This window comes from Wenzhouxiangella sp. XN201 (genome assembly GCF_011008905.1).
Lineage (GTDB): Bacteria > Pseudomonadota > Gammaproteobacteria > Xanthomonadales > Wenzhouxiangellaceae > Wenzhouxiangella.
The window spans coordinates 689,096-746,766 of record NZ_JAAIVI010000017.1 but is presented as its reverse complement, the minus strand read 5'-3'; the positions used below and the strand labels follow the sequence as shown (position 1 = coordinate 746,766).

Below are 57,671 nucleotides of genomic sequence, written 5' to 3'. Positions count from 1 at the left end.
TCCAACATCGACACCGACTGCGTCGTGCTGGGGCTGGCCTCGAGCGGACCGCACAGCAACGGCTATTCACTGATACGCAAGGTCATCGAAGTCAGCCAGGCCGCGCTCGAGCAGCCGATGGGAGAGACCAGCCTGGGCGAGGCACTGCTGGCGCCGACGCGGATCTACGTCCCCGAGGTCCGGCAGCTGCTGGGCGAGCATGACATCCGCGGCATGGCCCACATCACCGGCGGCGGCCTGACCGAGAATATCGTCCGGGTCTTGCCCGACGGACTCGGGCTCGAAATCGACGCCGCCGCCTGGTCCTTGCCGGCGGTGTTCGAGTGGCTGCGCGATGCCGGCGGCATCAGCAATGCGGAACTGCGGCGCACTTTCAACCTGGGCATCGGCTTTGTGCTGGTCGTGCCGGAAGGCGAGGTAGCGCGCATTGCCGATGCGCTCGACGAGCCGGTCGTCACCATCGGCCGGGTCACGGAGCATGCCGACGGCGATCGGGTGCACTATCTCTGACATGGCAGCGGAACCGGCCCGCCTGGTCGTCCTGATTTCCGGGCGGGGCAGCAACCTGCAAGCGATACAAGCTGCCATCGAGGCCGGGCGCCTGCCGGCACGCATCGCGGCCGTCGTCAGTGATCGTCCGCAAGCGGCCGGGCTCAATCATGCAGCGCGACATGGCCTGGACACGGTCATGATCGAGCCTGCCCGATTTCCGGACCGGTCCGCCTTCGAGCGGGCGCTGATGACCGCCATCGACGGCTTCGATCCGCGCTTTATCGTGTTGGCCGGTTTCATGCGTGTGCTCGGCCGAGAACTGGTGCAGCACTATCTCGGGCGAATGCTCAACATCCACCCTTCCCTGCTGCCTCGCCATCGCGGCCTGCACACCCACCGGCGCGTTCTCGACGCGGGCGAACATGAACACGGCGCCAGCGTCCACTTCGTCACGCCAGACCTGGATGCCGGCCCGGTCATCAGCCAGGCGCGCGTGGCGGTTCGGCCCGGCGACACCGCCGACGCATTGGCCGAGCGACTGCTGCCGCTGGAACACCTGCTCTACCCTGCTACGCTGGCACTTTTGCTCAAACACCGGGTCGAACTCCACCATGACAGCACCCACCTCGACGACACACCGCTGCGTCAGCCGCTGCTACTCGATCGCGATCTTGGTCGCGACGGTGGCCTTCTTGATGCCGGCCATGGCCGCTGAAGAACCGCCCCTGCCACCGCACGAAGCTCACTACGAAGTCCTGCGCCACGGCAAGAAAATCGGCGAACTGGCGGTCAGCCTCCGGCAACTCGAAAACGGCGTATGGCACTACCGTTCCGATACCCGGGCCACGGCCTGGTGGGTCAAGGCACTGAACGTCTCTGCCGAGGAAGCCGCCCACTTCGTCTGGCGCGGCGATCGCATCGCAATGCTGACCTACCACCATGCCCAGCACGCCCCGGCCAACAACCGCTTCTTCCAGCACCGCACGGACTGGAAGGCTGGGACCACAGAGGTGCGCACCGAGGAAATTACAAAGACCGTGGAACTGGTCGACAACCTGGTCGACCCCCTGAGCCTGCGTTTGCAACTGGCGGTCAACCTGGCCGACCCCGAACAGCGCCGCGCAACACATGACTTCACCCTGCTCGACCGCGACGAGATCAAGCAGAAGCAGTACACCTTCGACGGTGAAGAGCGCGTTGAAGTCCCCGCCGGCTGCTTCGAGGCCGTACGGATCCGCCGTATCGAAAACCCCGGATCAGACAAGAACAACCTGTCCTGGCACGCCGGCGACTTCCACTGGATGCCGGTGCGCATCCTGCGCCAGGAAGACGGCAAGGACAAGCTCGACATCCGGCTGTTGGACACCGACCTGCCATTGAACGGCTGTTAAAACTGGTTGGCTGGTTGGCTGGTTGGCTGGTTGGCTGGTTGGCTGGTTGGCTGGTTGGCTGGTTGGCCAATGATATCCGTGGCCTGGAGACCCGGCGCGGCGAAGCCGCCCCGCAAAACGACCGGCGGCCGAACCAGCGAACAAGCTAACCAGCGAACAAGCTAACCAGCCAACAAGCGAACCAATCCATAGATTCGTATAATCAGGATCACGCTTAGCTCGGAGGCCACCATGCATCGAATCATCTGCATCCTCGCCATCCCCCTTTTTCTCGCCGCCTGCGCCACCAATCCGGTCACCGGCGAGAGCGAGTTCAGTCTCTACGGCGAGAACTGGGAGCGCCAGGTGGGCGAACAGCAGTATGCCCCGCTGCGCCAGGCCCAGGGCGGTGACTACGTCCTCGACCCTGCTCTCGTCGACTATGTCCAGCGTGTCGGACAAAGCGTTGCCGACCCAGCCGATCGCGAACTGCCCTACGAATTCCAGGTACTGAACAGTTCCGTACCCAATGCCTGGGCCCTGCCCGGCGGCAAGATTGCCGTCAATCGCGGGCTGTTGACCGAGCTCGACTCCGAGGCGGAACTGGCCGCTGTGCTCGGGCATGAGGTCGTTCACGCCGCAGCACGGCACAGTGCACAGGCGGCATCACGCGCCGCCCTGGCCCAGGGCGCCGTCATTCTCGGGGCCGTTGCCGTCGGTGCCGGCACCGACAATGACGACTACACCACGGTGGCGCTGCTCGGCGGGATGATCGGCGCCCAGCTCATCCAGCAGCGCTATTCGCGCGAAGCCGAACGCGAAGCCGATTACTACGGCATGCGTTACATGCAGCTCGCCGGCTATGATCCGGCGGCCGCGGTCGATCTCCAGGAAACCTTCGTGCGACTGTCCGAGAATCGCCAGTCGGGCTGGCTCGACGGCCTGTTCGCTTCCCACCCGCCCTCGCAGGAACGCGTCGAGAACAACCGCCGGCGGGCCGAGGAACTGGGCCGGGGCGGACGCATCTCCCGCGACGCCTACCGTCAGCAAGTCGCCAAACTGAAACGCCTGGAACCGGCCTACAAGGCGCATGACGAGGGCCGCAAGGCGCTGCAGGACGGACGGGTCGACGAAGCCCTGCAGAAAGCGCAGGAAGCGCTGTCGATCGAAGACGATGAAGCCCTGTTTCACGCGCTGCGCGGTGATGCATTCGCCACCCGGGAAAACTTCGGTGCAGCCGAACGAGCCTTCTCCGAAGCGCTGGCCAGGGACTCGAGCTGGTTCTATCACCATCTGCGCCGCGGCATGGTGCGCGAACAGCGCGGCAACTGGTCCGGCGCGCGAACGGACCTGCAGGCCAGTCTCGAAATGTTGCCGACCGCCGACGGCCATCTGCACCTGGGTAATGTAGAACGCGCCGCCGGCAACCGCCAGCAGGCGATCGAGCACTACAAGATAGCGGCCCAGTCCGACACCCCCGCCGGAGAGCGCGCCCGCAAGCGCCTGGCCGAGATGGGCGTGACCGAAGCGCAAGGGTGAAGCACCCGACTGGTCGAACGCCAGCGTAGGTCGGGGTCGCATGCCCGACCTACGCGGCGTTTTCCTGAACCCTGAACCCCGAAACCTGAACCCTTCTTTCAAAACGCCACCATCACCCCCACGCCCGAGAAGGTCATCGCGATCCCGGCCACCCGGCGCCAGTTCATGTCCTCCTTCAGGAACAACCAGGCGAACAGCACGATGAAGGCGGCCGCGGTCTCGTTGAGCACCGAGGCCACGGAAGCCTGAGTCAGCTTGTAGCCGGCCAGCCACAGCATCATCGACAGGTAACTGCCCAGCAGACTGCCGACGACGATCATGCCCCAGGGCTGGGGCGAACGGTAGTGACGCGCAACGCGCTCCCAGCCACGGGTGACGTGCATGAACAACAGCATGCCGGTTGCGCCGGCGGCCAGGCGCACACCCATGGTCCACATGAACGACTGCGTTTCCAGCACCGGCTTGACCATGACGATACCGCAGGCCATCAGCAACACGGCCCCGGCGCCGAAGGCAACGCCCAGACGGATCGCGCGCAGGGACACGTCACGGCGGTTCTGGCGCCAGGTCACCAGCAGGATGCCGGCAAGCACCAGCAGGAAACCGAAGTATTGCCACCAGATCAGCATCTCGCCCAGAAACAGGATCGAGAGCAGGATGACGAAGGGGGAGTAAAGGCTCGCCACCACGCCAGTGCGCGAAGCGCCCATCAGGTTGAGCGCACGCAGGTACCAGGTATCGGCCACGGCAATGCCGACCACACCCGAAAGCATGACGATCAACCATTCCAGCGGCGAGTATCCGGGCCAGGCGAGGCCATCGACCAGCAAGATGGTCGGCACCATCAGCCCGGTCGCAAGCAGGTTCTTGAAGAGATTGAGCTCGAAGGCCGGCAGGGTCTCGCCCGAACGGCGGAACAGCACCACCGCCAGCGCCCAGCACGCGGCACAGGCGACCGAAAAGAACTCACCCACGTCGGGCGACCACGCGCCAGGGAAGCAGCAGCGCCAGCGCGATCGCTACCTTGACGCCGTAATCGCCGATGGCCAGAGTCACCCACGGCATGCTCGTGCCCCAGAAGGCCAGGGCAAAAAACAGGGCCGTGTCGACCAGCGAACCCAGCACGCTGGAGAACAAGGGCGGCTGCCACCAGGCACGCCCACGCAGGCGATCAAAAATGGCGACATCCATCAGCTGCGAGACCAGGAAGGCCGCACCCGAGGCCAGGGCGATCCTCGGGCTGGCCAGCCAGACCGAGGCCACCACCGCCAGGGCGAAACCAACGTAAACCACGCGGCGAGCCGCGCCGCTTCCGAAGCGACGATTGGTCAGATCGGTCACGAAATAGGACAACGGATAAGTCAGCGCACCCCAGGTCAACCAGTCGTTGACCGGAAACTGCACCAGGTAATTGGCACTGGCGACCACCAGCACCATGGCAAGGACGAGAAAGGGCATGCGCGTGTCGTGTCGAGTCGGAATGGGCGCCATTGTAGTGGTCCGGGCGACCATCGGAAATCTCCTGAATGATCGGGTATGCTCGTCCAGGGACTGTTGTACCGGGAGATCGAAACCGCCATGACCGCCTGGCTGCTACCGCTTGCCGCCGCCCTCGTCGTCGGCGCGATCGTGTTCTGGTGGCTCTGGCCCGGGCCGCTGGCCCGGCTGTTTCTCCTGCTGGAGCGCCGTCACGGACGGCTGCGTCGGCACCGGGTACAAGCGGCCGGTATCGACTGGCACGTGCTGGAGGGCGGGCACGGAGAACCCCTGATCCTCTTGCATGGCTTCAATGGCGATGGCTATCACTTTACCCGCATCGCCCGATTTCTCGATGGGCATTTCCGGATCATTGCCCCCGACCTGCCCGGCTTCGGCCAAACCCGTTTCGAAGGGGAACTCGACTTCCGCATCGAGCAGCAGGCTGAGCGGTTACTCGCCCTGCTCGACGAGATGGGCATCCACAACTTCTACCTCGGCGGCAGTTCCATGGGCGGCTACCTGGCCTGTGCGCTGGCGCGCCGGGTGCCCGAACGCGTTCGTGCGCAGTGGCTGCTGGCACCGGGCGGCCTGCAAACCACGCCGCTCTCGCCATTGTTTCAGGTGGTCTTCGAGGGCGGACACAACGCCCTCGTGGTCCGCAATCGCAAGGAATTCGGTCAACTGATGGACTACTGCTTCATCCGCCCCCCCTGGATCCCCCTACCCCTGGCGCGAGTACTCGCAGACCGCGCCGGCCGCCACGCGGTTCGCGCCCAGCGCATCTTCGACAGCATCCGCTTCGAGTCCACACCGCTCGAAGAGCTGGCCGACGGGCTCGACGTCCCGACCCTGATTGTCTGGGGACAAGTGGACCAGGTGCTGCATCCCGATGGCCTGGACATTCTGGCCGAACGGCTGGCCGACAATCAGACGCTGCTGTTGCCTGAAACAGGGCACCTGCCCATGCTGGAACGCCCGCGCGAAGTCGCCGAAGCCTGGCTGGCATTTGCCAGCAGGGCGGCTCGGCAATCCCGCCGCACGCTACCGGCCGAATGATGTATCTTCGATAGACGGGCCGAAAGGGGACGGACCGGCTTAATCGATTCAGAAGGAAAAGAAATGGCTCGACATGCAATCGCCCCCGAACGACTGCGCTGGCAGCCCGAAATAGAAAAGCTGCCCGCCGATTCAACTCGCGATCTGCCGGTCCTCGAAGGCACGCTGGGCCAGGAATCGGCCGCTGACGCGCTGCGCTACGGCATCACGCATCCAGGCCACAATCAGCACGTGTTCGTACGCGGACCGCGTGGGAGCGGCCGCGAACGCCTGGTCGAGAGCCAGTTCGGATCACTCAAGCCGAAAGCCCGTCAGTTTCGCGACTTCTGTTTCGTTCACAACTTCTCCAACCCCGACCGCCCGCATCTGATCACACTGCCGCGCGGCGAAGGCCGCTCGTTCCAGCGACAGATGCATCGCATGGCCTTGTTCATACGCGAGCGCCTGCCCGAGATTCTCGCCAATGACCCGATCCGGTCGCGTCGGGAAGCCCGACGCGAGACGGCCGAGCGCGACATCCGCGCCCTGCTGCGCCCGCTCGAAAGCAAGCTCGACGCCGAAGGCCTGGCCCTGGTGCGAAGCCAGGCGGGGCCCAATGCGCGGCTACAGGTGTCGATCAAACTCATGGGAAAACCGGTCTCCCAGGAAGAATTCCGCAATATGGTCGCGCGCAAGCAGGCCACCGAAGCCGACCGCAAGAAGATCGAGGCCCGGATCGCCACATTCGAAGATGAGCTGCAGAAAATTGCCCGCCAGATCCGCAAGAAATGGCAGCAGGCCCAGCAGCATATCGAACAGATTGATGTTGCCGAAACCGCGCGCATCCTGGGCGACATGACCAGCGAAATATCCGAACGATTCAAGGCGCCGGGCATCGATGCTTACCTGCGCGAAATCATCGACGACGTGCTGGAAAAGCGCATCGGGCACGAAACCAGCCAGCTCGCCGACCCGACCGTCCTCTATGGCGTCAACGTTCTCAATATGGGGGGCGACGACGAAGACCTGCCCCTGATCACGACCAATACGGTCACGCCGGCGAATCTCTTCGGAACCGTCGATCCGACCTGGCGCAGCGGCGACCGTGCCGTCGCTTCGTATCGGGGAATCCGCTCGGGCGCACTCATCCAGGCCGACGGCGGCTTCCTCGTTCTTGATGCCGAAGATCTGGTCAACGAGCCGGAAGCCTTTCGCCAGCTGCTGCGTATCCTCAGGGCTGGCGAGGTCGCGATCACTTCTCCGATCACCGACGCGAGCCATTCCTCACAGTCGCTCCGCCCCGAATCCGTGCCGGTCGATGTCGGCGTCATCCTGATCGGCGACCAGGCTGCCTATCGCCGCCTCGAAGCGATCACACCCGAGTTCACGCGCCGATTCCGACTGCTGGCTGACCTCGAGCTGACCATCCCCCGCGATGCCGAGAGCATGGAGCAGACCTGTCGATTCATGGCCAGCATGGTCCAGGAGCAATCGCTTCCTCCGCTGACCCGACCGGGACTCGCGGCCATGCTGGAGGTCAGCCACCGCCTGGCCGACCGAACGCAGCGGCTCACCACCCGGGTTGGCCAGTTGACGGATGTAGTCCGCGAAGCTGGCTTCATCGCCGGTCGTGACAACAGCCGGGAAATCAGCCGCGATCACGTGGATTCAGCGTTCGAGCACATCCGCCGCCGTGCCGGTGTTCAGTGGCTGAACCGGTTGCACGACGATATCGACTCCGAGCGCATCCGGCTGCGGGGCCGTTCGGCCGGGCAAGTCAATCTGGTGGTGAGCCAGCGCCAGTCCGACCTGTACTTCGGTGTGCCGACACGCCTGAGCATGGCCCTGGTGAAATCCCAATCCGCAAAGCTATCACTGGAATACGGCGCTCGTTCCGACCAGCCACGCCAGTTCCTGCTGCCGCTGCTGGGAGAGATGCTGCAGCTTTCCGGCGTACCATCGATCCAGGCCACCCTTTCGATCGCTGCCGACATCGATGCCGAGGACCTCGATGCCACACTCCTGGGCCAGGCCTGCGGGCTGGTCGCGACGCTTGCCGGGCTGTCGATGCGCCAGGATATCGCCGTCATCGGCGCACTTGACGCGCGCGGCCAGGTGATTGGCGTCGATCACGTCAATGAGCGCGTCGAGGGCTTCTTCGAGGCCTGCAAGCATGTCGGCCTCACCGGCAAGCAGGGCGTGATCATCCCGGCTGCCAACCAGAACCGGCTGGCGCTCGACAAATCGGTCGTCAAGGCCTGCACCAACGACCAGTTCCATGTCTATGGCGTGGCCGGCATCGGCGAAGCGCTGGAACTGCTGACCGGCAAGCCGGCAGGCACCTGGAAGGAAAACGCCTTTAGTGCCGACTCCGTCCTGGAACGAGCGCGAGAAGCGCTTCAGCCCTGACTCAGTTCCCTCCGATGACCGGCGATTCCGAGCTTGTCGAGTGAGCGCTCGAGCCGGGCCAGCATGCGATCAGGTCTGACCGGTCCCGGGCGAATGCGGGCTCGGTCGAAGTCGATCACGAACCACTGGCCGTGTGCGTCGATCAACAGGTTGTGGGCATTGAGATCGGCATGCACCACCCCGGCCCGGAAAAAACGTGCAAGGGTCTCGCCCAGGCGCTGCCAATCGCCGGCATCGAGATCATTGCCGATCTCGCCCAGGCTGTGTGCGCCCTCGATCAGGCGGGTCAGCAGTGCCGCCCGCGCGGTCAGGCCGAGGCGCTCGCAGCCAACCATGAGCGGCCGCGGCACGGGCAGGCCCTGTTGATGCAGGCGTTCGAGGACGCGCCACTCGCGAAAGCCGCGGCTGCGCTGATAGCCGGTGAACAGGTAGCGATCGCGGCTGATGCGGGCGATCTGCCCGCCGCGCAGGTAGCGGCGCAGGACGGCCGGACCGGCGGCGGTGCTCACGGCCAGCGCCTGGCCACGGCCGCCGAACTCGGCCAACACGGCATCACGCTGGCGCCAGAAATCGGGCGCCAGCCATTCCGGACTGATGACATCGAGCACCGAGGGGTCGTATAGAATACGGGTGGCGCCCGCTTGCAGTTGCGCTTCCGGCATTTTTCTTCTCTGCCCTCGGTATTCCGGATTCCTGTTGTGCCCGAAACGAGCCGCTACGAACGTCCCCGCTCCATCTGCCTGTTGCGCCTGTCGGCGCTGGGTGACGTATGCAACACCGTCCCGCTGGCTCGAGCGCTGACACAGACCTGGCCCGAGACCCGGCTGACCTGGGTGATCGGGCGCTCCGAACACCGACTGGTTCACGACCTGCCCGGGGTGGAGTTCATTGTATTCGACAAGCACGGCCGTTTGCGGGGCTTCCCGGCGCTGAAGAACCAGGTGAAGGGACGCTGCTTCGATGTCCTGCTGCTGACCCAGACTTCACAGCGCGCCGCACTGGCGTCCATGCTCGTCCGGGCCGGGCGCCGCGTCGGTTACGACCGGCCGCGTTCGCGGCCCGGTCACGGTCTGGTCATCAACGAACGCATCGCCGCCGTGCCCTTTCAGCACCAGACCCGCGCCTATCTTGAATTCGCCCGTCACCTGGGGGCCGATGTCGGGAATGTCGATCGGCGGCTGCCGGTTCCCGATCAGGCGCGAGAGTTTGCCCGGCATCATCAACCGGAAGCCGGACAAGCCGTGATCATCAGCCCGGCCTCCAGCCACGTCCGACGCAACTGGCACGCGGCGGGCTATGCCGAGGTCGCCGACTGGGTCATCGAGAAGACTGGCCGACCGGTGATTCTGATGGGCGGACCGTCCGGGACGGAGCGGATGCTGGCCGAAGCAATCGAGACGCGGATGCGTCAGCGCCCGATCAACCTGGTCGGGCAGGACACGCTCAAACAGGCGCTGGCGATGTTCGAGCGTGCGGCCTGCGTCATCTCGCCCGACTCGGGTCCGGCCCACTTCGCCGATGCCATGGGCACGCCCGTGGTCGGGCTCTATGCCGCAACCTGGGCCCGCCGCAGCGGCCCGCTCGACAGCCTGGCCCATACCGTGGACCGCTTCGCAGAGGCCGCTCAGCAACTCGCCGGAAAGCCCCCGGAAAAGCTGCGCTGGGGCAAGCGCATCGAAAAACCCGGGGTGATGGACCTGATCACCCCGGACATGGTTATCGAACGGCTAGCAGCTGTTCTCTGATCACCAGCCGACGCACTCAGTCCCGGCACCTTCGCTCGACTCGCCCTCTGCCACCCGATCGACCGAGACGTTGGCCGTTGCCGTGGCCCCGTGCGGGTCGCTGATGGTGTAGCGGAAGCGGTTGCGCCCGTTGCAGGAATCGGTGATTCGGAAGGTAATCGTGCCGTCCTCGTTGATCGTGTAGTCGGCCGGCACGCCATACCACTGAACGACCTCGATGATTTCCAGCGGATCGCCATCCGGATCGAAGTCGTTGGCCAGTACATCGACCGTCACGGCCTCGCCCACCGTGGTGGTTGCTTCGTCGGGATTGGCGACCGGCGCACGGTTGGCGAACACCACCTCGATGCTCACCGTGCCCGAAGCCTCGCCACCGCGCCCGTCGCTGACGGTGAATGAAAAACTGTCGCTGCCGAAGAACTCGGCTTCCGGCTGGTATCGCAACACGCCACCCGACTCCGTCACGGTGCCGTTACTCGGCTGCGCGAAGCCGGCAATGCTCAACGCATCACCGTCGGGGTCGCTGGCTTCGGCCAGCACGTCGATATCGATGGGCTGATTGCGCTGGGTCGAAACGCTCAGGTCGCCGACAACGGGCGGCTGATTGGGAGACTCCACGGTGACGCTGACGTTGGCACTTGCCTGGCCGCCAAAGCCGTCGTCGATGGTGTAGCTGAAGCTGTCACTGCCGATGAAGCCTTCATCCGGCGTGTACAGCAGTTGGCCTCCGCTGACAGTTACCTGGCCATTGCCTGGTTCACCCACCGACACGATCGTGAGCGTATCGCCATCGGCATCGCTGTCGTTGGCGAGCACATCGAGCGCATTGTCGATCGAGTCAACTTCGACGCTGAACTGATCGTCAGTGGCCTGCGGTGCCTCGTTAGCGAACTCGATCTCGCCCTCGGTCACGCTGGTCGTGCTCTCCTGGTAGCGATAGTAATCCACTATGCGCTTGTGTCGGACCGGGTTGCGCAGCGCGCGCCGAATCCAGGGCGCCTCGACCGGCACTTCGACCTGACGGAGTTCGGTGGCCGGCTCGTCCGGCCCGACGGTCACCGTTTGAGTGCTGGTGCGCTCGGTCACGAAGCTGATCTCAACACGGCGATTGCGGCTGCGATTCTCTTCGCTGTCGTTGGGGAAGCGTGGCTCGGTCTCGCCTTCGCCCCGCCAGTCGATCTGCCCGGATTCGACGCCGCGGGCAGTCAGGTAGTCGACCACCGAGCGAGCGCGCCGCTCGCTCAGACCCTGGTTATATTCCTCGGTGCCGATATCGCAGGTGTGTCCCACGATCTGGATGTCGCCCACCAGGCCGGCATCGTCGATTACGGCCAGGATTTCATCGAGCGTATTCTCGGCAGCAGGCTTGAGCACCGATTTGTCGAAATCGAAAGTCGTGCGATCGGTCAGCGTCACTTCATTGACCGTGACGCGCTCCTCCGTACGTGGTTCGCCGGGCACTTCGACTTCGACATCGCGATACTGACGAGCGGGACGGAAGGAACTGCTCGCTCCGCCGAAGCTGAAGCTGTAAACCACGCTGCCACGCAAATCGTTGTCGTCGATGACGAAATCACCGTCCTTGTGCGCATAGCTGGTGCGGAAACTCAAACCGTGCGGCGAATTGTGAAAGCGCTTGTCCAGCGATAGCGAGGCCGTCAATTGCGACGAGCTGAAATCACCTTCCTCATAGTCCAGACCGCCTCGCAGGCGAATCAGGGGGTCTTCGAAAAAGCGTTCGGCGCGCAGGCCCAAGCCCCTTTCGTAGGGCTCTTCAAACCACTCGGTGACGGTCTCGATGGCATCGACACGCGTGAAATCGCGACCGTTGATCTCTCCGGAAACCAGCCGATCCTCGATCGAAATCGTACGATCGACCATTCGTTCATCGGACAGGGCCGCCATACCGTAGCCGGAGAAGGCCCAGTTGCGGCCTTCCCAGCCGGCGCCAAAGGTCAGCTTGCGGTCCTCGAACTGGTTCTGGTCGGCGGCGATGAACAGCTTGGCGACATTGCCGTCGGTATAGACCGGGCCGTCCGGGCCTTCCTCGGAGGATTCGTTGACCAGCCAGTGATAGTTGAGCTTGATCCCGCCGGCACCCTCAGTGCCGAGCCAGCCGTCGCCAATGAAGCTGGAACGCTGCGACTCGTACAGGGCCGCCTGGAACTCGCCAATGACGTCGAACTCGCTGTCGAGCCCGATGCCGATGCGATAGCGGTCACCAATGAAATGAAACGTGGTCGTACCCGCTCCGGAGCGGGATTCCTCGTCCGGCTCGACCTGGGCAGCCGAAACCGTGATCAGGCCGGTCGCCAATAGGACCGAAAGTATCAGTTTGCGCAGCATCGCTATGCCCCTGCCGAGAGTCAGACCGACAATTCTAACGCTGAATCGTGAAAACTGCACAGAATGTTCGTGCACTACACGGCCGTCTAGCGATAGCTGGAGTAGGACTTTTCTTCGCGGATATCCGAGCCCAGCGCTTCGTTGATGCGCTTCTTGATCGCGGCCCGTTCGTCGTTGCGAATGTAGACCGAGCGCGCCAGCTGGACGAAATCCTCGCCGAAATCGCTCCGGCTTTCGTGGCTGCGGATGGCATTCTCGATGTCCCAAAGCGCCTCGTTGACGCGCCGCAATGCCAGGCGAAATTCAGCAACGACCTCGTCGTCAACACCGGCCTGCTTCCAGACCTGCGAAAGCAACGCATGCTCGCGTTCGATATAGGCCCGCTTGGCCGCATCGTCGATGCGCTCGAGCTTGATCTCGAGGATGGCGAGCTTGTCGAGCAGCTCACCGGGAGAGACGGGAATCAGCAGTTCCATACGTCGTTCTTCTCGATTGCGACTGCCCGGAGTCCGGGCAGCCGCCGATTTTCGATCAGGACTGCGCTTCTTCTTCCTTGAGCGCCTTCATGCTCAGACGGATGCGGCCCTGCTTGTCAACCTCGAGCACCTTGACCTTGACCTTCTGGCCTTCATGGAGTTCGTCGGTGACGTTCTCGACACGCTCGTCGGAGATCTGCGAGATGTGCACCAGGCCGTCCTTGCCGGGCAGGATGGTCACGAACGCACCGAAGTTCATGATCTTGGTGACCGTGCCTTCGTAGACCGTCCCCACTTCGACATCAGCGGTGATCTGTTCGATCATGCGGCGCGCCTCGTCGGCGGCTGCCTGGTTGACGGAGGCAATGGTGACCGTGCCGTCGTCCTGGATGTCGATGGTGGTACCGGTCTCCTCGGTGATCTGGCGGATGGTCGAGCCGCCCTTGCCGATCACGTCGCGGATCTTGTCCGGATGCACCTTCATGGTGAACAGGCGCGGTGCGTACTCGCTCATTTCCTCGCGCGGCTTGCCGATGACCTGGTTCATCTGCTCGAGGATATGACCGCGGCCGGCATTGGCCTGCTTGAGGGCGACTTCCATGATCTCCCTGGTGATGCCGGTGATCTTGATGTCCATCTGCAGGGCAGTAATGCCGTCGGCGGATCCGGCCACCTTGAAATCCATGTCGCCGAGGTGATCTTCGTCGCCGAGAATGTCGGTGAGCACGGCAAAACGATCGCCGTCCTTGATCAGGCCCATAGCGATACCGGCGACCGGTGCCTTGATCGGCACCCCGGCATCCATCATCGCCAGTGACGAACCACAAACAGTCGCCATGGAGCTCGAACCGTTGGATTCGGTCACTTCCGAGACGATGCGCAGGACGTAGGGGAATTCCTCACCCTTCGGAACGACGGCGGCTAGAGCACGTTTGGCCAGCTTGCCGTGGCCAATCTCGCGACGCTTCGGGCCGAGCATGAAGCTGGTCTCGCCGACGCAGAACGGGGGGAAGTTGTAGTGGAGCATGAACTGCTCCTTGTACTCGCCCTCGATGGCATCGATGATCTGCGCGTCGCGGCCGGTCCCCAGCGTGACGACGCACATGGCCTGGGTCTCGCCGCGGGTGAAGATGGCCGAACCGTGGGTACGCGGGAAGACGCTGACTTGCATGTCGAGCGGACGCACGGTGGTCAGGTCACGACCGTCGATCCGGTTCTGGCCGGCCAGGATGCGCTCCCGCACCAGCTTCTTCTCGATACCGGCGAAGGCGTCGGAGACGTCGTCGCTGCTCAGCGCATTCTCGTCATCGTCACTGCAGAGCTGCTCGATAACGCGGTTCTTGACTTCGGAGATGGCGTCGCGGCGCTGCGGCTTGTCGGTCAGGTCATAGGCTTTCTCCAGACCGTCGCCGATGGCGCTCTTGACCTTGTCTTCGAGCCCTTCCGGCGCTTCAGGCGCCTGCCAGTCCCACTTGGGCTTGCCAGCCTCGGCCGTAAGCTCCTCGATCGCCTTGATGGCCACCTGCATCTGCTCGTGACCGAAGGTCACTGCACCGAGCATCTGCTCTTCGGAGAGCTGGTCGGCCTCGGATTCAACCATCAGCACGGCATCGGCGGTACCGGCAACCACCAGGTTCAGGCTCGACTCTTCGAGCTGGGTGGTGGTCGGGTTGACCACGTACTCGTTGTTGATGAAACCGACCCGGGCACCACCGATCGGGCCCTGGAACGGCGCGCCGGACAGCGACAGCGCCGCCGAAGCGCCGATCATGGCGGGGATGTCGGCATCCACTTCGGGATTGGACGACATCACGGTCGCGATGACCTGGGCTTCGTTGAGAAAGCCCTTGGGGAACAGCGGACGAATGGGTCGGTCGATCAGGCGCGAGGTCAGGGTGTCCTTCTCGGTCGGACGCCCTTCGCGCTTGAAGAAGCCGCCCGGAATGCGGCCGGCGGAATAATACTTTTCCTGGTAATTGACGGTCAGCGGGAAAAAGTGCTGACCCGGCTTGGCTTCCTTGCGCACCACGGCAGTCACAAGGACCACGGTATCGGCCATGGTCACCAGCACGGCACCATCGGCCTGGCGTGCGACGTGCCCGGTTTCGAGCGTCACGTCGTGCTCGCCGAATTTGAACGTCTTGCTGAACTTATCCACTTCACTCACTCCACTTTGCACTTGCAATAGAAAACACCCCGGATCAGCTCATGGGCCGCCGGGGTGTCGTTTTCAATCGGGCAGAAACCGCGCTTTAACGGCGCAGGCCAAGGCGCTCGATCAGGTTTCGATAGCGCTGGATGTCCTTCTTCTTGACGTAGTCCAGCAGCGAACGGCGCTGATTGACGAGCTTGAGCAGCCCCCGACGGGAGTGATGGTCCTTCTTGTGATTCTCGAAGTGCCCGGTCAGATCCTGGATGCGCGCAGTCAATAGCGCAACCTGAACTTCCGGGGAACCCGTATCACCCTCGGCGAGCTGGTGTTCCTTGACAACCTGGCTCTTTTCTTCAGCGGTCAGAGTCATTTTCAAACTACTCCTGAAACAGTTCGGTAGGGCGACCGGGCTTTTCCAGAAAACCCCCTGGGCGGACCCCAGGCCGGGCTTTGTGCAAAAGCCCCAGTCGCCAGATTTCATTAAGCCCGGCATTATAACCGCCCCCGAGAGGCCGGAGCAACCAGTTTTCAGGCTTCAGGATTCCCGCCCACAGCCGAACCAGCCGAACCAGCCAACCAGCCAACCAGCCAACCAGCCAACCAGCCAACCAGCCAACCAGCCAACCAGCCAACCAGCCAACCAACACGCTACAATTACTGCCTTTGACCAACCGGAGCGCCCATGCCCCGCCTGGACAGCCACGTCAACCGCAAGGATGCGGATTTCGTCGCGCGCGACGAGCACCATCGAAATCTCGCCGCTGAATTGCGGGAAAAGCTCGAGCAGACCGCACTGGGCGGGCCAGAGAAGTCGCGCGAAAAGCACGAGGGCCGCGGCAAGCTGCTGCCACGCGAGCGCGTGCGCACCCTGCTCGACCCCGGCAGTCCGTTCCTGGAGGTCGCGCCGCTGGCGGCCAACGGCATGTACGAAGATGCCGCGCCCGGCGCGGGCGTGATTGCCGGCGTGGGGCGCGTCAACGGCGTCGAGTGCATGGTCGTGGCCAACGACGCCACGGTGAAGGGCGGCACCTACTACCCGATCACGGTCAAGAAGCACCTGCGCGCCCAGGAGATCGCCCTGGAAAACCACCTGCCCTGCATCTACCTGGTCGACTCCGGCGGCGCCTTTCTGCCGCTGCAGGACGAGGTTTTCCCGGATCGCGACCACTTCGGTCGCATTTTTTACAATCAGGCCCGGCTGTCGGCCAGGAATATCCCGCAGATCGCCGTGGTGATGGGCTCTTGCACTGCCGGCGGCGCCTACGTGCCGGCGATGTGCGACGAGGCGATCATCGTCAAGGAGCAGGGCACGATCTTTCTCGGCGGCCCGCCGCTGGTCAAGGCCGCCACCGGTGAGGAGGTCGACGCCGAAACACTGGGGGGTGCAGACGTACACACGCGCCTGTCCGGCGTGGCCGACCATTTCGCCGAAAACGACACCCATGCGGTGGCCACCGCGCGCGAGCTGGTCGGCAACCTCAATCGCCCCGAACCGGCCTTCGGGCCCAGCGAGGACCCAAGCGAGCCAGCGTATCCCGCCGATGACATCTACGGCATCCTGCCCGACGACACCCGCTACCCCTTCGAGGTACGCGAGATCATCGCGCGCATCGTCGACGGCTCGGAGTTCACGGAATTCAAGGCCCGCTACGGCACGACACTGATTTGCGGCTTCGCCGCCATTCACGGCTACAAGGTCGGCATTGTCGCCAACAACGGCATCCTGTTCTCCGAGTCGGCGCTGAAGGGTGCGCACTTTATCGAGCTGTGCAATCAGCGCAACATCCCGCTGGTTTTTTTGCAAAACATCACCGGCTTCATGGTCGGCAAGAAGTACGAGCAGTCGGGCATCGCCCGCGACGGGGCCAAGATGGTCACCGCAGTGGCCTGCTCGCACGTGCCCAAGTTCACGGTCGTCATTGGCGGCTCCTTCGGCGCCGGCAATTACGCCATGTGCGGCCGCGCTTACCAGCCGCGATTTTTGTGGATGTGGCCGAACGCCCGCATCTCAGTAATGGGCGGCGACCAGGCCGCCAGCGTACTCGCCACCGTCAAGCGCGATGCGCTGGAAGCGCGCGACGAGGAGTGGCCGGAAGCCGAGGAAGAAAAGTTCAAGGCACCGATTCGTGACCAGTATGAACAGCAGGGTCACCCGTATTACGCCACGGCCAGACTCTGGGACGACGGCATCATCGACCCGGTCGACACTCGCCGCGTCCTTGGCCTGGCCATCGCCGCTTCGGCCAACGCGCCGATCGAACGAGAACGCTTCGGCGTCTTCCGGATGTAAGAAATCAACTATCCACAGATGAACACAGATAAACACAGATTAAAGAACGAGAGACGCGCCAGGAGCCTCGCTTCGGGTCGCTATCGACTATTCGTTTACGCGCCCGTTTCCAATTTCTTTCTTTATCCGTGTTCATCTGTGTTCATCTGTGGACAATTCATTTTTTGAATCAAGTACCCGCCATGACTGAACTATTGAAACTCGACATCGACGACCGCGGCGTGGCCACGGTGACGCTCAATCGGCCCGACGTGCACAATGCCTTCAACGCCGAGCTGGTGGCCGATCTTTCGGAGACCTTCGACAAGGTCGCCAGCGACGGCGCGCGGGCGATGATCCTCACCGGTGAAGGTCATTCCTTCTCTGCCGGGGCCGATCTGAACTGGATGCGCGCCATGGCCGAGGCTTCCGAGAACGAAAACCGCAACGACGCCCGGCGCCTGGCGGCCATGCTGCGCAAACTCGACCAGCTGCCCTGCCCGACCATTGCTCGGGTCAATGGTCACGCCTTCGGCGGCGGCGTCGGGCTGATCGCCTGCTGCGACCTGGCCGTGGCGCTGGAAACCGCCAAGTTCGGCCTGACCGAAGTGCGTCTGGGCCTGGCGCCGGCGACCATCGCGCCGTTTGTGATTCCGCGCATCGGCGTCAACAACGCCCGCCACTACATGCTGACCGGTGAACGCATCGATGCCGAACGCGCTGTACGCATCGGACTTGTCAGCGACACCGTACCCAACGGCCAGCTCGACGGCCACGTGGCCGACCTGGTCGATCTGCTGCTCGCCGGCGGCCCACACGCCCAGGCACACTGCAAGGAACTGATCCACAGGATTGCCAGCGGTCAGCACGACGAGGCCGAAACCGACCGCCGCACCTCCGAACTGATCGCGGCCCTGCGCGTCTCGCGCGAAGGTCAGGAAGGTCTCAATGCCTTCCTCGAAAAGCGCAAGCCTTCGTGGATTGCGGGCGATTCCTGAAAAACCTATTTGTCCACAGATGAACACAGATAAACACAGATTGAAATCAACAAGAGGCAAGCTGGAAGTGACAGGTGGGGTAGCTATCGCGTCGACGCTCCAGCGCCCTTACCAGGACTTTTCTTTTATCTGTGTTCATCTGTGTTCATCTGTGGACAATTTTATTATTGGGTGACCATGTTCAAGACCGTCCTGATTGCCAACAGAGGCGAGATCGCCTGCCGCATCATTGCCACCTGTCGCCGCCTGGGTGTGGAGACCGTGGCCGTCTATTCCGATGCCGACGCCAATGCACGGCACGTGCGCCTGGCCGACCGGGCCGTGCATATCGGGGCCGCGGCGGCACGCGAGTCCTACCTGGACATCGATCGCATCATCCAGGCAGCGAAGGACACAGGCGCTGAAGCCATTCATCCCGGCTACGGCTTCCTGGCCGAAAATGCCCGCTTTGCCCGCAAGCTTCGCGATGCCGATCTCATCCTGATCGGGCCGTCCCCGGAAACCATGGACCTGATGGGCTCCAAGGCTGCAGCCAAAGCGAAGATGGAAGCCGCCGAGGTGCCGCTGATTCCCGGCTACCACGGCGACGACCAGGACGACGACACGCTTCTGGAAGAAGCCGAACGCGTCGGCTTTCCGCTGATGCTGAAAGCGGCGGCCGGCGGCGGCGGCAAGGGCATGCGTGTGGTGCATTCCAAAGACGACTTTGACGAAGCACTGAAGGCCGCCCGGCGCGAGGCCTCCGGTGCCTTTGGCGACGAGCGCATGATCATCGAGCGCTACCTGCCCACCCCCCGCCATATCGAAGCGCAGGTATTCGCCGATACCCACGGCAACACCGTGCACCTGTTCGAGCGCGACTGCTCCAGCCAGCGCCGCCACCAGAAGATCATCGAGGAAGCCCCGGCCGCCAGGCTCGACGACGAGGTTCGCCAGAGCCTGCTGGCCGCCGCCGTGCGCGCGGCCGAGGCTGTCGACTACGTCGGTGCCGGCACGGTCGAGTTCCTGGTCGACGGCGACGAGTTCTTCTTCCTGGAAATGAACACGCGCCTGCAGGTCGAGCACCCGGTGACCGAATGCATCACTGGCCTCGACCTGGTCGAATGGCAGCTCCGCGTCGCCGCGGGCGAGGAACTCCCCCTCAAACAGGACGACATCCGCGCGACCGGCCACGCCATGGAAGCGCGCATCTACGCCGAGGATCCCGATCAGGGTTTCGTGCCCTCGACCGGACGAATCGATGCGCTGGTGCTACCCGAGAGCAGTCGGGTGCGCGTCGACTCAGGCGTGGACACTGGCGACGAGGTCAGCATGCACTACGACCCGATGATCGCCAAACTGATCGTCCACGACAGCACCCGCGAGGCCTGCCTGGCGCGCCTCAACCAGGCCCTCGCCGCCAGCTTCATCGCCGGCCCGACCACCAACCTGGGGTTTCTCCAGGCCCTGGCCGGCTCGCAGGTGTTCACGGATGCGGCCATCGATACCGGCCTGCTCGATCGCGAGCTTGCAACCATCCTGGACGCCGGCGAACCACCGCTGGACACCCTGGCGGCGGCCGCCGGCCGCTGGCTGCTGATGCAGGAGTCACATGCGACCGGGAATACGCCCTGGGACACATGCGATAGCTGGCGCCTGGGGGAGCCGGCCACGCGTTCACTCGATATCGAGAGCGCAGACCAGCGCCTCACCGTCGAGGCGACCGGATTTGCTGGCGACTATCGCTTGCAGATCGACGGTGAGACCCACCCGGTCCGCATCCAACAGTTATCCGGCACCGAGTTCAGCCTGACCCTGGACGGCCAGGCGCGCCGAGCGCAGATCCACGCCGCCGGCGAACACCGCCTGGAGGTCTGCCTCGACAGGCGCCGCTGGCCCGTCATTCGCCACGCCCGCTTCGAAGCCGCGGTCGACAGCAGCGCCAGCGACGGCCGCCTGCTCGCCCCCATGCCCGGCAAGATCCTCGAGATCCGCGTCGAACCCGGCCAGGCCGTCAGCGAAGGTGAAACCCTGCTGATCATGGAAGCGATGAAGATGGAACTGGCGATCAAGGCGCCGATGGATGGGGCCGTCTCCCAGATCGCCGTTAGCGCCGATGACATTGTGGAAGCAGATGCATTGTTGTTGGAGATCGAAGCCGGGGATCAGTGATCTAGGTGTGATCTCTCAGTAGGTTGTCTTAATCCGCCAGCGTCAGCCTCGTCACCTTCTGGAAACCCCGCGGTAGCTTCTTGCCGCGCTGGGCGCGCTCGCCCCAGTAGTTTTCGGTGTCGTTCCAGCCAAGCCGCAGGTAGCGCTGACCGGCCCACACCAGGCAGTCTTCGCCGGCGGCGATGACGATGGCGCCGGCCATCTTCTCGCCGGCCTTTTTCGCCTTGGGCGGGATATTGATCAACTTGTTGCCCTTGCCCTTGGACAGTTCAGGCACTTCGGACAGGTAGAAGGCCAGCAGGTAGCCCTCGCTGGTAGCGCAGACGATCACGGCTTCCTCGTCTTCGGTCACCGGCGCGATGGGCAGCACGTCCGAACCGGCCGGCACGGTGAGCATCTGCTTGCCGGCCTTCTGGCGGGTGTGCAGGTTTTCCAGCTGGGTGACGAAACCATAGCCGGCGTCACTGGCCAGCAGCACGCGTTCTTCGGGTGCGCCGATGGCCAGGCTGCGGAAGACAGCATCGGACTTCGGACTGAAACGGCCGGTCAGTGGTTCACCCAGGCTGCGAGCCGAGGGCAGCTCGTGGGCGATCAATGAATAGCTGCGGCCGGTGGAATCGAGGAAGCAGGCCGTCTGCGTGCTACGGCCACGGACGGCGGCCAGGAACTCGTCGCCGGCGCGATAGTTGAGTTCCTCGGGCTTGATATCGTGGCCCTTGGCGGCGCGCACCCAGCCGTTGTCGCTCAGCACCACGGTGACCGGCTCGGATGGAACCAGGTCGGTTTCCTTCAGGGCCTGGGCGGCGGCACGTTCGACGATCTGGGAACGGCGTTCGTCGCCGTAGGCCTCGGCGTCTTCGAGCAGTTCGTCGCGAATCAGGCGAGTGAGTTTCTTGGGCGAATCGAGGATCTCCTCGATCTGCTTGCGCTCGTCCTCGAGTTTGTCCTTTTCGCCCTGGATCTTCATTTCCTCGAGCTTGGCCAGGTTGCGTAGCTTGAGTTCGAGGATGGCTTCCGCCTGGGTGCCGGTCAGGCCGAAGCGTTCCATCAGGACGGGTTTGGGCTCGTCCTCGCTGCGAATGATGTGAATGACCTCGTCGATGTTGAGGTAGGCGATCAACAGGCCGTCGAGAATATGCAGGCGATCGACCACCTGGTCGAGACGGTGCTCCAGGCGCCGGGTGACGGTCTGACGCCGGAATTCGAGCCACTCGATCAACAGGTCCTTGAGATTGCGCACGCCGGGCCGGCCGTTGAGGCCGATGACGTTGAGGTTCATGCGTGCGCTCTTTTCCAGGTCGGTGGTCGCGAACAGGTGATCCATGAGCTGATCGAGGTCGACCCGGTTGCTGCGCGGCACGATGACCAGGCGGGTGGGATGCTCGTGGTCGGACTCGTCGCGCAGGTCGGTAACCCAGGGCAGCTTCTTGGCCTGCATCTGCCCGGCGATCTGCTCGAGCACCTTGGCCGGCGAGGCCTGGTGCGGCAGGGCCGTGATGATGATTTCCTCACCTTCCCGCTCCCACCTGGCGCGCTGGCGGATGCCGCCGGAGCCGGTTTCGTAGAGGTTGAGCAACTCCTCTCTCGAGCTGATGATTTCCGGCCCACCGGGAAAGTCAGGTGCCGGGATGTGCTCACACAACTCGGCCACGGTGGTCTTCTTCGGCGCCTCGAGCAGGCGAATGCAGGCCGAGACCACCTCACGCAGGTTGTGCGGGGGAATATCGGTGGCCATGCCCACGGCGATCCCCTGGCCGCCGTTCAAGAGCACGTTGGGCAGACGGGCGGGCAGCAACTTGGGTTCTTTCAACGTGCCGTCGAAGTTGGGCACCCACTCGACCGTGCCCTGCCCCAGTTCGGCCAGCAGGTTCTTCGCGTAGGGCGCCAGACGCGACTCGGTATAGCGCATGGCCGCAAAGGACTTGGGATCGTCGGGCGAGCCGAAGTTGCCCTGCCCGTCGACCAGCGGATAGCGATAGGAAAAGGGCTGAGCCATCAGCACCATGGCCTCATAGCAGGCCGAGTCGCCGTGAGGATGGAATTTACCGATCACATCGCCGACCGTTCGGGCCGACTTCTTGTGCTTGGAAGCTGCCGAAAGCCCCAGCTCGCTCATGGCGTAGACGATGCGCCGCTGCACGGGCTTGAGGCCGTCGCACAAGTTGGGCAGGGCGCGGTCAAGCACGACATACATTGCGTAGTCGAGGTAGGCGCGCTCGGCGTAGGTGCGCAGGGGTTGCTGTTCGAAGTCGCCGGTTACGGGTTTGATTTCACTCATGGCGACGAATTGTCGCCGATGACGCCTACGGCTGCCACAGTTCGTGGCAGCAGAACCGGATTAATGCGTCAGGTTGACCCCGCGAGCTGCCGTATCCAGCCAGGCAATCACTTCCCCGTCCTGCAGGAATTCGATTCGATCCAGGTCGGGGTTGTGGCGCAGGGCGATACCCGCTCTGCCGTCCAGTTCCAGCGGCACGCCGCCGGCCATGCGAATGGAGTTGGTGCCGAGATCGAGGCCGACATCGAACTGGCCCCTCATCCAGAGCCCGCGCCGGCCGTGGGTGTGTCGGTCGAATTCGATGCCGGTGTCGTAGTAGCCGGCGCCCGGCTGCCCGGCCAGGCGCAGACCGGCCATCCAGCTGCCGTCCATGCCGGGTGCCCACCATCGGTGGTCATCGGAAAGGGGGCCGGTCTGGACCTGCAGCCCGGCGCTGCCCGTGTAGGCCTTGTTCTGAACGTTCAGGCCGATCAGATAGGAACGCTCGTCTCCCATGTCGTAGGTTTCGATATTGCTGCCGATGGCGGCACCCGAGCCGTAGGCAAACACGTCGGCGTGGTAGGCGGCCGCCCAGCCCGCGCCACGCTTGCGCAGATTGACGATGCTGCCGACCGCATCACCGCGATCATGATTGGTATCGAGGTTGACGAAGAAGGCCAGCGGATATGAGGTGGTATCCGGCGGCACGTCGTTGTGTTGCTGCAGGCTCATCAGCGTGTGCGTGTAGCCGGTGTCGCCGGGATTGGGTGCGTTGTTGTAACGGCGGTAGTCCAGCGGTGCATTGATTGGCATGAACTGTTCCGGGTCGGCGCTCCCGGCCGCCTGATCGTCGACGAACAATGCTTCCTGCGGTCCGATCTCGATATGCGCCCAGTGCGGGAAGGGAAAATCGGCCACCGCCCAGGCCAGACCGGCGCAAAGGGCGGTTACCGCAACGGCCGCCCGCCAGGGGAACTGCCAAGGCAGCCCGCGACTGCCCTGCGTGCGGACGAAGCCATCAAGATCACGCCTGAGAATGCGCCGGCAACGCCCGATACCCACTTCGGCCAACCGGCCGGCGGCGATTTCGGCCTCGATATCGGCCGTTGAAACGCGCAGCACTTCGGCCGCTTCATCCAGGGTCAGAACGGGACGAATGTTCATGGCGCTTGACTCCGTTTCCAGTCCGGGCTGAGCCCAAGGCTAGCACGCACGCTTCAGTCAACCCGGCCTTGAGCCGGGATCCCGCACCTGCCCTCTGTCATCGCAGCATTGAGCCGGGATCTCGCACCGGCCTCCTGTCATCCCGGCCTTGAGCCGGGATCTCGCACGGTGAGCAGTGGCAAAACCTGACTCATAGCCACCTGGAAGGTGCAGGCCCCGGCTCTCCGCTACGCTGCGGCCGGGACGTTAATTCGCTCTTGCAGCGAGCGAATTAACGTTTGACGAATTTCAGCGTGAAACGGTCGCTTTCACCGATCTGACGGTACTTTTCCTCGTCTTCGCCTTCGGGCACGTTGAGGCTAGGCGGAAGAGTCCAGACGCCATTGGGGTGGTCGGCGGTGTCGTCCGGGTTGGCGTTGACCTCACCGGCTTCTTCCAGCACGAAACCGGAGGACTCGACGATGCCCACGACCCAGCTTTGCTTGATGTAGCCGGTACGCGGATCGTGTTCCGCATCCTCTGGCGCGCGATGGCCGACCACGCCGAACACGCCGCCGGGCTTGAGCACTTCGAAAGCGGCCTTGGCCACGTCGCGGAAGCTGTCATCGCCGGCGTAGCTGTGCACGTTGCGGAAGGTCAGCACCATGTCGGCCGATCCGGGCTCGCCCAGGTTCACCATTTCGGGCGGGTCGAAAGCGATAATCTCCACCTCGCCGAAGCGTTCGGCGGAAATGCGCTCCTTGTACTTGGCCATGCCCGGTTCGTAGTAGCTTGGCAGTTCGTCCGCCTCCATGTTCCAGTGAGCGGCAACGAGCTTGCCCTCCTCGGCCAGATAGGGCCCGAGAATCTCGGTATACCAGCCACCCGCCGGGGAAATCTCGATCACCGTCATGTCCGGCTCGATGCCGAAGAAGGTCAGCGTCTCGTACGGATTGCGGTACTGGTCCCGTTCGGCTTCCGCCGCCGGCCGCTCGTCGCTTTCGATCACGTTCCTGAGCTTGTCGTCGGCCAGGGCCGGGGCGGCCAGCAACAAGGCCGAAATCGCCAAACTGCCTGTACGCAGTGCATTCATGATCTTCACTCCAGTTCTGCCGTAAGTTGAAACAGCCGGTGCCCGCTGGCCAGGTACTTGCGCTCGAACGGGCTGACCGGATCGTCGGTCTCAAAAGATACCACTTTCACGTCGATGACTCCGGCCAGGGACAGTGCGCGAGCAAATTCCTCGATGTACAGGGCATGGTTGCTGCGCAACACCAGCCGACCGGCCAGTGCCAGCAGGTCGGGGAATACGGGATGGCCGTGCCAGCGGCGCATCAGATGCACCGCCTTGGGCCAGGGATTGGGGTAGAGCAGGTAGTGATGCGCCACTCGCCGGCCCCTTTCGCCCATCAGCCGCCATAGATCGGGCAAGTCGGCGCGGATCAGGCGGGCGTTGTCAGGCAGTTCGGGCGCTCGGCCCAGCCTGGCGGCACTCTTGTCGACGCCGATCACTCGACAGTCGGGGTGCCTGGCCGCGAGCGCTTTGGTCGAGGCACCGGTGCCACAACCGGAATCCAGTACCAGCGGACGTTCGGAATCGATCCACTCGGCCAGTTCGGCGAAGGCGCCGCGGCTGTAGTCGTGAACGGGCGAACGCCAATGATGACGCAAGTGGCGCAGGACGGTTTCGTCGAGCCGCCGGTGCGGTCCGCTCTGCGAGCTCTGCGGGATGCGTGACTGCATCATGGGCACGCCGGGAGGGAATGGTGGGCCGTGAAGGACTCGAACCTTCAACCAATAGGTTAAAAGCCTACTGCTCTACCATTGAGCTAACGGCCCGGATCAAAGCAAGCCGGCTATGATAATTCGAAATCCGGCGAGACTCAACGTGCCGCCTGCTTTAAGTCTCGGTTTTCCATCGGAGGATCTGCTCCCATAGCGCATCGCGTCGCTTGCCGCCGACGATGACCACGAGATCGCCTGGCCGGCCCATCGCCAGGGCGGCATCGATTGCCTCGGGCTCGGATTCGATACAGGTCATGGCATCAGGGGGAACGCCGGCCGCCGCCAGGCCCTCGCTCAGCAATCGCGGCCCTTCGTGCGGTTCTCGGCCGAACAACTTGCTGAAATTCTTGCAGATGTAGTGATCGAACCGCCCGGCCGCAGCCGCACCGGTTTCGCGAATGAAGTCGTTGCTGTTGGCATTGCTGCAGGAAAAGCACAGGATGCGGCGGCCAGCAACCGGCAGCCTGTCGACAAAATCACACAGCGTTTGCACGCCGGCGGGGTTGTGCGCGTAGTCCATACACACGTCGAACGGCAGTTCGCGGTAGAAGGTCAGCCGTCCCGGTACGGATTCATAGACCGGTTCGAGAGCGCACAGACCGCAGGCAATGGCCTTGACCGGCATATCCGTCAGGTACGCAGCCACTGCCGCGTGCAGAGCGTTGAGAACGTTGTGTTCCGCCGCGCCCTCGAAGGCCAGGGGGATGTCTGAAACCGCCGCAACCTGAATCCGTTGTCCGCGGTGATGGATGACGAGCCAGGGCCGATGGTCTACTTCTTCCAGCACGCCAGCGGCCGAGGCGGCGCCGCCGAGCCCGGTCAGTTCCGCCGCTGTCCGGGTCAGCGATACCAGGCCAATGGTCCGGTCCTCGAAATGGCGGATCATGTTTCGGCAATGCGGGTCGTCGGCACACAGGACGACAGCGCGGCGGGCACGCTCGAGGATCGTGCGTTTGAGCTCGGCCAGCTGTTCGACCGTACGCACGCCGACAAAGTCGTTGAGGTGATCGGCGGTCACATTGAGACAGATCGCGACGTCGCAGCGTTCGAAACCCAGGCCCGTGGAACCGGCCGCTCCGCGGGTCGATTCCAGGACGGCCGCCTCGACCTCCGGATTGTCGAGGACAGTGATATGACCCGGCAGGAAGCCATCCTCGTAATTCGAAATCTGGCGGCTCGCCACGAACGAACCGTCGGAACAGGCCAGCCCGCAGGTCATTCCCGCAGCGGCAAGAATGCGGTCGAGAAAGCGGCATGTCGTGGTCTTGCCGTTGGTACCGGTCACCGCGATGAGGGGAATACGCGACTGCTCCGGATCGGGAAAGATCCAGTCGACGAAAGCGCCGGCAGCCCGGTGCAGGCGCGGATCATCGTGCTCGAACAGCCGGTCGAGCCGGGGCGCGAGTTCCACGTCCACGACCGCGCCACCGCTGTGTTCGAGCGGCACCCTGATATCGGGCGTAACCAGGGTGACACTCATCAGGCCCACCGACAGGGATTCGGCAAGCTCGATGGCAAGCGTCTCCAGCGACGCATGAAAGTCATCGACGGTTCGCCAGGTTTCTTCGCCTTCGTCGTTGCGTTCGAATACCGCGATCAACCTGCAACCGGCAACAACCAGCAGGAAAGCCGTGCCGGGTACGCTGGCCTGAACCAGCAGGCCGGGCGTGTACTGAATCATGAACTGGGCTGCCCGGAGCACCGAATCGCGGTCCGCTAGTTGCCGAGGAGCCTGTCGCACTGTGCCGCGACGCCCGGCACGCAAGCGCACTGGATAACCGATTCTTTCGGCGGCCTTGGCCGCCCGGACGGCCGACTGGCACCACTGTCCCGGCGAGTTTCCGGGCAGCGGAACGGATTGCGCGGCCAGCCACTCGAACAACGCGGAACGATCTCGCACCAGCGAGAACACCGATTCGGACCGGCTGACGCAAAAGGTGCCGTCCACCGTGTGCTGGCGGTGACCATGGCCCAGGCGGAACAGGCCGTTGTATCGCAGCCTGAAACTGCCCTCGATGGGTTCGTAGGGCGGTCGGTCCATGCGCAGGCAGGGAATGCCCCGCTCCGCGGCCGCTTCGAGGATGGCCCGGCTGTCGGCCGGCATGGCTCGCCTGCTGCAATCGGACAGAAAATTGTCGATGCGCGCCTTGAGCTCGTCCGGCACCGTTTCAGCCGTCCCATCGTCCCGGCATGACGGGCACTGCTGACTGAAGACGAGATTGAGCGCTTGCAGCGCAATCTCGCCGCCCTGCGCTCCAGTCTGTTCTTCCTCGTACTCGAAAAACGGCCGGCACTGATTGGGCTCGGCCGTTGCAACGCGTCCGGTCACCCGCACGAGATGTCCCGCAGCGCGCTGCAGGCTGATACAGGTCTGCGCGTAGAGATGGGCCAGTTGATCGGGAGTGGAAAGCGAATCGATGGCCCTGACCCGGTCTGCGGCATCCGCTACAAGGGCCTCGTGCAAGTCTCCCAGTCGTGCCTGCCACTGCGCCCGATCCGATGCGGCAAAGCAAGCCAGTTCCTCCCCATTCACGACAAGTACCCGTTCGATGACGGGCCGGTCCGAGCGCCGATTGGGCCCACCGTAGTAGAAGGTCACTTGCTCGTGCATGTCAGGAGCAACGATCCGATCTATCAGTCCAGGGGTGCGAGGAGCAGCGTTGGACACCGCTGCCCCAGTTCATAGTCCGGAACATGGCAGGCCAGTTCCCGAAAATCAGCGTGCAACACCTCGCGAGCCTGCGCCAGCGTCGGAAACGTGTAACGGGCCGGCGCATCGCGGTACGCCTCGATCGTCCGGATCTCGTCGACCCCCCAGCCGGTGCGTTGCGATAGCGATTGCGCCGAAATCCCGGCCTGCTGCCACCGCCGCCAGATCTCATGTACGCCGACACCGGACTGCTGACTTCTCTGCAGGGCCATCGCCAATCGCCACTTGAACACATGAAAGTTGCCGATGGCGCCGGCGGACAACTCATCAAACACCTGATCAACACTTTCAGGCTCCGGCAACTGTACGAACAGCCGTATCACGAAAAAACCGTCCCGATCGAGCACGCGGCGAACTTCCCTGCTCAGCGCACGATGGGCCGCAAGACTTTCGAGAACGGTAAAGCAGCCATCGCCCACCACGCAATCGACACTCGCGGCGGGCAGGGGCAGATCAAGCCAATTTCCGCAAACGGCATCCACATCAGTGCCAGAGCGGCCGGGCAGCACCGACCGGATCATTCCCGGACTGCGATCGACTGCAAGCAGCCGGGTATGCAATGGCCAGGCCATGCTGACCAGTTCCGGGGTCACGCCCAGCAAGACCGATTGCAGCCCACTGCGGCCGCCGCGTGCATGCTGCCGTTCGATGAAGCGGGCGGCAGTCGTGATGTCCTCCGCTCCGGGGCGCAGCGGCGATCCGACGAATTGCCATTGCCGAGCGTGTTGTGTCCAGTGATCGGTTTTAGAAACCGTTGCCGACATGGCCATTCGCCCACCTACGACAGGCGCTGCTTGACTTCCCGGTACAGGACTTCCTGCTCTTCCTGCGGCATTTCGTTCAGATCAAGCCCGCGCTCACGGGCCAGGGACTCCATTGCCCGGAAGCGGCGTTCGAACTTGAGATTGCCACGCCTGAGCGCGCTGCCCGGATCGACGTTGAGCTTGCGCGCGAGATTGGTCAGGGCGAAGAACAGATCGCCGACTTCCTCTTCGATGTTATCTCGGTCTTCATTGGCAATGGCCGAACGAAGTTCGTCGGCCTCCTCTGCAAGCTTGTCGAAAACCGGATCGGCTGCCGGCCAGTCGAAGCCAACGCGAGCAGCGCGCTTCTGCAGCTTTACGGCGCGGCGCAGGGCCGGAAGTCCACGCGAGACGCCGTCGAGCGCGCTCTCGTCGGCCTGGCCCTTCTCGGCCCGCTCGGCCGCCTTGATCTCTTCCCAGTTGGCGGTCTGCTCCTCGGCGCTGGCGAACTCGGCATCGCCGAAAACGTGGGGGTGGCGGCGAATAAGCTTGTCGCCGATCGCCTGGGCCACCTCATCGAAACCAAACATCGATTGCTCTTCGGCCATGCGGGCGTGAAAGACCACCTGGAAGAGCAGGTCGCCGAGTTCGTCGCGCAAATCGCTGAAGTCTTCTCGTTCGATGGCGTCGGCCACTTCGTGGGCTTCTTCGACGGTGTAGGGCGCGATGGTCCGAAATGTTTGCTCGACGTCCCAGGGACAACCGCGCTCGGGGTCCCGCAGCCGGGCCATGATTGCGATCAGTCGCTGCATCGGAGTCGTGTCATTCATCGTGGCGGCAGGATAACCCGAACGGCCGCCCCGCCGAGCTCGCTCCGGCAGACTTCCAGACGGCCGCCATTGGCCTCGACCAGGTCCTGCACAATGGCCAGGCCCAGCCCCTGCCCCTCGCGGCGCTGATCGCCCCGACGGCCGCGCTCGATCAGCCGCGTGAACTCGTCCGGGTCGATACCCGGCCCGTCGTCTTCGATGCAGAGCACGACGCCGGGGCGGCGCGGCCCGGGCTCGCCAACGGCGACGCTTGCCCGCAGTCGGCTTTTGCCGTACTTGGCGGCATTTTCCATCAGGTTGCCGCAGATTTCCCACAGGTCGCGTTCGTCGATACGCGCCGCGATGCCGGCATCACCGACCACTTCCGTGACCAGTTCATCACCGGCATAGAGGCGCTCGAGCGACTCGGCAGTGCGCTCGAGAATCGGCCGCACGGCAACCAGGCCGGGCAAGGCCAGCCGGGTCGAACGCTGCGCGCGTTCAAGCTGTCGGCGGATGATCTGTTCCATGTCGTCGACGGTCTCGCCCAGTTGCCTGGCCGGCGCCTCGGGCGCCGACTCGATGCGTGTCCGAATGACGGCCAGCGGCGTTTTGAGCGCATGCGCCAGGTCGGCCAGGGCGCGCGAGTAGCGGCGCGCATTGTCGCGCTCGGACGACAGCAGGGCGTTGAGGTTTCCGGTCAATGGCTGGAGCTCGCGCGGATAATGGCCTGCGAGCCGCTCCCGCCGACCGGCCTCGATTTCGGCCACCTCGATGGCCACGCGCCGGAGCGGGCGCAGCAGGATAAAAAGGATGACGACCTGACCGATGATGATCAGCACCGCGGCCAGGCCCAGCCAGCGCCACAGGTCAGTCCGAAAGCCGGCCAGTTCCATGCGCAGCCGGTTGGGGTCTTCGGCCGCCCAGATGGTCAGGTCGACGATCTCGCCGCCGGGCAGCTCCCAGCCCAGGCCGATGGCGAATACGTTCCAGTTTCCTTCGGCCTCGATGCCGCGAAACAGTTCGCGGCCACGCTCGATCAGGCGGGCATTCGGTTCCGGCCTCACGCCCACCAGCGAGGGTGAGCGCCACTCGCCGGCTGGCGTCATGGCGCCACCGTGCAGGGTTGACCCGGGCTGATTCAGCCGCGGTTCCGCCAGGGATTCAGGCACGCGCGGCTGCCCGTCGGCGTCGACCTCCACGGTCGAGAGGATCAGGTAGACGACGGCTTCGAGCCGCTCTTTCATACTCGCCTCGGCGGCGTTGGTGAACACCCGGTCGATGGCAATGCCGACCACGGCCAGGGCGATCAGCAGCGCCAGGCTTGCCCCCAGCAGCAGGCGTACCAGGAGCGAGGGCGATGACCGGGAGCGGAAGATCACGCCGCGGGTCAGTCTTCGTCCTGGCGAAAGCGGTATCCGCGGCCGCGCAGGGTCTCGATCGGCTGCCAGTCCCCTTCGGGGTCGAGCTTGCGGCGCAGCCGGCCGATCAGCACCTCGATCACGTTGCTTTCGGGGTCGGCGTCCTCGTCGTAGAGATGCTCGTTGAGTTCCATCTTGGAAACCACCTGCCCGGGATGGAGCATGAAGTACTCGAGCACCTTGTACTCGAAGGTAGTCAGCTCCAGCGTCTCGCCGGCCATGCGCACGATCTGGCTCGACAGGTTGACCTCCAGCGGGCCGATGCGCACCTCGGGCGCGGCATGCCCGGCCGAGCGCCGCAGCAAGGCGTTGATACGCGCCATCAGTTCCTCGATGCGAAACGGCTTGGTGACGTAGTCGTCGGCACCCAGTTCGAGCGCCTCGACCTTGTCCTGCCAGTCGGATCGCGCGGTCAGGATGAGCACGGGATAGTCAAGCTCTCGCTTGCGCAGCTGCCGGACGATCTCCAGACCGCTCTGACCGGGCAGGCCCAGATCGATGATGGCCAGGTCGATCGGATACTCGGTGGCCAGGTGCAGGCCATCGATTCCATCGGCGGCCAGGTCCACGGCATGGCCCTGGCGCTTGAGCGCCCGGCCGAGCAGTTCGCGCAGCTCGGTTTCGTCTTCGACCACCAGGATGCGCATGGCTCAGTCCTCGTCGGCAGGCACGCGCACGGTGCGCACGACGCCATCGCGGGTCAGGATGCGAATCACGTGAATGCGGCGTCCGCGCTGCTCGACCGTTTGCGCCGAAACCACCCGGGCATCGTATTTCTCGGCCACCTTGCGCGCCGCCTCCTCGAGCGTAATTGCCCAGGCCGAAGCCACCAGCGCAGCGGCCAGGGTGAGCGAAATCAGAAGCTTCTTGAGCAGTCGGTGCATGGCGGTCTATCGGTCGGTGACACAGGGATTCTAGCGCGGGGGGATTAATCGGTGCTGAACCCTGCGCCCTGACCCCTGAATCCTGATCCCGGACTCCTTCAGAAGATCTCGGCCACACAGCATCTCAGGCTGCCGCCGGCTTTCTCGATCTCGTCGAGCTCGATACCGTGGATGACGAAGCCCCAGTCCTCGAGTTGCTTCAGCTTTTCAGGTGCCAGGGCATCGATCGCCGTCTGGCTCATGAAAAGATCCTGGAATGAAAGTGCGATGACGTTACCGGCGAAGGCTTCTTTTTCCTCGGAGGTGATCTCGAGCACGTGGCTCGGATAGGTATGGGCGATCGCCCGCGGCACGTCCGGGTCGGCAAAGGCATCCGGACAGATCACCAGGGCCCTTGATGCCAGCACGGCCATGACCACATTGGTGTGATACTCGTGTGGGTCGAGATCGAACTGAAAGGTCAGCGCCAGATCGAAGGCCTCGTGCATGGCGCGGCAACCGGACTCGTCAACGCGCTGGGTGATGCCGCAGAAACCGATGCGGCGTGCGCGATCGAGCACCAAGGCACCGGTGAGTTCAGCCACCAGGCCGCGGCCGGACAGATCGATCGTCTCGTAGCGCATCAGGTCGGTGAAGAAGGCGCGAATGTCCTTGCGCTCGGCCTCGCGCTGACGGCCGGGATAGCGCATGGCGCCGAGAATGAACCGCCCCGGCGCGGTCGCGAAGACGTTATTGGGAAACACGTCGTCGGGGGTCTCTGGCTTGCCGGGAAAGCGCACCACGGGAATACCGCATTCGCCAATGCGCTCGCTGAGCTGGCGGTGCTGATCGAGCGCCCGCCCGGGATCGACGTCGCTATCGACTTCCATGTACTCGTTGTCGCGCGCCGTTTCGGTCGAGATGCGAAAACCGCTGGGCTCGACGAGAAACACGGCACGCGGCACGGCCGGGCCGTCGCTGTTGAGCCAGCCGGCATCGATCTGGGTACGGAATTCCTGGGGGCTGCGAACGATCAAGGTCAAGATTCTCCGAACTGCGGTAAAAGGGTGGTCAATATGCGTATGCCGGAGCTTTAGGTCAAGCGCAGTTCCGGTCACTCCGGCAGGGCATCGAAAAACAATTCCGGCCCGGCATCTGCCCGGTGCATGTTCTGGCTGAGCATCCGACGCCACGAGCGCGCCCCCGGCTGGCCATGGAACAGGCCGAGCATATGCCGCCCGACGTGATGGAGCCGACCCCCGCCTTCGATATGCAGCCGGGCATAGGCTTGCATGGCTTCGACCACTGCGTGGCGAGAACCCGCACTCGGCAAGCCCAGAGCGCCGCTCAGCTCGGCGAGGATCCAGGGATTCTGGTAGGCGGCCCGGCCGAGCATGATGCCGTCGACCTGCTCGAGTTGCTCTAGTGCCTGCTCGATTGTGACGATGCCGCCATTGAGGACGACGTTCAGTTCCGGAAAGCGCCGCTTGAGCGCATGGACCTGCTCATAGGCCAAGGGCGGAATTTCACGATTTTCCTTCGGACTCAGACCCTGGAGCCAGGCCTTGCGCGCGTGGACGATGATCGTGTCGATACCACTTTCCGACACCGTATCGACGAATTCCAGCAGAAAGTCTTCGCCCTCCAATTCATCGACCCCGATCCGTGTCTTGACCGTCACCGGCACGTCGACGGCCGCGCGCATCGCGGCCAGGCAGTCGCGAACCAGCGCCGGCTCCTTCATCAGGCAGGCGCCAAATCGGCCCTTCTGCACCCGGTCGGAGGGGCAACCCACGTTGAGATTGATCTCGTCATAACCGCATTCCGCGCCGATTCGCGCCGCCCGCGCCAGCTCATCCGGTTCACTGCCGCCAAGCTGCAGGGCAACCGGGCGCTCGGCCGGATCAAAGCCCAGCAGTCGCTCACGATCCCCGTGAATGACCGCACCGGTGGTCACCATCTCGGTGTAGAGCCGCACTTCTGGCGCAAGCAGACGATGGAAATACCGGCAGTGGCGGTCGGTCCAGTCCATCATCGGGGCGACGCAAAGCAGATATGGAGAGGCTGCGGGCATGGGGGAAAGCGAAGTCTCGCGGCTGATCGAATGCAACGCTGCATTCTAAACGGCCCGCTTGCCGTTCGCTCCGGCCCTGTGGCATATTCAAAAGATCACATAATGCAATTTGGCAGCATTTGCCGATTTCTTGGGGGTATTTGTGCCGGATAGACCGGACTCAGACGGCGACAGGCGGCCCCGACACCGCTTGTCCATCGATTGGCCCGACGAACTCGGGCCCGCTCGACTAGAAACCACCGTCATGAACTACTGTGGCTGGACGACCGTTGCGGTCGTCTTCGGCTTCGTGGTCTATCGGTTTCTCACCGGCGATCCCTTCGGCGCCCTGATCAACGCGATTATCGTCGTACTGCTTGTCAGCACGATCCTGCTCGGTCGCATACCGCGCTTCAAGCCACAAGCGCTGATCGCCTTCGGGTCGATCATCACGGCCTCGTGCCTGATGAGCGCGCTGCTGGTCAGCCCCAATGGGCTGCTCTGGACCTACCTGGTGTTGTGGATCAACTTCCTGGTACTGCCACGCAGCGTGGCCATTGTGCTGAATCTGCTGGTGACCGTCATTCTGGCCGCCAATGTCTGGTTGTTCGACGATCTGCTGCAGCACATCAGCTGGATTACCGTGGCCGTGCTGATTTCGGGATTCAGCCTGGTGTTCACCAATGAGCTCAAGGCCCAGCGGCGCATGCTCTCGCAACTGGCCACCCTCGACCCGCTCACCGGTGCCGGCAATCGCCGGCTGCTTCAGCGTGACCTGGAAAGAGCCATTGCCGAAAATCGGCGGGCACGCCGCGACAGCACCCTGATGGTGCTCGATCTCGATCACTTCAAGCACATCAACGACAACCACGGGCACGAGGCAGGCGATCAGGTACTCGAGCAGTTCGTGACCATGGTTCGCAAGACACTCCGAACCGAGGATGGCCTCTACCGCCTGGGTGGTGAAGAATTCGTTGTGTTGTTGCGTGACATGGACCCGCAAACGGCCCAGACCAACCTGCGCGAACTGCACGAGCGTCTGAGCGGTCGCGTCGACAGCCCGGAAGGCCCACTGCGGTTTTCGGCCGGCGCCGCCACCCTTGTTACCGGAGAGAACTGGTCACAGTGGCTGGCCCGCGCCGACCGTGCGCTCTACCAGGCCAAGAACGAGGGGCGTGACCGCCTGGTGATGTCCTGAGCCGCAGAGTTGTTCAGAGGCTCCTAAGCCTCAACGCTCGTCGATGCCGCCCTCTGTAGCCACCAGCACCACGTCAGCACCGCGCCGGGCAAAAAGCCCGCAGGTCACCACGCCCGGAATCTGGTTGATCTCCGTTTCGACCTTGACCGGATCGACCAGGTCCAGGTTACGCACGTCAAGGATCAGGTTGCCGTTGTCGGTCGTGAAATCCTCGCGCAGTTCCGGCCGGCCACCCAGGCCGACGAGCTTGCGCGCGACCATCGCGCGGGCCATGGGAATGACCTCTACCGGTAGCGGAAACTCGCCAAGCACGTCCACGCACTTGGACTCGTCGACAATGCAGACGAACTTGCGGCTGGCCGCGGCAATGATCTTCTCGCGAGTCAAAGCTCCGCCTCCGCCCTTGATCAGGCGCTTGTGGCCATCGACCTCGTCGGCGCCGTCGATGTAAAGCTCGAGATCGTCGGTGTGATTCAGATCGATCACTCGTACTCCGATCGCCTCCAGCCGTTCAGTGGTCGCCTTCGAAGAGGACACGGCCGCCTCCGGGCGCTTGCCGGAGGACGCCAGCTCGTCGATGAAGGCATTGACGGTGCTGCCGGTACCCACACCGAGGGTCATGCCGTTCTCGACGTATTTCAGGGCTGCGCGCGCCACTTCGATCTTCAGTCGTTGTTGGCTCATAGCTTTTCCATTCCCAGAAGGTAGTCCCAATGCTGCTTGTCAATCGGCATCACCGACAGGCGATTGCCACGCTTGATCAACTGTAGCCCGTCCAGCGCATCGGCGTGCTGCTTAATTTCCCGCAACGGGATGGTGCGCCGGGTTCGCCGCTTGAATTTCACATCGACCAGCATCCAGCGCGGGTCGTCAGGATCGCTCTTCGGGTCGTAGTATTTGGAGTCCGGATCGAACTGCGTCGGGTCCGGATAGGGTTTGCTCGCCACCTCGGCGATGCCGACGATTCCCGGCTCCTTGCAGTTGGAGTGGTAGAAAAAGATCTTGTCACGAACCTTCATGTCGTCACGCATGAAATTGCGTGCCTGGTAATTGCGCACGCCGTCCCAGGGTTCGATGCCGACGCGCTCGAGGTCGTCGATGCCGAAGGCGTCGGGTTCGGATTTCATCAGCCAATAGTTCATGGGTTGAGTTTGAAGTGTGAAATGTGAAGTGTCAGGCGTTGGCTGTGAAGTTTACTTGAACCATTGCAGGCCTCGCTCGGTCACGACGCCGTCGAGGGGGATGTCCCAGTCATCGATTGGCAGGGCATTGACCTCCTGGACCGAATAGGCCACACCGACCAGCCGCGGCAGCCGACCGATGCGTTCGCGACGAAATGCGAAGGCGCGGTCGTAGAAGCCGGCGCCCATACCCAGGCGGGCCCCATCGGGCGCGAATCCGACCAGCGGCAGTAGCACCAGTTCGAGCGCCATGGGTTCAACACTTTCGCCATCGACAGGCTCTGGAATGCCGAATTGATTGGGCACCATGTCGTCATCTGGCTGCCAACGGCGGAAATGCATGTGCCGATCGCGAACCACCGGCAGAAAGACCTCGTGTCCGATTTCGTGAAAGTTCGCCAGGGCCGGCATCAGATCCGGTTCACCACCGTGAGCCACGAAGGCTGCCAAGCGCTGACAGCGCGTCTGTCCGCACAACTGGGCGACGCCCTGCGCAATGGCGACATCGCTGGACCTTCGAACCGTGGGCGGCAGCGTACGGCGCCGCTCGATCAGGTGCTGACGCAACTCGGCCTTGCTGCGGGGTGGGCCGTTTTCGGAAGACATCAATCGGAAACGATCGACTCCGGGGTGGGATCAGGAGCGGCGCTCTCCGCCTGTGCCGCTGCAGGTCGGTGACCTTGAACCGAAGGTTCAGGTGGGTTGGCTCTTCCAGCCTTCAGGCAATTCGCCTTTGGCGGACTGCACACCAGCCGGAAAGTCGCCATCCCGAGGTCATTCATTAGGGACAAGGCATATTACGTTCCTGCTGGCGAACACCGCAGAGAGCGCCTGACTCCCAGTCTAGTCCTGCTCCAGAGCCCGATCAAGCCGATCAGCCAGATCGCGCACTCGCGCGTCCACCTTGTCACGCCGGTCGAGCACATTCTGACGCAGCCTGAGGACTTCCTCGGCCAGGTTGAGCGCCGCCATGACGGCAATCTTGTCCATCGAAGAGACCTTGCCGGAATCGCGAATCTCGCGCATCTGCTGATCGAGAAACAGCGCCGACTCCATCAGAGTGCGACGCTGGTCGGGTGTGCACATCACGCGATACTCGCGGTCAACGATGCGCACGGTTACCGGTTCGGGTGACTCACTCATGGGGCTATCCTGCGTTCTCCAGCGCCTTGAGGCGCTCGATCATGGCCTCGACCCGTGTCCGGGCCTCCTCGTTGCGCTGCACCAGCGTCGCCCGCTCGGCGACCAATGATTCCTGCCGCGCGCGCAGGGAATTGTTCTCGTCCTCGAGCCGTTCGACGCGGTCGAACAGCTCCTTGACGCGCTGCTCGAGCCGGTCAAGGCTGCGGGTTGTCTGCTCCAGCGAGTCCATGATGTCCCCGATTTGAGTATTTACAAGGGCTTAATCATAGAACCTGACAAGCCACTTAACAACTACCCTCGTTGAGGGGCGTCCCGGTGATAAACTGAGCAGCTTGGAAAAGCGCAGGAAACTGCATGACGACCGAACAGGAATCCAAGCTGGCCTGGCTGCTGGCTCTGGCCGCCGACAACACCCCGGAGACAGTCGCCGAAACGCACGCGGTGGTTACCGGCCTGCTCTGCGCCCGACCCGGACAGGAGGACCGGGAACTGGCGACCCACCTCGCCGCCCTGCAGGTCGGTGACTGGACGTCTGAACGGATTCTGGATCAGCTCGGTCCGGCCCTGGGCGTGTTGCGCAACGAACTGTCCTCGGCCGACATGGATTTCCGCCTGCTGCTGCCGACCGAGGACCGGCCACTGGAAGAGCGCACACGCTGCCTGGCCCACTGGTGCTCGGGATTTCTGACCGGATTCGGTGCCGCTTCGCCGACCATCCGCTCCGAGGAGGCCTCTGATGCCCTGCGCATGCTCGAACAAATCGCCCGGGCTGCCACCGATTCTGAATCGGACCAGGAGGCCGAGGAAGGGGCCTACATCGAACTGGTCGAATTCGTGCGCGTGGCCGTCCTGATGCTGCGCGAGGAATCCCTGGCCGGCACCACCCGACCCTGAGCACGACAGCGCCGATGATCAGCCCGGATGAATTCGCCCGGCGACGGCAGCGCCTGATGACCGAAGCCGGCGATGAAAGCCTGATCGTTCTGGCCGCCGCGCCGGAGAAACTGCGCAACGGCGACAGCCACTATCCCTACCGCCAGGACAGCGACTTCCTCTATCTGACCGGCTTGTCCGAGCCCGAGGCCGTGCTGGCGCTGCGGCGTGGCCGAGATAGTGGCGAGCAGATCCTGTTCCTGCGCGAACGCGACCCCGATCGCGAGCGCTGGGATGGTCCGCGCCTGGGTCTGGAAGGCGCGATCAACCAGCTCGGCATGGACGATGCGTTCCCGATCGGCGATCTCGACGAGATCCTGCCAGGCCTGATGGAGCGCTGCCGGCACATTTACCATCTGGTGGGCAAGGACGCGCAACTCGATCGGCGCATCATCGACTGGCGCAATCGCCTGCGCGCTGAAAGCCGCGACAGCCACGGTCCGGGCGAAATCGTCTCGCTCGAACCGCTGTTGCACGAGCAGCGCCTGGTCAAGTCGCGCGACGAGATTCGCGCCATGCGCCGGGCCGCGAAAGTCTCGGCCGCAGCCATGAGGCGGGCCATGCAGGCCGCCGGACCCGGTACCAACGAGGCCGTGATCACGGCCGAGCTTTTCCATGAATACACTCGCAATGGCTGCCCGCCTGCCTACCTGCCGATCGTCGCCGGCGGTGCGAACGCCTGCGTACTGCACTACATCGCCAACGACCAGCCGCTGCCCGACGACGGCCTGCTTTTGATCGACGCCGGCTGCGAATTCCAGGGCTACGCCGCCGATATTTCGCGCACTTTCCCCGTTAACGGACGATTTTCGGGCCCACAGCGTGATCTCTACGAGGTCGTACTCGCCGCCCAGCACGCAGCCATCGACCAGGTCCGACCGGGCAAGCCCTTCGAGGCCTTTCACGAGGCTGCCGTGGAGGCATTGACCCAAGGCCTGATCGACCTGGGATTGCTTCAGGGAAGCCTGGACGAAAACCTGTCACAGGAACACTTTCGCCGCTTCTACATGCACAAGACCGGCCACTGGCTGGGCCTGGACGTGCACGATGTGGGCGACTACCGCATCGACGAGCAGTCGCGTGTGCTCGAGAAGAACATGGTCACGACCGTCGAGCCGGGGCTCTATGTCGACGCCGGCGAAGACATTCCCGAGTATTTCCGCAATATCGGCATCCGCATCGAAGACGATATTCGAGTGACCGACGACGAGCCGGAAAACCTGACCTCGGGCGTGCCCACCGACCCGGACGAAATCGAGGCGCTCATGCGGTCATGACCGACTTCGACGTCGTTATCGTTGGCGGGGGGCTGGCCGGATCGGCCCTGGCGATCGGGCTGGCCCAGGCCGGCCGGCGCATCGCACTGATCGAGGCTTTCGCGCCGAAAACCGACGCACGACCGAGCTTTGACGACCGCACCCTGGTGATCAACGCCGCCTCACTCAATATTCTGTCCAACCTCGGCATCCTCGACGAAAGCCTCACGGCCTGCCCGCTCAAGCGCATCGAAATCAGCCGCGCCGGCGCGCCCGGGCACCTGTCGCTCAGGGCCGAGGAGCACGGCTGCGACCGCTTCGGCGCCGTGGTGGTCGCGCGCGAGCTGGGCGCCGCCATGCTACGACGGCTCGAGACCCTCGACGGCATCGAGTCGTTCTGCCCCGAGCGATTGGCGCGCATTACCGCCGGTGACGAACAGATCGATATCCAACTCGACAGCGGCAAACGGCTCCGGGGGCGGTTGCTGGTCGGCTCGGACGGCACCAACTCCACGGTCCGCCGCCTGGCCGGCATCGAGAGTCAACACCACGACTACGGCCAGTCGGCCATGATTTTCAACGTCAGCTGCCCCGACCGGGCGGCCGATACCGCCTGGGAGCGTTTCACGACGACCGGCCCGCTAGCCTTACTGCCCCAGCCACAGGACCGTCTGGGCGTGGTCTGGATCGATACCAGCGAGCAGATTGATTCCGCACTGGCGCTGGACAACGGGGCACTGCTCGAGAAGCTCGAGTTGCGTAGCGGCCACACACCCGGCGGTTTCGCTTCGCCCGGCAAGCGCGTGAGTTACCCGCTGGCGCTCACCCGCACGCCCCGTCCGCTGGGCCGGCGCGTGGCCCTGGTCGGCAATGCCGCCAATACGATTCACCCGGTCTCGGCCCAGGGCTTCAACCTGGGCCTGCGCGATGTCGCCGCCCTGATCGATCATGCCGGGCAGGCCGACGACCCCGGTCACCACAACGTGCTGTCGGCCTGGTACGCCGACCGTCAATCCGATCAAGCGGCAACCGTGCGTTACACCGACACCCTGGCGCGGGCTTTTTCCAACCCCGCCTCGATCATCCGCCTGGGCACCGGTCTGGGCCTGTTCGCCCACGCCGCTATACCCGCGCTGTCGCGACGCCTGGTTCGTGCGGCCATGGGCTTTCGCGAGCCGGTCAGTTCGCTGGCGGTGGAGCGCGTTCGATGAGAATCGACCACGACATCGTCATCGCCGGCGGCGGGGTTGCCGGTGCCACGGCAGCCGCCCTGCTGGCACAGTCGGGGCATCGCGTCGCATTGATCGATCGCCAGCGGCCGAAGGATCTCGACCCCAGCTCGGACTTCGACCCGCGCGTGGTCGCCATCGCACCCGGTTCAGCCGCGGCGCTGGATGCCGCCGGCGCCTGGGAACGCCTCCCGGCCGAACGCCTGGGTCCCTACGATCGTATGCAGGTTCACGCCGATGGCGGCGAAATCGTCTTTCGGGCCTCCGAGCACGGCCTGGCGCAACTGGGCTGGATCGTCGAAGTGCCCTGGCTGCAGGCCTGCGCCTGGCAGGCACTGGCCGGAGTCGACGGCGTCGAGCTGATCGCGCCCGCCGGCGTGAAAGACTTCAGCCAGCGCGAAGATCACGTCCGCATTGAACGCGACGACGGCAAGACCCTGCGTGCCCGATTGCTGGTCGCCGCCGACGGCGCCCGCAGCCGGCTTCGGCAGATGGCCGGCATCGAAACGGAAATGTGGCACTACAACCAGCAGGCGCTGGTCTGCCACGTCGCCACCGAGCGGCCCAACGACGGCATCGCCTGGCAGCGTTTCACCGAGCACGGCCCGCTCGCCCTGCTGCCCCTGGCCGACGGCCGCTCCTCGATCGTGTGGTCGCAACCCGAACGGCGCGTGGCCGAGCTGACAGCCCTCGACGAGGCCGCATTCCTGGCCGAACTCAACTGCTGTCTGGACAGCCCCTTCGGTGAGGCCACTTCAGCAACACGTCGCTATGGCTTTCCCCTGATCCGACGGCAGGCGAAGAGGCTGGTCTCGGGTCGCCTCGTCCTGTTAGGCGATGCCGCCCGCAATGTCCATCCCCTGGCCGGCCAGGGCCTCAATCTCGGCCTGATGGACGCCGCCGCCCTGGCCGAGGTGCTGGCCGACTGGACCGGCGATGACGATCCGGCACGCATTCTCCGGCACTATGATCGCTGGCGCATGAGCGGCGGCAGCCTGGTGGCCGGCGGCATTCACGCCATCAACGAGTTCACCCGCGCCGGTCCGGGGCGTGCCCTGGCCGGCGTGGGCTTTTCGGTGGCCGGCCGACTCTGGCCGCTGCGGGAAGCATTCGTCGAACACGCCTGCGGCCTCGACCGCGACAGCCCGAAACTCGCCCGCAGCGCCCGATGAACGCGCCCTCGCCGCTCAAGGCCGCCCTGCTGGTACTGGCGGGTGCCATCATGCTCAGCTTCGCGGCCATCTTCGCGCGCTTGAGCGGCATGCCGCCGACCACGTCGGGTTTCTACCGAATGGTCTTCGGTGTGCTCGCCTTCGCCGTCCTGCTGGCCCTGCGCCCGGAAATGCGCGTCGGATGGCGCGACAACTGGTCGGGCTCCTTGCTGATCGGCGCCTTCTTCGCTGCTGATATCTGGTTCTGGCACCGCGCCATCGAATACATCGGCCCGGGACTTTCGACCCTGCTGGCCAATTTCCAGGTGTTTCTGCTGACCGCCATCGGCGTGCTCTGGCTGCGCGAGCGCGTCGGCTGGCGCTTCGCCTCGGGCCTGGGGCTGGCCATGGGCGGCCTGTGGCTGCTTTTCGGCCGCGACTGGGCCAACCTGCCGCCGGACTATCGCATGGGCGTGATCCTCGGCCTGCTCACCGCCCTGGCCTATGCGCTCTACCTGCTCAGTCTCAGGGGCTTCCAGATTCGCCACGGCCATATCCGGCCCGAGGCGCGCCTGCTGCAGTCGACCCTGTTCTGTGGCCTGATCCTGGGGCTGGCCAATCTGTTCGAGGGCAATTCATTCGACATTCCGACCTGGCAGGCACTGGCCTCGCTGGTCGGCCTGGGCGTGGTCTGCCAGGTGCTGGGCTGGCTGTCGATCACGCGCGGCATGCCCTTCCTCCCGGCCGGCATCGTCGGGCTGCTGCTGCTCATCCAGCCGGCCTCCTCGGTGCTGTGGGACTACCTCATCTTCGGCCTCAGGCTGGACGCCTGGCAGCTGACCGGCATCGCCCTGGCCCTGGTCGGCATCTATCTGGGGCTGCGTTCCGCTTCGAGGAGAAAGCTTAGTTAGTGAACGTGGAATCAGATTCCTTCTGCCTCACGCCAAGTTTGAAAAAGAATCTAACTAGCCACGACCCTTCAGTTCGTACTTCCGCCACCAGCCGATTGAACCACCTGTTTTTCTTGGCGACCTTCGCACCTTGGCGCCTTGGCGTGAGGCATACCACCCGCAAACACGCCTAAAGCTGCCAGTCGATCGGCTCCACTCCCCGACTCCGAAGCCACTCGTTGGCCTTCGAGAAATGCCGGCAACCAAAGAAGCCGCGGTGGGCCGACAAGGGCGAAGGGTGCGGGGCCTTGAGCACGAGATGGCGATTGCGGTCGATGCCGGCGCCCTTTTTCTGGGCGTGGCTGCCCCAGAGCAGGAAGACGACGTTCTCGCAGCGCGCGTTGACGGCCTGAACGACGGCATCGGTGAACTGTTCCCAGCCCTTGCCCTGATGCGCCCCGGCGTTGCCGCGCTCGACCGTGAGTACGGCATTGAGCAGCAGTACCCCCCGGTCGGCCCAGGCCTGCAGGCAGCCATGCGGCGGTACCGGCAAACCCAGGTCGGACTCGATTTCCTTGAAGATATTGACCAGCGACGGCGGTGGCCTGACCCCTTTCTGAACCGAAAAGCACAGCCCGTGTGCCTGGCCCGGGCCGTGGTAGGGGTCCTGGCCGAGGATGACAGCCTTCACGCTCGACAGCGGCGTGGAATCCAGTGCGTTGAAGATCTGCGGCCCGGGCGGGTACACGGTCGCCCCGGCCTGCTTGCGCGCCAACAGGAAAGCACGCAGGCGTTGCATGTAGTCGCGGTCGAATTCACCGCCCAGGACTTCGAGCCACTCGGGGTGGAGTTGGATGTCGCGTTGCTCTGGCATAAGGTTGGCTGGTTCGATTGTTTGCGGGTTGGCTGGTTGTGGTTTCAACTAGCTGACAAGCCAACCAGCGAACCAGCCAACACGGACTCCCGGTTATCATAAGGCAGCACGTGCATGAATCCACCCCAAAGTCTCCGGAGACACCCATGTCCATCCAGACCGATGCGGTCATCGTCGGCGCCGGCCCCGTCGGCCTGTTCCAGGTCTTTGAACTCGGCCTGCTGGGCCTGAAGGCCGAGCTGATCGACTCCTTACCGCAGGTCGGCGGCCAGTGCGCCGAGCTTTACCCCGAAAAGCCCATTTACGACATCCCCGCCTGGCCGGTGATCGGTGCCCAGGAGCTGGTTGATAAACTGATAGAGCAGATCGAGCCTTTCCATGCCGGCATCCATCTCGGGCAGCGCGTGGAGAAGTTTGAAAGGCGTGATGACGGACGGTTTACGGTCGTCACGTCCGCCGGCACCGAATTCGATGCCGGCGCTGTCATCATCGCCGCCGGGCTGGGCGCTTTCCAGCCGCGCAAGCTCAAGGCCAAGGGCACCGACGAGCTCGATGCCGGGCGAATTCACTACCGGGTGACCGAACGCGAGCGATTTCGCGGCAAACGCCTGCTGATTCTCGGCGGCGGCGACTCGGCACTGGACTGGACCATGGACCTGGCCGAAATCGCCGAATCCGTGGAATTGATTCACCGCCGCAACGAGTACCGCGGCGCGGCCGCCTCGGCCGAGAAAGTACGCGCGCTCGCCGCCGAGGGCAAGGTGCGCGAGCGCCAGGGCATCATCACCCGAGCGGAGAGCACGGACGATGGCGGCATCCGCTTCGACATGATGGACCTCGAGCGCAATAAATTCAGTGTCGATGGCGACGAGGTTCTGGTGTTCTGGGGCCTGGCACCCGACCTGGGGCCGATCGCCGAATGGGGCCTTGACCTGGAAAAAAAGCAGATTCCGGTCGACACCGAGAAGTTCCAGACCTCGGTCGAGGGCGTATTCGCCATTGGCGACGTCAACACCTACCCGGGCAAGAAGAAGTTCATCCTGTCGGGCTTTCACGAAGCTGCCCTGGCGGCTTTCGGCGTGCAGAAGTACGTCTATCCTGAGCAGCGCCAGTTCGTGCAGTACACGACGACCTCACCGATCATGCACAAGCGATTGGGCGTCGCGGACGACTAATGGGGCATTAGTGCACGGCGTGTTTTTTGAAACCGCAGATTACGCAGATGAACGCAGATTAGTGATTGGAATACTGAAAATCCGCGTTCATCTGCGAAATCTGCGGTTTCCAGGACTCAACATGCCCTGCTTTCTACCTGCTTGAGTAAGGCTTGAGCTGGAGTTCGAACTCGAGATCGACCCGATTGCGAATGAAATCGGTGTCCTCGAGATCCTCGTCGCCGGTGCCGACGTTCCAGTCCAGGCGCATGATCTCGGCGCTGCCAGTCAGCACCGGCGGCTTGCCGTCCGACAGGTTCAGTCGAACCGTTTGATCGGCTGTGACACCACGCAGTGTCAGCTTACCTTCGGCGATGTAGCCGGCATCCTCGGCACGTATCTCGCCGCTTTTCCAGGTTGCTTCGGGATACGCCTCGACATCGAAGAAATTCTCGCCCAACATTTCGCCATCGCGGTCGTCATTTCCGGTATCGGCCGAGGCCGTCTGAACGATGACTTCGATACCGGCGGTCGCCAGATCGCGCTCGACCATACACAGCGAGACCTCGAACTCACCAAAGCTGCCGGTGAAAGTGCTGCCTTCCGCCTCACCGATGAACTTCAACTCACCGTCGTCCTGGTTCGCCCGGAAGCAATCGGCCAGGCCCAGGCCCGGCAGGATCAGCAGCGCCAGAAATGCAAGTTTCAATCCCTTCGCCATAGCGGCAACATCCTTTTGAGTACGTCGTTCTTGAGCCAGATGTGGTGACGCAGCGCGGCGAGCGCATGGCCAATGGCAACCACCGCCAGCGCGGTCGTCAGCCACTCGTGGACTTCCCCGAACAAATCTTCCAATGCCTCGCTTTTTGCCACGATGCTGGGAAAATCGACCGGACCCCACCAGTAGTCGCCGAATCCGGCCGCCGAGGAATAAGCCCAGCCCGAAAGCGGAATGGCTAATATCAGGCCATACAGTAACCAGTGACTGCCATGGGCCGCCATTTGTTCCCAGCGTGGCAGCCGGGCGGGCAGCGGTGGCGGCCGATTGAATAGCCGCCATAGCAGCCGAAGCACCGCCAGGGACAGGATGGTCATACCGAAGGTCTTGTGCTGGGTCACCAGCTCCAGCCGGGCGCGCAAGCCGTCGATTTCATCGATGCGCCAGGCCCAGATATACTGGATGATAACCAGCACCACGACCAGCCAGTGAAATACCTGGCTGACCAGTCCGTAGGACCGTTCAGTATTGCGAAGCGGTAGACCCATGCACAACTCGTCTGAACTTCCGTTACGAGACTATAGCGCCGGCAGGAAGATCCTGTCATCAGCGCTCCTGCTGCTGGCGCTGGCCGGTTGCCAGTCCATGCCGCCGGCGCCGGATGGCATCAGCCCGGCACGCCCAACACAGGAATCCGCACCGGAATGGCCGGACGGGCAACACTTTGTCGTCGACGAGGAGTCTTCTCGACTGCGCCTGATCGTTCGGGCCGAAGGGCCGATGGCCCGCCTTGGCCATCCGCACGTCATCGGCGGCAGCGCGATCAACGGTGAAGTGCTGCTGGCCAATCCATTTCGCGACTCAGCACTCAGACTGACCATCGATGTCAGGGACCTGCAGGTCGATGAGGCCGAGTGGCTACAGGCCGAGGGGTTCGAACCGGACGTCGAGGAATCCGACATCGCCGGTACCCGCCGCAATATGCTCTCGTCCGAACTTCTCGATGCCGAGGATCATCCCGAAATCCGGATCGAATCGATCGGTATTACCGGCCCACGCTGGCAGCCGGACATCGAGGCGCTGGTTACCCTGGCCGGCGAGACGCGAAAACTGACCGTCCCGGTTGCCCTGGCAATGACCGGAGACCGACTGACCGCCACCGGCCGCTTCGTCATCCGCCAGAGCGACTTCGGCCTGACCCCCTATTCGGCCGCCGGTGGCGCCCTGCGCGTCTCCGACGAAGTGCTGGTTCGCTTCCGGATCTCGGCAACCCGGCAAGTCGACAAGGGCGAAGACGTCGAATAGATGCATTCCCCGCACGCTTGAATGTGGGAAACAAGCAGACCTATACTCGCAAGGCGCCCGTGGGGGGACTGGCTGTGGCCATCCTCCTGTTTGGGCGGCCACTCCCTCTCCCGCCGTTTCGTCGGCGCGTCCAGTCGAACTCGGACGTCCCGCGGATTCAGTCACATTCATCTCTAGTTAGAGGGAGATCAACATGAAAACAAAACTCTTTGCGGTGATTGCCGCCGCATGCTTGTCAACGGCCGCTGTCGCGGAACATTCCTGGAGTGACTATCACTGGGCTCGCACCACCAGTTCATTCGACCTGGTACTGATCAACTCGACGACGTCGGATTGGGACGGCTACGTCGCCGATGCGGTCGCGGACTGGTCATCGTCCAGCAACCTCAATTTCGTCGAGGACGTCACCGGCGACACCAACAGGCAAACTCGTCGCAAATGCAATGGCGGGGACGGCACGGTACGCATCTGCAACCTGGACTACGGCAACACCGGCTGGCTGGGCATCGCTGGTATCTCGCTGGATAACAACGGGCATATTTCCACGGGCTACACCAAGCTCAACGACACCTACTTTGACCAAGCCTACTACGATTCGCCGGACTGGAAGCTGAGCGTGACCTGCCAGGAACTGGGCCACAACATCGGCCTGGGCCACCAGGACGAGGACTTCGACAACGAATCGCTCTTCTCCTGCATGGACTACCAGGATCCGCCTTATGAGTATGCGAATGCTCATGACTTCGAACAGCTCGATACGATGTACAGCCACACGGATTCCTACAACTCCTACGCCACGACCGATGGCGGCGGCGATGATGGCGGTGACGGCGGTGGCAACGGCTGCAACGCACCCCCGGGCAAGGGCTGCAACAAGTCGGATACCGGCAACAACGGCGATATCGGCTGGGGTGCCTCAATCGGGCGCCGCGGCAACCTCGAAACTTTCGTGCGCATCGACCCCGACGGCACCATGCATATCACGTACGTGACCTGGGTACCGGGGCACGGCAACGATCACCATTGATCGAATGACCAAGATTCGAAAAGGCCGCCTGCGGGCGGCCTTTTTCGTGGTCTGCGTTACCTCAACGATACTCCCCTTCAGTCGATCATCCCCATCGCCTCCAGTGTCGCGACCAGCCGCTCCCGACTGGCATCGGTCAGCGGCGCCAGCGGGCTGCGCACGCTGCCCACATCGATTCCGCAGAGATTCATTGCCGCCTTGATCGGCACCGGGTTGGTCTCGATAAAGGCTGCCTTGAACAGCGGAAGCAGCTCGAAATGGATGGCACGGGCGGTTTCAAAGTCGCCTTTTGCCGCAGCGTCAACCAGCGCGACCATGCGTTCAGGCACCAGGTTGGAAACCACCGAGATCACGCCGTGGCCGCCGATACTCATCAAGGGCAAGGTCAGCGCGTCGTCGCCGGAGACCACCCAGAACGGCTCATCATGACGCTGACAGATGCGATCGATCACATCAGCCATCTGGCCGATGTCTCCCGAGGCTTCCTTGACCGCGATGACATTGGGAATCTTCGCGATTTCGGCCAGGGTTTCGGTCTCGACATTGACCGCGGTTCGCCCCTTGATGTTGTAGACGATGATGGGCAACTCGGTGGATTCGGCAATCTCCCGGAAATAACGCTGCAGGCCGGCCTGGGACGGCTTGTTGTAGTAGGGCGTAACGACCAGCACGCCGTCGGCACCGGCCTCCTGCGCCTCGCGCGTGGTGCGGATGGCCTGCTGAGTATTGTTTGAACCCGTGCCGGCCCACACCTGCACCCGACCGGCCACCTTTTCGACCGTGTAGCGGATGACGCCGTCATGCTCGGCGTTGAACATCGTCGGTGATTCACCGGTCGTGCCCATTGGCACCACGCCAGACACACCGGCGGCGATCTGCTTTTCCAGAATCTCGCCGAGCGCTTCGTAGTTGACCTCGCCGGCCTGGTCGAAAGGCGTGACCAGCGCGGTATAGACTCCTTTGACTTGCAACATGTCGCTCCGTGATCGTGTTTCAGGGCCAGGGCAGTGAGATGAATTCCGGGCGCGGCCGGTTCTCGGGTTCGTCGCGACCATCCAGGAAACGCTGGATGTCGGCGTGCGCCATGCGTCGGTGCGCCTCCTCGACCGCGCTCAGGCGCTGACGACGCTGCGGCGCCACGTCATCGGCCAGTCGCTCCAACTGCAGCCGGGCTGCCGCACGCACCTGCGCCGTGGCCTGTCCATTGCCGGCCAGGTCGAGCAGCGCATCGAGCACACTGCGTTCGACGACGCGCGCGATGGCGAGTTCCTGGCCTTCGTCCTTCACTTCACGCTGCCAGCTCGCCTCGACCAGGCGAGTCATGATCGCTTGGGGCGCAGGCACTTCGGCATCGCGGGCATTGAGGCTGGCGGCGCGCGCCATGCGCGAGGGCTCGAGCAAGCGGCTGGCGATCTCGAAGGCCAGGCGATGGGCAACGTGTACGGGATCGAAACGCGGACCACCCGGCGAATCCATTGCGCCGGGGTCGACGTACCACTGCCAGCCGGCATCCCAGCCCATCGGTGCCGGCGCCATCAGATCGACAATTCGCTCAGGAATGTGCAACTCGGCCGGATCGAGAGCGCTGACGACCGCATCGAGCGCCCGCTGCTGATCCGATGCGGGAACCGGCTGCGTCGGCTCCAACCCGTCGCGCTTGAGTGCATAGGAAAACCGCATCCCGCCGATGTGCTTGATCACGCCGATCAAGGCCGTTCGATGGTGCGTGTAAACATGCGCAAAACGCCGATTGAGCACCACGTAAGGCTCGTCGGGACCCAGGGCGCGCTCGTCGAAGTGTTCGATCAGCACGCGGCGGACCGCGCGAGTGCGCTCGAGCGCTGAGAACATGTCCTCGCCCTCGACCCAGACCGTGGCATCGGGGTAGCTGCCGGCCTCACTGGCATGGCCGCCGGTGATGAACTCGAGATCGCGCTCGGCCATCTCCTCGAGGATCGCGGCCAGACCTTCGCGCTCGGACTCTGCATCCGGATACCAGGTATAGGCGTAACGGATGGCCAACTTGTCGAACTCGCCGATGCCCTCGGCATAGACCTGCGAGAGATCAAGCCGACCGTCGTCGTCCAGGCGCACCAGCGGCACCGGGTAGTCCATGACCGAGGCCCGGTCGCGGGTCGCCGCCATGAAGTTGTGCGCCATGCCGAGCGAATGCCCGATCTCGTGGGCGGCATGCTGGCGGCGGCGCATCATGGCCATCTCTTCCGACGACATCGCATCGGAGCCCTCGCCCAGCGCCGGCCGGAATCCCATCCAGAGGTCGTGGTTGACCAGCGAGCGGTAGGAATCCATGCGCGTCTTGGCGGTGACGATCTCGCCGCTGCGCGGATCACGGTAGTTGGGCCCGATCGAAGGACCGCGCTCGTTGCGGTGGACCCACACCAGCATGTTGTAGCGGCTGTCCATGGGGTCGGCACCCTCGGGCAGGTCGCGCACTTCAAAGGCGTTGGCAAAGCCGGCCGCCTCGAAGGCTTGGGCCCACCAGTTGCCGCCCTCGCGAAAGGCCGAGCGGTACGGTTCGGGAATGGCGGGATCGAGATGGAACACGATCGGCTCGACCGGTTCGACCAGCTCACCGGCCAGATAGGCTTCCGGGTCGGACGGCTCGAGGCGCCAGCGCCAGATCCAGCGTTTTTCGTAGCCGCTCTCAAGCGGCTGGGCGAAATCGAAGAACACCTGCGGAAATACCCCGGAGCGCGGATGATAGTCACGCGGGGAATAGTCGTCATCGGGCAGCGCCAGGAAACTGTGCTGCTGCTCGAAGCTGATCGAGCGTGCATCGGCGGCCTGGCGATGCAGGCGCGGGTCCGGTTCCTCGACGCCGAAGGTCAGGGCCACCCGAACCTCCGTGTTGTTCACGAACGCGCCGCTGCGCTCGGGCATCGCATAGCTGCGCTTCCGGTCCAATGAGACCTTGCCCAGTTCCGCCGCCGTCAATTGCGCCGCCACGCCGTGCACGTCGGAGAGCAGAAAATCCGTGGCATCGACGAGCAGACCTTCGTCACGCGTCTCGACCACCGGCATGGCGGCCAGCACCGAACGCGGGAAGGACTCGTGCACCGACCGGACCAGGGCGGGATTGTCGGTAATCGCCCGATACGCGGGGTTCTCGCGCACCAGCATCACCTGCTTGCCACGGCGTTCGAACACCACCAGAGTGCTATCGCCGGTCGCACCGCGGTCGAGCAGTGGCGAGGGCGTACCCAGCCCGGTCGCCAGGGTGTTGAGATAGATCAGCGGCTCGTCGAGTGCACGAACGTGCAGCAGGATGCGGCCATCGTCATCGTCGAATTCAACCGGCAGCAGGGCCGGTTCCTCGGCCAGGGCGGGCAGCAGCCAGGCGATGCCGGCCAGCAGCGCCAGGCCGGCGCGAAAATATCGGTTCATAACCGCACTCCGGTTGACAGGACAACCAGCATAGGCAGGCCGCCCGCGTCGGTCAACGCGGGCGCCTGCAAGCCTCGGCTCAGGGCAGTTCGACGGGCTGGCTCGTGCCCAGACCCGGACCCAGAATCAGCGCATTCTCCAGCAGGCGGATGGCGCCGAGCTGAGCACCGCGGAAAGCCGGCGGATGGGCAAACAGGATGACCTGCCCGCGGCCCACCGTTTCGCGTGCGACCCAGGCGCCGTTGGCGATGCGCTCGCGCGCCTCCGGCCACAAAAGGCCGCCGGCGCGTACGATCAACTCCTGCCCGGCCGGCACCGGCGACCAATTGATCAGGCGGTGTTCGCGCTCGTCACTGGACTGATGCACGCCGATGCGCAGGGGGGTCTGGTCCGGATCCTCGCTCATCAGGATGGGCGAGCGCGACATCAGTACGGTCAGGAACTCGCCGGTTCCCGCAGCCAGCCAGTGCTCGGTATCGACGCGGGTCGCCACCATGGCGCCGGAGGGCATGAACTGACGCTGCCATTGATCGCGGCGCTTGCGCTCGTCGGCATCCGGCAGCGACTCGTCCAGCCCGTTCCAGGGATAGTCGGCCTGATCGGGCGCGGCGTGCCCCCACACGGCATCCGGCAGGGGCTGATTGGCTGCCTGCCATTCGCGGTAGAGGGCATCCTGGTAGGCGGAAAGCTCCTCCCCGATGACCTGCGAAAGCGTACGCAGCTTAACCAGCGGCTCGTCGCCGCCGGTCAGCGCCCGGGCCGCGGTATCGGTGGCGACCAGCGTGCCGCCGTTCTTGACCCACTCCCCGAGCGAAGCCCTCAGACCCTCCGGCAGATCGCCGCCGCCCCAGCGATCGGGCAGGTAGAGCACGTTGTAGCGGCGCAGATCGCCCCAGCTGGCGCGCGACTCGTCGATATGAGAGTGACGGACACCGAGCCGGTGATCGAGCACGTACCAGACCGCGCCGAAATCGGACATGTTCGTGCTGCCGCGGCCGACCAGGGCGACTTTCGGTGCGGTAAGCACCTGCCAGTATTCGCCGCCGAGATCGGCCAGCTCGCCCGGCGCCCGGCCGTGACCGACAGACTGCACCGCCAGGCCGAGCTCGTCGGCCACGGTTCGAACCGCTTCGGTCCAGTCCTCATTGCCGCGATTGTCATCCAGCGTGACGGCGATCGAGCCGACCGGCAAGGCGATGCCGTCGAGTTCGGAGGCGCGCGTGCTGGCGCGCACGTTCACGCCGCGCTCGAGCAGACGACCGGCCAGGGCAACCGCCCGGTCGTCGGCACCGCTGGCAACCAGCGCGATCCGGTCTTCAGGCCACTCGGCGGCCCTTGCCGAATCGGCCGACGCAAAGTCGACCGGTTCGAGATTGCCGCTGATGTGCTCGGGCACCGTGACCGCGTCGAGTCCGAACATCATGGGGATATTCCACGAAGTGGTGTCGTAGAGGGTGCTGCCGCCCTCTTTGAGAATACGCTCGCGCTCGGCGACCAGCGCTTCTTCGCTGATCTGCGGGTCGAATTCGAACATCGCCGCGACCAGCCGGGCCGCGGGCTGGCGATTGGGAATCACCAGGCTGCCGGCCGGCAGATCAAAGCGGCGGCGCTCGCGGCCGAGCAGGTCGGTTGCCCGCGAGACCTCCATCGACTCGGTCAGCCGGTGTACCTCGAATTCCTGGATGCGCAACAGATCGAGGAGATCGTTCATCCGGCCCGCGTTGTCCGACGGCAGGATGACGAAAGTCCGCTCGCCGTAGGGACCGCGCGAGGAAACGACATTGGCGCGATCGTCGGCGTACTGCGTCAGCATCGCAGGGCGGTTCTCGCGCAGCGTTTCCAGGTTGGCGAAGGTCGACAGAAACTGGTGGTGAACGGCCTGGCGATAGCTGATCAGATGGGTCGGCCGCTGCACGCCGTCTTCGGCGATGCGCGCCTGTTCATACAGAATTCCCTGGGCGCCGCGCAGCGCTGCCCAGGCGTCGGAATAGCCCGGATACCAGTTCTCGTTCCATTCGCCGGAATAGTAGGGGTAGCCGAACTCGTCGAAGGCGCGGGCCTGATCATCGGCAAACTGCTGGGCGGTGTCGCGGCCGTAAGGCGGCAAATGCGGATTGTGCGGCTTGCGCGGTGGCGATAAGAGGAAGGTGTCCTGCGAGCCCATCTCGTGCGCGTCGACGAACAAAAGCGGCTTCCAGTCAATAACGTGAGGAATACGGCCACGGGTTTCGGGATGGCGGGCATAGATCCAGTCGCGGTTGAGGTCGAACAGGTAGTGGTTGCCGCGCCCGTAGGGCCAATAGCCGCTATGGACCAGCGACTGATCGTCCACGTTCGGATGTTCACCCCGGGCCTGATGGACGCCGTTGACGAAGCGCATGCGCCCGTCCGGATTCATGTTCGGGTCGACGATGACGACCAAGTCCTCGAGCAGACCGGCCGTCGCGTCGGAACGGTCGGCAGCCAGGTGATACATCACCGCCAGCGCGGCATCGGCCCCCGAACTTTCGTTGCCGTGAATGGAATAGCCCATCCAGGCGACGCCGGGCAACTCCTCGATCAGGTCTTCGCGCTCGCCAGAAGCCAGCTCGCGCGGGTCGGCAAGGCGGGCCATGCCGGCCTTGATCTCGTCGCTGCGGGCCAGATTGCCAGGCGAGGAGATCGCCAGATAGACCAGCGGACGTCCCTCGTAAGTCCGGCCGTATTCGACCAGCTCGACGCGATCCGATGCCCCGGCCAGCCGGCGGGCATATTCGACAATCTGTTCGGAAGTCGCCACCTGCTGCCCGACCTCAAAGCCCAGCACGGCGCGGGGACGAGGCAGGTCGGGATCGTGATCAGCCGCAGCGGGAAACAGCGAATGCGCATAGTCCAGCCCGGCCAGCGGCGAAGGCGTGGGCTCGAAATAGGGCGTATCGGGCTGAGCGAGCGCCAGCGGCGCAAGCAGGACGGCAAACAGCAGAACTCGTGACATCGGTGGGTGTTCCTCGGGGTATTGGCGAAGGTCAGGTCCGAAGATTAACTGATCTGCCTCTACGAAACTTCATTTCTGCAGCATGACCGAAACGGTATCATTGCCCGTATGAAACCGCCCTTCCAGACCGCTGGCCGGCTCGAGGCGGTGCGCTACGAGATTCGCGGCGCCCTCGCCCGACGTGCGCGAGAGCTCGAGCAGGCCGGCAACGACATTCTGCATCTGAACATCGGCAACCCCGGCGCCTTCGGTTTTCGTACACCCGAAACCATGCGCCGGGCGATCATCCGCAATCTGCCCTTCTCGGAAGGGTACGGACCGCAGGCCGGCATCTTTCCGGCGCGCGAGGCGGTGGCCATGCAGTTCCAGTCACGCGGGCTGACCGACACCCGCTACGATCAGGTCATCATCGGCAACGGGGTATCCGAACTCGTCGACCTGACCCTGCGTTCACTGCTCGAACCCGGCGATGAGGTGCTCGTCCCCGCACCGGACTACCCGCTGTGGACGGCCGCGGTCATGCTCAATGGCGGCCGGGCCGTGCACTATCCGTGTCAGGCTGCCGACGGCTTCATCCCGAACATCGCGCAGATCGAACGGCAAATCACGCCCAAGACGCGCGCCATCGTGGTGATCAATCCCAACAATCCCACCGGCGCCGTCTACCCGGAAGAGTCACTCCAGGCTCTCGCCGACCTGGCCACCCGCCACGACCTGATCATCTTCTCCGACGAGATTTACGACAGCATCTGCTACGAGGACGCGCGCTTCGTGCCGATGGCGCCGCTCGCGCCCGAGACCCTGTGCGTGTCCTTCGGCGGATTGTCGAAGGTTTACCGGGCCTGCGGCTGGCGCGTGGGCTGGGCGGTATTCACCGGCGCGCTGGAGCGCGCCGAGAACTACATGCTGGCGGTGGAAAAACTGGCTGCGCTGAGGCTGTCGGCCAACGTACCCGGCCAATGGGCGGTACAGACCGCACTCGGCGGCTATCAGTCCATCGCCGACCTGGTCGGCCGCGACGGCCGACTGTTCGAGTCGCGCCAGGCGGTGATCGAAGCCTGCAGCAAGAGCCGGTTTCTCGAACTGGTCAAGCCGATGGGGGCCATGTATGCCTTCCCGTCGGTGCGCACCGAAGTCTTCGGCGACTTCGACGACCATCGCTTCGCCGCCGAACTGCTCGAGCACAAGCACATTCTGGTCGTTCCCGGATCGAGCTTCAACATTCCCCAACGCAATCACTTCCGAATCACGCTGTTGCCCGAGGCCGAACAGCTGACCGAAGCCTTTGAGCGCATCGAGAACCTGCTCGAGGAACTGGCTGACGAACCGCAGCGCATCCGAGCGGTACAATGAACGGTTTATACGCACCGATTCCAGGGGGGATCAGCATTTCCGCACAGACCCCAAGCGCATGAAATCCCGATCACCGTGGATGTGCATTGCCGGCAATGCACTGGCCGGGTCTGTCCTGGCCTTGCTGGCAGTCACCGCGACAGGGAGTGACTTCGCGGACTTCGATCAGGCCACCTGGTCGCTGGAAAGCGGGCTGCCGCAACGCTCGGTCATGGCCATTGCGCAGGACCATGGTCGTTACCTGTGGCTGGGCACGCAACACGGATTGTCGCGCTTCGACGGCCAGCAATTTCGCGAGTATGTCGTCGAGGATCATCCGGGCCTGGTCGGCAACGACATCAGCAGCCTGCTCAGCGATGAAGCCGGCCGCCTGTGGGTCGGCACCCGCAAGGGCCTGTCGGTCCGCGAGAACGACATGTTCCGCCAGGTCGAGCTTCCCCTGGCCGCGTCGAATGATGGCGAGACCGTGGTCAATGCCCTGCTGGAGATGCGCAGCGGCGTCATCCTGGCCGGCACGGACGAGGGCCTTTTCCGGATCGACGGCGATTCCGTACAGGCGACCCGCGAACGTTCCGATCGCATCGGCGGCCTCGCGCAGATCGAGAAGCGAATCTGGATTGGTGGGCTCGGCCGCTACTGGTCGATGGGCGAAGACGGAAACATCAGCGAATGGTCCCTGCCGGAGTCCCTGTCGGCCACACTGATCACCGGATTCGTGGCCCGGCCCGACGGACTCTGGCTGGCGAGCACAAACGGCCTGTTCCAGCATGCGGGACCGGGTCCCGAGGCGGTGGCTCTGCATCCGGGGCTGAACAATACACCGATCACCGCACAGTTGGCCGACGGCCTCGGCGATACCTGGATCGCCACCGAACAATCCCTGTTCCGGCTGCGAGACGGGCAATTGGTCGAGCGCATTGATGATCGCTACCCTGGCTATCACCCGCAGATTCAGGCGCTGTTCGAGGATGTCGAAGGCAATCTCTGGATGGGCAGCGCAGTCAACGGGCTTGCACGCTACTGGCCGGGACGGGCCGATCGCTACAGCGTAGCGGAAGGATTGAACGAGGCGTTGACCTGGAGTCTGGCGCCGGCCGATGAAGGCGCGTTGTGGGTCGGCACTACCGATGGCCTGGCACAATTGCGCGATGGGCGCTTTAAGCCGGTCCTGTCGGGCCACGAACTGCCACACCCCCATGCCTACACGTTGCTCGCGGAATCCGACCGGCTCTGGATCGGCACGCGCCGCGGCCTGATTGGGCTCGATCCCGCAACCGGAACGCTGAGCCGTCCCGAGACCCTGAAAGCGCTCGACCCTTACCAGATCAACGGTATCGTCCCGGCCCGCCGCCATGGCCGCTACTTCTATCTGACCAGTAATGGCCTGTACCTGCAGCACGACGACGGCCGACTTGAGCATCTGGATCGAACAATCGGCACACGCAGCGTTCGGCAACTGCAGACCCTGCCGGACGAATCCCTGTTGGTGGCCACCGAGAGCGGCGTCTTTCGCGGCCGGCCCGGTGCCTGGACAGTGTTGGGGGAGAAGCATGGCCTGCCGGCCAACCTGACGGTCATGGCCCTGCACATCGTCGACGCGAATCGAATCGTCATCGGCTCGATGGATCGGGGCCT

At 63.9% G+C, this 57,671-nt stretch carries 51 protein-coding genes, 1 tRNA gene and 1 other RNA gene (2 of these 53 running past the window's edge); 21 read left to right on the top strand and 32 right to left on the bottom strand.

The features are described 5' to 3' along the window. The 4 genes from purM to G4Y73_RS03770 form a co-directional block, all read left to right on the top strand. Positions 1–510, top strand: partial view of a phosphoribosylformylglycinamidine cyclo-ligase gene (purM, locus tag G4Y73_RS03790; RefSeq protein ID WP_164229578.1) — the 3' end only. The gene continues 522 nt to the left of window position 1, outside the view; the window shows 510 of its 1,032 coding nt (coding positions 523–1,032); its start codon lies beyond the left edge, outside the window; the stop codon is at positions 508–510. Between the two features lies 1 nt (position 511). Then, entirely contained in the window at positions 512–1,207 is a 696-nt protein-coding gene (purN, locus tag G4Y73_RS03785) for a phosphoribosylglycinamide formyltransferase (RefSeq protein WP_164229576.1), read from the top strand. Beyond that, positions 1,197–1,883, top strand: coding sequence for a DUF3108 domain-containing protein (locus G4Y73_RS03780; protein ID WP_164229574.1), 687 nt, complete (start codon positions 1,197–1,199; stop codon positions 1,881–1,883). The genes purN and G4Y73_RS03780 overlap by 11 nt, the downstream gene beginning before the upstream one ends. Positions 1,884–2,114: 231 nt before the next feature. Continuing rightward, positions 2,115–3,401 (top strand): M48 family metalloprotease, encoded by a 1,287-nt coding sequence (locus tag G4Y73_RS03770; RefSeq protein ID WP_164229572.1) that lies wholly within the window; start codon positions 2,115–2,117, stop codon positions 3,399–3,401. Between the two features lie 98 nt (positions 3,402–3,499). Here G4Y73_RS03770 and G4Y73_RS03765 read toward each other — a convergent pair whose 3' ends face one another. Continuing rightward, the gene (locus tag G4Y73_RS03765; RefSeq protein WP_164229570.1) at positions 3,500–4,375 is read right to left on the bottom strand and encodes a DMT family transporter; all 876 of its coding nucleotides are present in this window, start codon (positions 4,373–4,375) and stop codon (positions 3,500–3,502) included. Beyond that, positions 4,368–4,859: a queuosine precursor transporter gene (locus tag G4Y73_RS03760; protein WP_164229568.1), complete on the bottom strand. Its 492-nt coding sequence runs from the start codon at positions 4,857–4,859 to the stop codon at positions 4,368–4,370. Before G4Y73_RS03760 ends, G4Y73_RS03765 begins: the two co-directional genes overlap by 8 nt. A gap of 78 nt (positions 4,860–4,937) precedes the next feature. Between G4Y73_RS03760 and G4Y73_RS03755 the strand changes: the two genes are divergently transcribed. Both G4Y73_RS03755 and G4Y73_RS03750 read left to right on the top strand, forming a co-directional pair. Further along, a complete protein-coding gene (locus tag G4Y73_RS03755) occupies positions 4,938–5,936 on the top strand; it encodes an alpha/beta hydrolase (RefSeq protein ID WP_164229565.1) in 999 nt (332 codons plus the stop codon). Between the two features lie 63 nt (positions 5,937–5,999). Continuing rightward, positions 6,000–8,324, top strand: coding sequence for an ATP-binding protein (locus tag G4Y73_RS03750; RefSeq protein WP_164229563.1), 2,325 nt, complete (start codon positions 6,000–6,002; stop codon positions 8,322–8,324). Here the strand turns inward: G4Y73_RS03750 and G4Y73_RS03745 are convergent. Beyond that, positions 8,315–8,986, bottom strand: a complete 672-nt coding sequence (locus tag G4Y73_RS03745; RefSeq protein WP_164229561.1) for a 3-deoxy-D-manno-octulosonic acid kinase — start codon at positions 8,984–8,986, stop codon at positions 8,315–8,317. The two genes, G4Y73_RS03750 and G4Y73_RS03745, sit on opposite strands and share 10 nt — an antisense overlap. A gap of 36 nt (positions 8,987–9,022) precedes the next feature. Here G4Y73_RS03745 and G4Y73_RS03740 point away from each other — a divergent pair, with 36 nt between their 5' ends. Next, entirely contained in the window at positions 9,023–10,069 is a 1,047-nt protein-coding gene (locus tag G4Y73_RS03740) for a glycosyltransferase family 9 protein (protein ID WP_164229559.1), read from the top strand. On the opposite strand, the gene G4Y73_RS03735 is transcribed toward G4Y73_RS03740, so the two are convergent. The 4 genes from G4Y73_RS03735 to rpsO form a co-directional block, all read right to left on the bottom strand. Then, positions 10,070–12,415, bottom strand: a complete 2,346-nt coding sequence (locus G4Y73_RS03735) for an Ig-like domain-containing protein (protein ID WP_164229557.1) — start codon at positions 12,413–12,415, stop codon at positions 10,070–10,072. It abuts the gene before it with no gap. Positions 12,416–12,501: 86 nt separating this feature from the next. Next, entirely contained in the window at positions 12,502–12,891 is a 390-nt protein-coding gene (locus G4Y73_RS03730; RefSeq protein WP_164229555.1) for a DUF6165 family protein, read from the bottom strand. Between the two features lie 55 nt (positions 12,892–12,946). Next, entirely contained in the window at positions 12,947–15,049 is a 2,103-nt protein-coding gene (gene pnp / locus G4Y73_RS03725; RefSeq protein ID WP_164229553.1) for a polyribonucleotide nucleotidyltransferase, read from the bottom strand. Between the two features lie 94 nt (positions 15,050–15,143). After that, positions 15,144–15,413, bottom strand: coding sequence for a 30S ribosomal protein S15 (gene rpsO, locus G4Y73_RS03720; protein ID WP_164229551.1), 270 nt, complete (start codon positions 15,411–15,413; stop codon positions 15,144–15,146). Positions 15,414–15,725: 312 nt separating this feature from the next. On the opposite strand from rpsO, the gene G4Y73_RS03710 reads away from it, so the two are divergent. The 3 genes from G4Y73_RS03710 (at position 15,726) to G4Y73_RS03700 (ending at position 20,461) form a co-directional block, all read left to right on the top strand. Next, positions 15,726–17,333: a carboxyl transferase domain-containing protein gene (locus G4Y73_RS03710; protein ID WP_164229549.1), complete on the top strand. Its 1,608-nt coding sequence runs from the start codon at positions 15,726–15,728 to the stop codon at positions 17,331–17,333. Between the two features lie 182 nt (positions 17,334–17,515). Further along, complete coding sequence (locus tag G4Y73_RS03705) at positions 17,516–18,310, top strand: enoyl-CoA hydratase-related protein (RefSeq protein ID WP_164229547.1); 795 nt, start codon at positions 17,516–17,518, stop codon at positions 18,308–18,310. A 177-nt stretch (positions 18,311–18,487) separates the two neighbouring features. Continuing rightward, positions 18,488–20,461, top strand: a complete 1,974-nt coding sequence (locus G4Y73_RS03700) for an acetyl-CoA carboxylase biotin carboxylase subunit (protein ID WP_164229545.1) — start codon at positions 18,488–18,490, stop codon at positions 20,459–20,461. Positions 20,462–20,489: 28 nt separating this feature from the next. Here G4Y73_RS03700 and parC read toward each other — a convergent pair whose 3' ends face one another. From parC to dusA, 13 genes are all read right to left on the bottom strand, one after another. Continuing rightward, positions 20,490–22,739 carry a DNA topoisomerase IV subunit A gene (gene parC, locus G4Y73_RS03695; protein WP_164229543.1) on the bottom strand — a complete coding sequence of 750 codons (2,250 nt, stop codon included), beginning with the start codon at positions 22,737–22,739 and terminating at the stop codon, positions 20,490–20,492. Between the two features lie 60 nt (positions 22,740–22,799). Further along, positions 22,800–23,882, bottom strand: a complete 1,083-nt coding sequence (locus G4Y73_RS03690) for a helix-turn-helix domain-containing protein (RefSeq protein WP_164229541.1) — start codon at positions 23,880–23,882, stop codon at positions 22,800–22,802. Between the two features lie 271 nt (positions 23,883–24,153). Then, complete coding sequence (locus tag G4Y73_RS03685) at positions 24,154–24,954, bottom strand: class I SAM-dependent methyltransferase (RefSeq protein ID WP_164229538.1); 801 nt, start codon at positions 24,952–24,954, stop codon at positions 24,154–24,156. Between the two features lie 5 nt (positions 24,955–24,959). Beyond that, the gene (locus G4Y73_RS03680; protein WP_164229536.1) at positions 24,960–25,607 is read right to left on the bottom strand and encodes a methyltransferase domain-containing protein; all 648 of its coding nucleotides are present in this window, start codon (positions 25,605–25,607) and stop codon (positions 24,960–24,962) included. A gap of 18 nt (positions 25,608–25,625) precedes the next feature. Then, a tRNA-Lys gene (locus G4Y73_RS03675) sits at positions 25,626–25,700 on the bottom strand. Between the two features lie 61 nt (positions 25,701–25,761). Beyond that, positions 25,762–28,257, bottom strand: coding sequence for a Mur ligase family protein (locus tag G4Y73_RS03670; protein WP_164229534.1), 2,496 nt, complete (start codon positions 28,255–28,257; stop codon positions 25,762–25,764). A gap of 23 nt (positions 28,258–28,280) precedes the next feature. Beyond that, positions 28,281–29,120: a class I SAM-dependent methyltransferase gene (locus G4Y73_RS03665; RefSeq protein WP_164229532.1), complete on the bottom strand. Its 840-nt coding sequence runs from the start codon at positions 29,118–29,120 to the stop codon at positions 28,281–28,283. Between the two features lie 14 nt (positions 29,121–29,134). Further along, positions 29,135–29,929, bottom strand: coding sequence for a nucleoside triphosphate pyrophosphohydrolase (gene mazG / locus G4Y73_RS03660; RefSeq protein ID WP_164229530.1), 795 nt, complete (start codon positions 29,927–29,929; stop codon positions 29,135–29,137). Further along, a complete protein-coding gene (locus tag G4Y73_RS14245; protein WP_164229528.1) occupies positions 29,926–31,290 on the bottom strand; it encodes an ATP-binding protein in 1,365 nt (454 codons plus the stop codon). The genes mazG and G4Y73_RS14245 overlap by 4 nt, the downstream gene beginning before the upstream one ends. 8 nt (positions 31,291–31,298) lie before the next feature. Then, the gene (locus tag G4Y73_RS03650) at positions 31,299–31,976 is read right to left on the bottom strand and encodes a response regulator transcription factor (RefSeq protein WP_164229526.1); all 678 of its coding nucleotides are present in this window, start codon (positions 31,974–31,976) and stop codon (positions 31,299–31,301) included. 3 nt (positions 31,977–31,979) lie between these two features. Beyond that, positions 31,980–32,213, bottom strand: coding sequence for a hypothetical protein (locus G4Y73_RS03645; protein ID WP_164229524.1), 234 nt, complete (start codon positions 32,211–32,213; stop codon positions 31,980–31,982). A gap of 98 nt (positions 32,214–32,311) precedes the next feature. Next, on the bottom strand, positions 32,312–33,235 hold the full coding sequence (locus tag G4Y73_RS03640; protein WP_164229522.1) for an arginine deiminase-related protein: 924 nt from the start codon (positions 33,233–33,235) through the stop codon (positions 32,312–32,314). A gap of 71 nt (positions 33,236–33,306) precedes the next feature. Next, the gene (gene dusA, locus G4Y73_RS03635) at positions 33,307–34,266 is read right to left on the bottom strand and encodes a tRNA dihydrouridine(20/20a) synthase DusA (RefSeq protein WP_164229520.1); all 960 of its coding nucleotides are present in this window, start codon (positions 34,264–34,266) and stop codon (positions 33,307–33,309) included. Positions 34,267–34,456: 190 nt separating this feature from the next. On the opposite strand from dusA, the gene G4Y73_RS03630 reads away from it, so the two are divergent. Beyond that, complete coding sequence (locus tag G4Y73_RS03630) at positions 34,457–35,443, top strand: GGDEF domain-containing protein (protein WP_164229517.1); 987 nt, start codon at positions 34,457–34,459, stop codon at positions 35,441–35,443. Between the two features lie 30 nt (positions 35,444–35,473). On the opposite strand, the gene rpiA is transcribed toward G4Y73_RS03630, so the two are convergent. The 6 genes from rpiA to G4Y73_RS03600 form a co-directional block, all read right to left on the bottom strand. Beyond that, positions 35,474–36,127 (bottom strand): ribose-5-phosphate isomerase RpiA, encoded by a 654-nt coding sequence (rpiA, locus tag G4Y73_RS03625; RefSeq protein WP_164229509.1) that lies wholly within the window; start codon positions 36,125–36,127, stop codon positions 35,474–35,476. Next, positions 36,124–36,585: an EVE domain-containing protein gene (locus G4Y73_RS03620; protein WP_164229507.1), complete on the bottom strand. Its 462-nt coding sequence runs from the start codon at positions 36,583–36,585 to the stop codon at positions 36,124–36,126. The genes rpiA and G4Y73_RS03620 overlap by 4 nt, the downstream gene beginning before the upstream one ends. 51 nt (positions 36,586–36,636) lie before the next feature. After that, a complete protein-coding gene (locus G4Y73_RS03615; protein ID WP_164229505.1) occupies positions 36,637–37,230 on the bottom strand; it encodes a 5-formyltetrahydrofolate cyclo-ligase in 594 nt (197 codons plus the stop codon). A 39-nt stretch (positions 37,231–37,269) separates the two neighbouring features. Continuing rightward, positions 37,270–37,454, bottom strand: a non-coding RNA gene (gene ssrS / locus G4Y73_RS03610) — 6S RNA. Between the two features lie 13 nt (positions 37,455–37,467). Further along, entirely contained in the window at positions 37,468–37,767 is a 300-nt protein-coding gene (locus G4Y73_RS03605; protein ID WP_164229503.1) for a cell division protein ZapA, read from the bottom strand. Positions 37,768–37,771: 4 nt separating this feature from the next. Further along, a complete protein-coding gene (locus tag G4Y73_RS03600; protein WP_164229501.1) occupies positions 37,772–37,996 on the bottom strand; it encodes a TIGR02449 family protein in 225 nt (74 codons plus the stop codon). 125 nt (positions 37,997–38,121) lie between these two features. Here G4Y73_RS03600 and G4Y73_RS03595 point away from each other — a divergent pair, with 125 nt between their 5' ends. The 5 genes from G4Y73_RS03595 to G4Y73_RS03575 are packed head-to-tail and all read left to right on the top strand — an operon-like array spanning position 38,122 to position 43,247. Beyond that, positions 38,122–38,661, top strand: a complete 540-nt coding sequence (locus G4Y73_RS03595) for a UPF0149 family protein (RefSeq protein ID WP_164229498.1) — start codon at positions 38,122–38,124, stop codon at positions 38,659–38,661. A 14-nt stretch (positions 38,662–38,675) separates the two neighbouring features. Next, positions 38,676–39,977, top strand: coding sequence for an aminopeptidase P N-terminal domain-containing protein (locus G4Y73_RS03590; protein ID WP_164229496.1), 1,302 nt, complete (start codon positions 38,676–38,678; stop codon positions 39,975–39,977). Then, on the top strand, positions 39,974–41,167 hold the full coding sequence (locus tag G4Y73_RS03585) for an FAD-dependent monooxygenase (protein ID WP_164229494.1): 1,194 nt from the start codon (positions 39,974–39,976) through the stop codon (positions 41,165–41,167). Before G4Y73_RS03590 ends, G4Y73_RS03585 begins: the two co-directional genes overlap by 4 nt. Further along, a complete protein-coding gene (locus G4Y73_RS03580; protein WP_164229492.1) occupies positions 41,164–42,357 on the top strand; it encodes an FAD-dependent monooxygenase in 1,194 nt (397 codons plus the stop codon). The genes G4Y73_RS03585 and G4Y73_RS03580 overlap by 4 nt, the downstream gene beginning before the upstream one ends. Beyond that, the gene (locus G4Y73_RS03575) at positions 42,354–43,247 is read left to right on the top strand and encodes a DMT family transporter (RefSeq protein ID WP_164229490.1); all 894 of its coding nucleotides are present in this window, start codon (positions 42,354–42,356) and stop codon (positions 43,245–43,247) included. Before G4Y73_RS03580 ends, G4Y73_RS03575 begins: the two co-directional genes overlap by 4 nt. A gap of 169 nt (positions 43,248–43,416) precedes the next feature. Here the strand turns inward: G4Y73_RS03575 and ung are convergent, their stop codons facing one another. Continuing rightward, positions 43,417–44,100: a uracil-DNA glycosylase gene (gene ung, locus G4Y73_RS03570; RefSeq protein ID WP_164229488.1), complete on the bottom strand. Its 684-nt coding sequence runs from the start codon at positions 44,098–44,100 to the stop codon at positions 43,417–43,419. Between the two features lie 146 nt (positions 44,101–44,246). On the opposite strand from ung, the gene G4Y73_RS03565 reads away from it, so the two are divergent. Continuing rightward, positions 44,247–45,275 (top strand): NAD(P)/FAD-dependent oxidoreductase, encoded by a 1,029-nt coding sequence (locus tag G4Y73_RS03565; protein WP_164229486.1) that lies wholly within the window; start codon positions 44,247–44,249, stop codon positions 45,273–45,275. 133 nt (positions 45,276–45,408) lie between these two features. On the opposite strand, the gene G4Y73_RS03560 is transcribed toward G4Y73_RS03565, so the two are convergent. Next, on the bottom strand, positions 45,409–45,963 hold the full coding sequence (locus G4Y73_RS03560; protein ID WP_164229484.1) for a YceI family protein: 555 nt from the start codon (positions 45,961–45,963) through the stop codon (positions 45,409–45,411). Continuing rightward, positions 45,960–46,520 carry a cytochrome b gene (locus tag G4Y73_RS03555; RefSeq protein ID WP_164229482.1) on the bottom strand — a complete coding sequence of 187 codons (561 nt, stop codon included), beginning with the start codon at positions 46,518–46,520 and terminating at the stop codon, positions 45,960–45,962. Before G4Y73_RS03555 ends, G4Y73_RS03560 begins: the two co-directional genes overlap by 4 nt. On the opposite strand from G4Y73_RS03555, the gene G4Y73_RS03550 reads away from it, so the two are divergent. Beyond that, positions 46,519–47,277 (top strand): YceI family protein, encoded by a 759-nt coding sequence (locus G4Y73_RS03550; RefSeq protein ID WP_164229481.1) that lies wholly within the window; start codon positions 46,519–46,521, stop codon positions 47,275–47,277. The two genes, G4Y73_RS03555 and G4Y73_RS03550, sit on opposite strands and share 2 nt — an antisense overlap. Before the next feature lie 193 nt (positions 47,278–47,470). After that, positions 47,471–48,304 (top strand): hypothetical protein, encoded by an 834-nt coding sequence (locus G4Y73_RS03545; RefSeq protein ID WP_164229478.1) that lies wholly within the window; start codon positions 47,471–47,473, stop codon positions 48,302–48,304. Between the two features lie 77 nt (positions 48,305–48,381). On the opposite strand, the gene dapA is transcribed toward G4Y73_RS03545, so the two are convergent. The 3 genes from dapA to G4Y73_RS03530 all read right to left on the bottom strand — a co-directional run bounded on the left by dapA (position 48,382) and on the right by G4Y73_RS03530 (position 54,683). Beyond that, positions 48,382–49,278: a 4-hydroxy-tetrahydrodipicolinate synthase gene (gene dapA / locus G4Y73_RS03540; protein ID WP_164229476.1), complete on the bottom strand. Its 897-nt coding sequence runs from the start codon at positions 49,276–49,278 to the stop codon at positions 48,382–48,384. 19 nt (positions 49,279–49,297) lie between these two features. Further along, entirely contained in the window at positions 49,298–51,709 is a 2,412-nt protein-coding gene (locus G4Y73_RS03535) for a zinc-dependent metalloprotease (protein ID WP_164229473.1), read from the bottom strand. Between the two features lie 79 nt (positions 51,710–51,788). Then, positions 51,789–54,683, bottom strand: coding sequence for a M14 family metallopeptidase (locus G4Y73_RS03530; protein ID WP_164229462.1), 2,895 nt, complete (start codon positions 54,681–54,683; stop codon positions 51,789–51,791). A gap of 108 nt (positions 54,684–54,791) precedes the next feature. On the opposite strand from G4Y73_RS03530, the gene G4Y73_RS03525 reads away from it, so the two are divergent. Next, entirely contained in the window at positions 54,792–56,036 is a 1,245-nt protein-coding gene (locus G4Y73_RS03525) for an aminotransferase class I/II-fold pyridoxal phosphate-dependent enzyme (RefSeq protein WP_164229450.1), read from the top strand. Between the two features lie 58 nt (positions 56,037–56,094). Continuing rightward, on the top strand, positions 56,095–57,671 hold the 5' portion of the coding sequence (locus G4Y73_RS03520) for a ligand-binding sensor domain-containing diguanylate cyclase (protein ID WP_164229440.1). It continues 1,543 nt past the right edge of the window; the window shows 1,577 of its 3,120 coding nt (coding positions 1–1,577); the start codon lies at positions 56,095–56,097; the stop codon falls past the right edge of the window.

Bases quoted from the DNA above. Each gene is read 5' to 3' on its own strand.
- purN (WP_164229576.1), top strand. From the start codon at position 512: ATGGCAGCGGAACCGGCCCGCCTGGTCGTCCTGATTTCCGGGCGGGGC.
- G4Y73_RS03780 (WP_164229574.1), top strand. From the start codon at position 1,197: ATGGCCGCTGAAGAACCGCCCCTGCCACCGCACGAAGCTCACTACGAA.
- G4Y73_RS03770 (WP_164229572.1), top strand. From the start codon at position 2,115: ATGCATCGAATCATCTGCATCCTCGCCATCCCCCTTTTTCTCGCCGCC.
- G4Y73_RS03760 (WP_164229568.1), bottom strand. From the start codon at position 4,859: ATGCCCTTTCTCGTCCTTGCCATGGTGCTGGTGGTCGCCAGTGCCAAT.
- G4Y73_RS03755 (WP_164229565.1), top strand. From the start codon at position 4,938: ATGCTCGTCCAGGGACTGTTGTACCGGGAGATCGAAACCGCCATGACC.
- G4Y73_RS03750 (WP_164229563.1), top strand. From the start codon at position 6,000: ATGGCTCGACATGCAATCGCCCCCGAACGACTGCGCTGGCAGCCCGAA.
- G4Y73_RS03745 (WP_164229561.1), bottom strand. From the start codon at position 8,986: ATGCCGGAAGCGCAACTGCAAGCGGGCGCCACCCGTATTCTATACGAC.
- G4Y73_RS03735 (WP_164229557.1), bottom strand. From the start codon at position 12,415: ATGCTGCGCAAACTGATACTTTCGGTCCTATTGGCGACCGGCCTGATC.
- G4Y73_RS03730 (WP_164229555.1), bottom strand. From the start codon at position 12,891: ATGGAACTGCTGATTCCCGTCTCTCCCGGTGAGCTGCTCGACAAGCTC.
- rpsO (WP_164229551.1), bottom strand. From the start codon at position 15,413: ATGACTCTGACCGCTGAAGAAAAGAGCCAGGTTGTCAAGGAACACCAG.
- G4Y73_RS03710 (WP_164229549.1), top strand. From the start codon at position 15,726: ATGCCCCGCCTGGACAGCCACGTCAACCGCAAGGATGCGGATTTCGTC.
- G4Y73_RS03705 (WP_164229547.1), top strand. From the start codon at position 17,516: ATGACTGAACTATTGAAACTCGACATCGACGACCGCGGCGTGGCCACG.
- G4Y73_RS03700 (WP_164229545.1), top strand. From the start codon at position 18,488: ATGTTCAAGACCGTCCTGATTGCCAACAGAGGCGAGATCGCCTGCCGC.
- parC (WP_164229543.1), bottom strand. From the start codon at position 22,739: ATGAGTGAAATCAAACCCGTAACCGGCGACTTCGAACAGCAACCCCTG.
- G4Y73_RS03690 (WP_164229541.1), bottom strand. From the start codon at position 23,882: ATGAACATTCGTCCCGTTCTGACCCTGGATGAAGCGGCCGAAGTGCTG.
- G4Y73_RS03685 (WP_164229538.1), bottom strand. From the start codon at position 24,954: ATGAATGCACTGCGTACAGGCAGTTTGGCGATTTCGGCCTTGTTGCTG.
- G4Y73_RS03680 (WP_164229536.1), bottom strand. From the start codon at position 25,607: ATGATGCAGTCACGCATCCCGCAGAGCTCGCAGAGCGGACCGCACCGG.
- G4Y73_RS03670 (WP_164229534.1), bottom strand. From the start codon at position 28,257: ATGCACGAGCAAGTGACCTTCTACTACGGTGGGCCCAATCGGCGCTCG.
- G4Y73_RS03665 (WP_164229532.1), bottom strand. From the start codon at position 29,120: ATGTCGGCAACGGTTTCTAAAACCGATCACTGGACACAACACGCTCGG.
- mazG (WP_164229530.1), bottom strand. From the start codon at position 29,929: ATGAATGACACGACTCCGATGCAGCGACTGATCGCAATCATGGCCCGG.
- G4Y73_RS03650 (WP_164229526.1), bottom strand. From the start codon at position 31,976: ATGCGCATCCTGGTGGTCGAAGACGAAACCGAGCTGCGCGAACTGCTC.
- G4Y73_RS03645 (WP_164229524.1), bottom strand. From the start codon at position 32,213: ATGCACCGACTGCTCAAGAAGCTTCTGATTTCGCTCACCCTGGCCGCT.
- dusA (WP_164229520.1), bottom strand. From the start codon at position 34,266: ATGCCCGCAGCCTCTCCATATCTGCTTTGCGTCGCCCCGATGATGGAC.
- rpiA (WP_164229509.1), bottom strand. From the start codon at position 36,127: ATGAGCCAACAACGACTGAAGATCGAAGTGGCGCGCGCAGCCCTGAAA.
- G4Y73_RS03620 (WP_164229507.1), bottom strand. From the start codon at position 36,585: ATGAACTATTGGCTGATGAAATCCGAACCCGACGCCTTCGGCATCGAC.
- G4Y73_RS03615 (WP_164229505.1), bottom strand. From the start codon at position 37,230: ATGTCTTCCGAAAACGGCCCACCCCGCAGCAAGGCCGAGTTGCGTCAG.
- G4Y73_RS03605 (WP_164229503.1), bottom strand. From the start codon at position 37,767: ATGAGTGAGTCACCCGAACCGGTAACCGTGCGCATCGTTGACCGCGAG.
- G4Y73_RS03600 (WP_164229501.1), bottom strand. From the start codon at position 37,996: ATGGACTCGCTGGAGCAGACAACCCGCAGCCTTGACCGGCTCGAGCAG.
- G4Y73_RS03595 (WP_164229498.1), top strand. From the start codon at position 38,122: ATGACGACCGAACAGGAATCCAAGCTGGCCTGGCTGCTGGCTCTGGCC.
- G4Y73_RS03590 (WP_164229496.1), top strand. From the start codon at position 38,676: ATGATCAGCCCGGATGAATTCGCCCGGCGACGGCAGCGCCTGATGACC.
- G4Y73_RS03585 (WP_164229494.1), top strand. From the start codon at position 39,974: ATGACCGACTTCGACGTCGTTATCGTTGGCGGGGGGCTGGCCGGATCG.
- G4Y73_RS03580 (WP_164229492.1), top strand. From the start codon at position 41,164: ATGAGAATCGACCACGACATCGTCATCGCCGGCGGCGGGGTTGCCGGT.
- G4Y73_RS03575 (WP_164229490.1), top strand. From the start codon at position 42,354: ATGAACGCGCCCTCGCCGCTCAAGGCCGCCCTGCTGGTACTGGCGGGT.
- ung (WP_164229488.1), bottom strand. From the start codon at position 44,100: ATGCCAGAGCAACGCGACATCCAACTCCACCCCGAGTGGCTCGAAGTC.
- G4Y73_RS03565 (WP_164229486.1), top strand. From the start codon at position 44,247: ATGTCCATCCAGACCGATGCGGTCATCGTCGGCGCCGGCCCCGTCGGC.
- G4Y73_RS03550 (WP_164229481.1), top strand. From the start codon at position 46,519: ATGCACAACTCGTCTGAACTTCCGTTACGAGACTATAGCGCCGGCAGG.
- G4Y73_RS03555 (WP_164229482.1), bottom strand. From the start codon at position 46,520: ATGGGTCTACCGCTTCGCAATACTGAACGGTCCTACGGACTGGTCAGC.
- G4Y73_RS03545 (WP_164229478.1), top strand. From the start codon at position 47,471: ATGAAAACAAAACTCTTTGCGGTGATTGCCGCCGCATGCTTGTCAACG.
- dapA (WP_164229476.1), bottom strand. From the start codon at position 49,278: ATGTTGCAAGTCAAAGGAGTCTATACCGCGCTGGTCACGCCTTTCGAC.
- G4Y73_RS03535 (WP_164229473.1), bottom strand. From the start codon at position 51,709: ATGAACCGATATTTTCGCGCCGGCCTGGCGCTGCTGGCCGGCATCGCC.
- G4Y73_RS03530 (WP_164229462.1), bottom strand. From the start codon at position 54,683: ATGTCACGAGTTCTGCTGTTTGCCGTCCTGCTTGCGCCGCTGGCGCTC.
- G4Y73_RS03525 (WP_164229450.1), top strand. From the start codon at position 54,792: ATGAAACCGCCCTTCCAGACCGCTGGCCGGCTCGAGGCGGTGCGCTAC.